54 protein-coding genes and 2 tRNA genes are annotated in these 49,433 nt (G+C 44.9%); 21 read left to right on the top strand and 35 right to left on the bottom strand.

Annotated features, from left to right (window positions below; all coding sequences use genetic code 11):
• Nucleotides 1–52: 52 nt before the first annotated feature.
• Nucleotides 53–238 (top strand): hypothetical protein, encoded by a 186-nt coding sequence (locus CWC03_RS19075; protein WP_128725308.1) that lies wholly within the window; start codon nt 53–55, stop codon nt 236–238.
• Between the two features lie 17 nt (nt 239–255).
• Here CWC03_RS19075 and CWC03_RS19070 read toward each other — a convergent pair whose 3' ends face one another.
• From CWC03_RS19070 to CWC03_RS19050, 5 genes are all read right to left on the bottom strand, one after another.
• The gene (locus tag CWC03_RS19070; protein WP_128725307.1) at nt 256–636 is read right to left on the bottom strand and encodes a hypothetical protein; all 381 of its coding nucleotides are present in this window, start codon (nt 634–636) and stop codon (nt 256–258) included.
• Nucleotides 637–644: 8 nt separating this feature from the next.
• Nucleotides 645–1,145, bottom strand: a complete 501-nt coding sequence (locus CWC03_RS19065) for a hypothetical protein (RefSeq protein WP_138583230.1) — start codon at nt 1,143–1,145, stop codon at nt 645–647.
• A 107-nt stretch (nt 1,146–1,252) separates the two neighbouring features.
• Complete coding sequence (locus CWC03_RS19060; protein ID WP_128725305.1) at nt 1,253–2,629, bottom strand: class II fumarate hydratase; 1,377 nt, start codon at nt 2,627–2,629, stop codon at nt 1,253–1,255.
• A gap of 8 nt (nt 2,630–2,637) precedes the next feature.
• Nucleotides 2,638–3,048 carry a hypothetical protein gene (locus tag CWC03_RS19055; protein ID WP_128725304.1) on the bottom strand — a complete coding sequence of 137 codons (411 nt, stop codon included), beginning with the start codon at nt 3,046–3,048 and terminating at the stop codon, nt 2,638–2,640.
• 115 nt (nt 3,049–3,163) lie between these two features.
• On the bottom strand, nt 3,164–3,346 hold the full coding sequence (locus CWC03_RS19050; protein ID WP_138583229.1) for a hypothetical protein: 183 nt from the start codon (nt 3,344–3,346) through the stop codon (nt 3,164–3,166).
• A gap of 166 nt (nt 3,347–3,512) precedes the next feature.
• On the opposite strand from CWC03_RS19050, the gene CWC03_RS19045 reads away from it, so the two are divergent.
• On the top strand, nt 3,513–4,103 hold the full coding sequence (locus CWC03_RS19045; protein WP_138583228.1) for a DUF938 domain-containing protein: 591 nt from the start codon (nt 3,513–3,515) through the stop codon (nt 4,101–4,103).
• Here CWC03_RS19045 and CWC03_RS19040 read toward each other — a convergent pair.
• The 3 genes from CWC03_RS19040 to CWC03_RS19030 form a co-directional block, all read right to left on the bottom strand.
• Nucleotides 4,083–5,213 carry a GNAT family N-acetyltransferase gene (locus CWC03_RS19040; protein WP_138583227.1) on the bottom strand — a complete coding sequence of 377 codons (1,131 nt, stop codon included), beginning with the start codon at nt 5,211–5,213 and terminating at the stop codon, nt 4,083–4,085. The two genes, CWC03_RS19045 and CWC03_RS19040, sit on opposite strands and share 21 nt — an antisense overlap.
• On the bottom strand, nt 5,206–6,480 hold the full coding sequence (locus CWC03_RS19035; RefSeq protein WP_138583226.1) for an alpha/beta hydrolase: 1,275 nt from the start codon (nt 6,478–6,480) through the stop codon (nt 5,206–5,208). The genes CWC03_RS19040 and CWC03_RS19035 overlap by 8 nt, the downstream gene beginning before the upstream one ends.
• 63 nt (nt 6,481–6,543) lie before the next feature.
• Nucleotides 6,544–7,011, bottom strand: coding sequence for an Lrp/AsnC family transcriptional regulator (locus CWC03_RS19030; RefSeq protein ID WP_138583225.1), 468 nt, complete (start codon nt 7,009–7,011; stop codon nt 6,544–6,546).
• A 116-nt stretch (nt 7,012–7,127) separates the two neighbouring features.
• On the opposite strand from CWC03_RS19030, the gene CWC03_RS19025 reads away from it, so the two are divergent.
• The gene (locus CWC03_RS19025) at nt 7,128–8,315 is read left to right on the top strand and encodes a PrnB family protein (protein WP_138583224.1); all 1,188 of its coding nucleotides are present in this window, start codon (nt 7,128–7,130) and stop codon (nt 8,313–8,315) included.
• A complete protein-coding gene (locus CWC03_RS19020) occupies nt 8,302–9,414 on the top strand; it encodes an aminotransferase class V-fold PLP-dependent enzyme (RefSeq protein WP_138583223.1) in 1,113 nt (370 codons plus the stop codon). Before CWC03_RS19025 ends, CWC03_RS19020 begins: the two co-directional genes overlap by 14 nt.
• On the opposite strand, the gene CWC03_RS19015 is transcribed toward CWC03_RS19020, so the two are convergent.
• From CWC03_RS19015 to CWC03_RS23530, 4 genes are all read right to left on the bottom strand, one after another.
• Entirely contained in the window at nt 9,411–10,160 is a 750-nt protein-coding gene (locus tag CWC03_RS19015) for an MBL fold metallo-hydrolase (protein ID WP_138583222.1), read from the bottom strand. The genes CWC03_RS19020 and CWC03_RS19015 overlap by 4 nt on opposite strands.
• A 127-nt stretch (nt 10,161–10,287) precedes the next feature.
• Nucleotides 10,288–10,380, bottom strand: a tRNA-Ser gene (locus tag CWC03_RS19010).
• A gap of 18 nt (nt 10,381–10,398) precedes the next feature.
• Nucleotides 10,399–10,489: transfer RNA gene (locus CWC03_RS19005), tRNA-Ser, on the bottom strand.
• 224 nt (nt 10,490–10,713) lie between these two features.
• Nucleotides 10,714–10,860, bottom strand: coding sequence for a hypothetical protein (locus tag CWC03_RS23530; RefSeq protein ID WP_017219379.1), 147 nt, complete (start codon nt 10,858–10,860; stop codon nt 10,714–10,716).
• Nucleotides 10,861–11,145: 285 nt separating this feature from the next.
• Here CWC03_RS23530 and CWC03_RS19000 point away from each other — a divergent pair, with 285 nt between their 5' ends.
• Nucleotides 11,146–11,988 carry a diacylglycerol/lipid kinase family protein gene (locus CWC03_RS19000; protein WP_138583221.1) on the top strand — a complete coding sequence of 281 codons (843 nt, stop codon included), beginning with the start codon at nt 11,146–11,148 and terminating at the stop codon, nt 11,986–11,988.
• Nucleotides 11,989–12,029: 41 nt separating this feature from the next.
• On the opposite strand, the gene CWC03_RS18995 is transcribed toward CWC03_RS19000, so the two are convergent.
• Nucleotides 12,030–12,944 carry a DMT family transporter gene (locus CWC03_RS18995; RefSeq protein ID WP_138583220.1) on the bottom strand — a complete coding sequence of 305 codons (915 nt, stop codon included), beginning with the start codon at nt 12,942–12,944 and terminating at the stop codon, nt 12,030–12,032.
• Between CWC03_RS18995 and CWC03_RS18990 the strand changes: the two genes are divergently transcribed.
• Nucleotides 12,943–14,502 (top strand): aminotransferase-like domain-containing protein, encoded by a 1,560-nt coding sequence (locus CWC03_RS18990; protein ID WP_138583219.1) that lies wholly within the window; start codon nt 12,943–12,945, stop codon nt 14,500–14,502. The two genes, CWC03_RS18995 and CWC03_RS18990, sit on opposite strands and share 2 nt — an antisense overlap.
• A gap of 38 nt (nt 14,503–14,540) precedes the next feature.
• Here the strand turns inward: CWC03_RS18990 and CWC03_RS18985 are convergent, their stop codons facing one another.
• Nucleotides 14,541–15,326 (bottom strand): DUF2884 family protein, encoded by a 786-nt coding sequence (locus CWC03_RS18985; RefSeq protein ID WP_138583218.1) that lies wholly within the window; start codon nt 15,324–15,326, stop codon nt 14,541–14,543.
• 288 nt (nt 15,327–15,614) lie between these two features.
• On the opposite strand from CWC03_RS18985, the gene CWC03_RS18980 reads away from it, so the two are divergent.
• On the top strand, nt 15,615–15,800 hold the full coding sequence (locus CWC03_RS18980) for a PA3496 family putative envelope integrity protein (RefSeq protein ID WP_010604204.1): 186 nt from the start codon (nt 15,615–15,617) through the stop codon (nt 15,798–15,800).
• A 189-nt stretch (nt 15,801–15,989) separates the two neighbouring features.
• Here CWC03_RS18980 and CWC03_RS18975 read toward each other — a convergent pair whose 3' ends face one another.
• The 3 genes from CWC03_RS18975 to CWC03_RS18965 form a co-directional block, all read right to left on the bottom strand.
• On the bottom strand, nt 15,990–16,436 hold the full coding sequence (locus CWC03_RS18975) for a c-type cytochrome (protein ID WP_010378096.1): 447 nt from the start codon (nt 16,434–16,436) through the stop codon (nt 15,990–15,992).
• A 101-nt stretch (nt 16,437–16,537) separates the two neighbouring features.
• Nucleotides 16,538–17,002, bottom strand: coding sequence for a DUF2721 domain-containing protein (locus CWC03_RS18970; RefSeq protein ID WP_017219384.1), 465 nt, complete (start codon nt 17,000–17,002; stop codon nt 16,538–16,540).
• 12 nt (nt 17,003–17,014) lie between these two features.
• The gene (locus tag CWC03_RS18965) at nt 17,015–17,527 is read right to left on the bottom strand and encodes a TlpA family protein disulfide reductase (RefSeq protein WP_138583217.1); all 513 of its coding nucleotides are present in this window, start codon (nt 17,525–17,527) and stop codon (nt 17,015–17,017) included.
• Between the two features lie 106 nt (nt 17,528–17,633).
• On the opposite strand from CWC03_RS18965, the gene CWC03_RS18960 reads away from it, so the two are divergent.
• Nucleotides 17,634–18,062 carry a YqaA family protein gene (locus tag CWC03_RS18960; protein ID WP_138583216.1) on the top strand — a complete coding sequence of 143 codons (429 nt, stop codon included), beginning with the start codon at nt 17,634–17,636 and terminating at the stop codon, nt 18,060–18,062.
• Nucleotides 18,063–18,101: 39 nt separating this feature from the next.
• On the opposite strand, the gene folX is transcribed toward CWC03_RS18960, so the two are convergent.
• The 6 genes from folX to CWC03_RS18930 form a co-directional block, all read right to left on the bottom strand.
• Complete coding sequence (gene folX, locus CWC03_RS18955) at nt 18,102–18,464, bottom strand: dihydroneopterin triphosphate 2'-epimerase (RefSeq protein ID WP_010378103.1); 363 nt, start codon at nt 18,462–18,464, stop codon at nt 18,102–18,104.
• A 7-nt stretch (nt 18,465–18,471) separates the two neighbouring features.
• The gene (gene folE, locus CWC03_RS18950; protein ID WP_138583215.1) at nt 18,472–19,026 is read right to left on the bottom strand and encodes a GTP cyclohydrolase I FolE; all 555 of its coding nucleotides are present in this window, start codon (nt 19,024–19,026) and stop codon (nt 18,472–18,474) included.
• A gap of 6 nt (nt 19,027–19,032) precedes the next feature.
• Nucleotides 19,033–19,749, bottom strand: a complete 717-nt coding sequence (gene folM, locus CWC03_RS18945; protein WP_138583214.1) for a dihydromonapterin reductase — start codon at nt 19,747–19,749, stop codon at nt 19,033–19,035.
• Nucleotides 19,750–19,823: 74 nt separating this feature from the next.
• Complete coding sequence (nadE, locus tag CWC03_RS18940) at nt 19,824–20,660, bottom strand: NAD(+) synthase (RefSeq protein WP_128725286.1); 837 nt, start codon at nt 20,658–20,660, stop codon at nt 19,824–19,826.
• Nucleotides 20,661–20,720: 60 nt separating this feature from the next.
• Nucleotides 20,721–21,347 carry a YceH family protein gene (locus CWC03_RS18935; RefSeq protein WP_138583213.1) on the bottom strand — a complete coding sequence of 209 codons (627 nt, stop codon included), beginning with the start codon at nt 21,345–21,347 and terminating at the stop codon, nt 20,721–20,723.
• A gap of 92 nt (nt 21,348–21,439) precedes the next feature.
• Nucleotides 21,440–24,796 carry an ATP-binding protein gene (locus CWC03_RS18930; RefSeq protein WP_138583212.1) on the bottom strand — a complete coding sequence of 1,119 codons (3,357 nt, stop codon included), beginning with the start codon at nt 24,794–24,796 and terminating at the stop codon, nt 21,440–21,442.
• Nucleotides 24,797–24,991: 195 nt separating this feature from the next.
• Here CWC03_RS18930 and CWC03_RS18925 point away from each other — a divergent pair, with 195 nt between their 5' ends.
• On the top strand, nt 24,992–27,274 hold the full coding sequence (locus CWC03_RS18925; RefSeq protein ID WP_138583211.1) for a penicillin acylase family protein: 2,283 nt from the start codon (nt 24,992–24,994) through the stop codon (nt 27,272–27,274).
• 37 nt (nt 27,275–27,311) lie between these two features.
• On the opposite strand, the gene CWC03_RS18920 is transcribed toward CWC03_RS18925, so the two are convergent.
• Nucleotides 27,312–28,382, bottom strand: coding sequence for a GGDEF domain-containing protein (locus CWC03_RS18920; protein ID WP_138583210.1), 1,071 nt, complete (start codon nt 28,380–28,382; stop codon nt 27,312–27,314).
• Between the two features lie 157 nt (nt 28,383–28,539).
• On the opposite strand from CWC03_RS18920, the gene CWC03_RS18915 reads away from it, so the two are divergent.
• A complete protein-coding gene (locus CWC03_RS18915; protein ID WP_138583209.1) occupies nt 28,540–30,066 on the top strand; it encodes a carbon-nitrogen hydrolase family protein in 1,527 nt (508 codons plus the stop codon).
• 1 nt (nt 30,067) lies between these two features.
• Nucleotides 30,068–30,382, top strand: a complete 315-nt coding sequence (locus tag CWC03_RS18910) for a DMT family transporter (protein WP_138583208.1) — start codon at nt 30,068–30,070, stop codon at nt 30,380–30,382.
• Here CWC03_RS18910 and CWC03_RS18905 read toward each other — a convergent pair.
• The gene (locus tag CWC03_RS18905; protein WP_138583207.1) at nt 30,369–31,238 is read right to left on the bottom strand and encodes an EamA family transporter; all 870 of its coding nucleotides are present in this window, start codon (nt 31,236–31,238) and stop codon (nt 30,369–30,371) included. The genes CWC03_RS18910 and CWC03_RS18905 overlap by 14 nt on opposite strands.
• Nucleotides 31,239–31,542: 304 nt before the next feature.
• Here CWC03_RS18905 and CWC03_RS18900 point away from each other — a divergent pair, with 304 nt between their 5' ends.
• Nucleotides 31,543–31,929: an MAPEG family protein gene (locus CWC03_RS18900; RefSeq protein ID WP_138583206.1), complete on the top strand. Its 387-nt coding sequence runs from the start codon at nt 31,543–31,545 to the stop codon at nt 31,927–31,929.
• A 23-nt stretch (nt 31,930–31,952) separates the two neighbouring features.
• Here the strand turns inward: CWC03_RS18900 and CWC03_RS18895 are convergent, their stop codons facing one another.
• Nucleotides 31,953–32,645, bottom strand: a complete 693-nt coding sequence (locus CWC03_RS18895) for a pseudouridine synthase (RefSeq protein ID WP_138583205.1) — start codon at nt 32,643–32,645, stop codon at nt 31,953–31,955.
• Nucleotides 32,646–32,727: 82 nt separating this feature from the next.
• Between CWC03_RS18895 and CWC03_RS18890 the strand changes: the two genes are divergently transcribed.
• Nucleotides 32,728–33,033 (top strand): DUF6482 family protein, encoded by a 306-nt coding sequence (locus tag CWC03_RS18890; protein ID WP_138583204.1) that lies wholly within the window; start codon nt 32,728–32,730, stop codon nt 33,031–33,033.
• A gap of 3 nt (nt 33,034–33,036) precedes the next feature.
• Here the strand turns inward: CWC03_RS18890 and CWC03_RS18885 are convergent, their stop codons facing one another.
• Entirely contained in the window at nt 33,037–33,906 is an 870-nt protein-coding gene (locus tag CWC03_RS18885; RefSeq protein WP_138583203.1) for a dTDP-4-dehydrorhamnose reductase family protein, read from the bottom strand.
• Between the two features lie 115 nt (nt 33,907–34,021).
• On the opposite strand from CWC03_RS18885, the gene CWC03_RS18880 reads away from it, so the two are divergent.
• Nucleotides 34,022–35,362 (top strand): hypothetical protein, encoded by a 1,341-nt coding sequence (locus CWC03_RS18880; RefSeq protein ID WP_138583202.1) that lies wholly within the window; start codon nt 34,022–34,024, stop codon nt 35,360–35,362.
• A gap of 29 nt (nt 35,363–35,391) precedes the next feature.
• On the opposite strand, the gene CWC03_RS18875 is transcribed toward CWC03_RS18880, so the two are convergent.
• The 7 genes from CWC03_RS18875 to lptM all read right to left on the bottom strand — a co-directional run bounded on the left by CWC03_RS18875 (nt 35,392) and on the right by lptM (nt 41,624).
• The gene (locus tag CWC03_RS18875; RefSeq protein ID WP_138583201.1) at nt 35,392–36,903 is read right to left on the bottom strand and encodes a peptide MFS transporter; all 1,512 of its coding nucleotides are present in this window, start codon (nt 36,901–36,903) and stop codon (nt 35,392–35,394) included.
• Nucleotides 36,904–36,987: 84 nt separating this feature from the next.
• Nucleotides 36,988–37,689 carry an HAD-IA family hydrolase gene (locus CWC03_RS18870; RefSeq protein WP_138583200.1) on the bottom strand — a complete coding sequence of 234 codons (702 nt, stop codon included), beginning with the start codon at nt 37,687–37,689 and terminating at the stop codon, nt 36,988–36,990.
• A 2-nt stretch (nt 37,690–37,691) separates the two neighbouring features.
• Nucleotides 37,692–38,615 carry a tyrosine recombinase XerC gene (locus tag CWC03_RS18865; RefSeq protein WP_138583199.1) on the bottom strand — a complete coding sequence of 308 codons (924 nt, stop codon included), beginning with the start codon at nt 38,613–38,615 and terminating at the stop codon, nt 37,692–37,694.
• Entirely contained in the window at nt 38,612–39,238 is a 627-nt protein-coding gene (locus CWC03_RS18860; protein WP_138583198.1) for a DUF484 family protein, read from the bottom strand. The genes CWC03_RS18865 and CWC03_RS18860 overlap by 4 nt, the downstream gene beginning before the upstream one ends.
• The gene (gene dapF, locus CWC03_RS18855; protein ID WP_138583197.1) at nt 39,235–40,065 is read right to left on the bottom strand and encodes a diaminopimelate epimerase; all 831 of its coding nucleotides are present in this window, start codon (nt 40,063–40,065) and stop codon (nt 39,235–39,237) included. The genes CWC03_RS18860 and dapF overlap by 4 nt, the downstream gene beginning before the upstream one ends.
• A gap of 127 nt (nt 40,066–40,192) precedes the next feature.
• On the bottom strand, nt 40,193–41,446 hold the full coding sequence (lysA, locus tag CWC03_RS18850; RefSeq protein ID WP_138583196.1) for a diaminopimelate decarboxylase: 1,254 nt from the start codon (nt 41,444–41,446) through the stop codon (nt 40,193–40,195).
• A gap of 1 nt (nt 41,447) precedes the next feature.
• Nucleotides 41,448–41,624 carry an LPS translocon maturation chaperone LptM gene (lptM, locus tag CWC03_RS18845; RefSeq protein WP_138583195.1) on the bottom strand — a complete coding sequence of 59 codons (177 nt, stop codon included), beginning with the start codon at nt 41,622–41,624 and terminating at the stop codon, nt 41,448–41,450.
• 155 nt (nt 41,625–41,779) lie between these two features.
• Between lptM and cyaY the strand changes: the two genes are divergently transcribed.
• The 7 genes from cyaY to add all read left to right on the top strand — a co-directional run bounded on the left by cyaY (nt 41,780) and on the right by add (nt 48,777).
• Nucleotides 41,780–42,100 (top strand): iron donor protein CyaY, encoded by a 321-nt coding sequence (cyaY, locus tag CWC03_RS18840; RefSeq protein ID WP_010378141.1) that lies wholly within the window; start codon nt 41,780–41,782, stop codon nt 42,098–42,100.
• Entirely contained in the window at nt 42,100–42,756 is a 657-nt protein-coding gene (locus CWC03_RS18835; protein WP_138583194.1) for an alpha/beta hydrolase, read from the top strand. The genes cyaY and CWC03_RS18835 overlap by 1 nt, the downstream gene beginning before the upstream one ends.
• A 45-nt stretch (nt 42,757–42,801) precedes the next feature.
• Complete coding sequence (locus CWC03_RS18830) at nt 42,802–43,689, top strand: DUF2914 domain-containing protein (protein WP_138583193.1); 888 nt, start codon at nt 42,802–42,804, stop codon at nt 43,687–43,689.
• 103 nt (nt 43,690–43,792) lie between these two features.
• Complete coding sequence (hemC, locus tag CWC03_RS18825; RefSeq protein WP_138583192.1) at nt 43,793–44,731, top strand: hydroxymethylbilane synthase; 939 nt, start codon at nt 43,793–43,795, stop codon at nt 44,729–44,731.
• Nucleotides 44,732–46,549, top strand: a complete 1,818-nt coding sequence (locus tag CWC03_RS18820; RefSeq protein WP_138583191.1) for a uroporphyrinogen-III C-methyltransferase — start codon at nt 44,732–44,734, stop codon at nt 46,547–46,549.
• Entirely contained in the window at nt 46,546–47,649 is a 1,104-nt protein-coding gene (locus tag CWC03_RS18815; protein WP_138583190.1) for a heme biosynthesis HemY N-terminal domain-containing protein, read from the top strand. Before CWC03_RS18820 ends, CWC03_RS18815 begins: the two co-directional genes overlap by 4 nt.
• Nucleotides 47,650–47,781: 132 nt before the next feature.
• The gene (gene add / locus CWC03_RS18810; protein ID WP_138583189.1) at nt 47,782–48,777 is read left to right on the top strand and encodes an adenosine deaminase; all 996 of its coding nucleotides are present in this window, start codon (nt 47,782–47,784) and stop codon (nt 48,775–48,777) included.
• A gap of 20 nt (nt 48,778–48,797) precedes the next feature.
• Here add and CWC03_RS18805 read toward each other — a convergent pair whose 3' ends face one another.
• A complete protein-coding gene (locus CWC03_RS18805) occupies nt 48,798–49,205 on the bottom strand; it encodes a CBS domain-containing protein (RefSeq protein WP_138583231.1) in 408 nt (135 codons plus the stop codon).
• Nucleotides 49,206–49,433 lie beyond the last annotated feature (228 nt).

Genomic DNA, 49,433 nt, shown 5'->3' with positions numbered 1-49,433 from the left:
ATTTAATCAATTTGGTATAACGATATGATGGGTTAAAAACAGGGGTCTTAGCGTGTCATTTCATTTAATTGCACTGTTGGTAATATTTGCATTGTTTGGCACTTCAGCCACTTACTTAATTCGTTTTATGTATAGCTATTGGATTAAGAAGAGGCTTGAAGTGAAGTATATTGTTAACGCGAGTATTTGTGCGGTTTTAGTGATGGTGATCTCAGTGATCAATGAGCTTGTTCGATGACCTGAAGGCTCACTAGTTTATAGAGGCACTGCCTGACAGGTATGCGCAATACATAGTGTTTGTATTGGCATCACAGGTTCACAACTAACCGCTGGTGCTTTTTCTTTGTTATTCAGCTTTTCTTGCTCTGTAATAGCGCTAACGACAGTTTCTACATCTTGCTCATCAGTATGCTTCGTTGAATAGATCAGATATTCCCTTGGTCCACCACAGGTTAATCGTTCACCTACCCCAATTACTTTACACTGGTAGCTTGCATCACAGCCTAAATGTGCTCTTATCTCGGTGAGTGTATGCGCAGTATTAGAGCGACTTGTGGCATCGCTTGGCGTCATTTCACAGCCTGATAATGCCGCAATTAGTGTGCCGATGCAGGCGAGAGAAATAGCTAACTTCATTATTGCCTCTAGTATGTAGGACGACTATTTTCTAGTTTAACACACTTATTTTCAACGCATTGCGTTGCGGGTTCAATTAAATGCTGACAGATACTCATCATTTGATTTTGCATATTATAGGCGCGCTCTAATGTAGTAATTTGCTCCGCTAATTGTTTTACTTGTGCCTCATCTGCTGATTTAGTTGAATAAACCTGATAAGAGGAAGGGCCGCCACAGGCGCGATCGCCAACGGCAATGACTTTACACTGGGTATCGTTATCACAGCTTTTGTCGGCCACGACGTTTTCCAATGATTGTTTATGGGCTTTGATATCAGAGGTGTCGAGCTTTTTACCCTCTTGTTGAATAGGCAAGCTTGCTTCTTTTGACTCTTTAATTTCGGTGTGCTTTTCGCTTACAGGTTTGGTTTCCTGCGCTTTTTGTTCAGTGGTTTCTTTTTTAGTTACCTCTTCTTGGCAGCCAAACAGCAAAAAGGTTGCGAGTAAAGTGGGGATCATCTTGTTCATTATATGCTCTCCTAATGTTTGCTAATTAAACTACGCAAGTCTTTAAGGAATAGCAAGTTCTGCAGCCTGCATACACTATATGTGATTGCAGGCTGTGAACGACAGCGTTATAAACCGCCTTTGGTGAGTTTTTGCGGATCGAGTAATGATTGGAGCTCATGTTCACTCAGATCGGTTTGCTCAGCAGCGACCTCAATAATTGGACGCCCTTCTTTGTAAGCAAGCTTGGCAATTTGTGCTGCTTTTTCATACCCGATCACAGGATTTAACGCGGTAACTAAAATCGGGTTTTTAGCGAGCGCCTTTTGAATATTCTGCTCATTCACTTTAAAGCTTGAAATAGCTTTGTCTGCAAGTAGCCTCGAGGTATTCGAGAGGATCTCAATACTTTGCAAAATATTTAATGCAATCACTGGCAGCATAACATTCAGCTCGAAATTGCCTGACTGGCCCGCAACACTAATCGTTGCGTCATTACCGATGACTTGAGCACTGGCCATTGCTGCCGCTTCTGGAATAACGGGGTTTACTTTACCTGGCATGATTGAAGAGCCGGGTTGTAGCGCCTCAAGCTCGATTTCACCTAGGCCAGCAAGCGGTCCTGAATTCATCCAGCGTAAGTCGTTGGCTATCTTCATTTGTGCTACTGCAAAGGTTTTAAGTTGGCCAGAAAGCCCCACAATCGCGTCTTGTGAACCGATATGATAGAAAAAGTTGCTACCTTTACTGAAACGGATCCCGATGTTAGTGCTCAGGTTTTGGCTAAATAATTTTGCGAACTGTGGATCGGCATTAATACCTGTGCCTACCGCTGTTCCACCTTGACCTAACTCGTAAACCTTTTCTAAGGAATGAACAATGCCCTGACAAGCGTTATCCACCTGCGCCTGCCAGCCACTTAATGTTTGTGCAAAGGTCACCGGCATTGCATCCATCAAGTGCGTCCGGCCAGTTTTGACATGATGACCAACTTGCTCTGCTTTTTGTTCAATACTACGAGATAAATGTTTTAGTGCTGGCAGAAGGTCATACACTGCTGTGATTGCACTACTCACGTGAATCGCTGTTGGGATCACATCGTTTGAGCTTTGGCCCATATTAACGTCATCATTAGGATGGATTGCTACTCCGCTTAATTCAGTAGCCAACGTAGCTATCACTTCGTTGGCATTCATATTTGAACTGGTACCAGAACCAGTCTGAAAGACATCTACTGGGAATTGGTCTAAATGTTTGCCATCAATTAGTTGCTGACATGCACTCACAATTGCTTTTGCTTTATCACTTGATAGATGACCAAGGGATTGATTGGTTTCTGCTGCGGCTTGTTTGATATAGGCCAATGCTTTGATAAAGCTAGTTGGCATTGTGATCCCGCTAATAGGAAAGTTATTTACAGCGCGCTGCGTTTGCGCCTTGTAGAGTGCATGCTCAGGAACATCTAATGTTCCCATACTATCGGATTCTTGACGAAATGTAGTCATCGTTGCTCCTAATAAAAAGGGTTAAACTGCTGGCAGGTTTGGCACGCATCTCGCTGGAGCTTCAAAAATTGCTGTGACGAAGTATGGTGCTGTTTATAAAACCGTTTTAATGCCAACAAAGGTTTAAATAATTGATCCATGCATTGTTTACGTATGGCTGTATCAACGAGTGGATCGGCAATCTGTTCTAACAGTTCGGACAATGTATTTTTAAGATAAAGCTCTTGCAGCAGCGGGTTATTATGGCGCTCGTACCATTTCGCCATGCCTATGCCTGCCGCAATATATTCCGCAACCAAGAGTGGTGCCTCAAGTTGTGGTCGCTGGCAGTGGCGATTAAGCTTCGCACGGTAAGTCTGTAATAAAGTAGCTAGCTGCATGAATACAAAACCAAACGATGTAATGATAATGGTTATCATTACATCGTTTGTTTGGCAATTCAAGCTTTAGTATTTGCATTGCCAAACAATTTGTTTAGCATTCACCATAGCAGCTCACTATGAGTCTGGAATGAATTTAAAAAGAGTGATTGAGTTAGTTATAGCCGAGGAGATATTGCTGCTCTGAATGCTCTTTCTCTTGTTCTTCGAGTTGCATTAGGTTGGCGACTTCTTGTCGGTAAGCGCGACCTTTAGTGAAGGCATTTTTACGCTTCTTCAGGACAAGTCCCTCGCTTTTAAGTTGGCTTGGCATTTGGGTGATCTCTGAAATTTTCATGCTCGCTTCTCCTCTTGGTACACTTTAAACTTAGCAGAAGTTGTACCAAAATAAATTTCTTTTCTAATTTTAATTGCTTAGTAGAAGTTTTAGCTGTTTGCCTTGCAATTGAGATAAATTCTTGCCTCAATGAGGCGCATAAACCGATCAAAATAGTGCAAACGAGATGACAAAACCTTACTCTCAAGCGTGTGAAAACAATAAACAGCCAATATTAGAAAAGCTCACTCCTTATCTAAACAAGTCTTTGGAAGTGCTAGAAATAGGCTCTGGTACGGGCCAACATGCGGTGCACTTTGCTGCGACGTTACCACATTTAACGTGGCAGACAGCGGACCGAGAGGTCAATCACGCCGGTATTCAAGCGTGGCTTGATGATGCAGAACTTGAAAACGTTTTACCGCCATTGGCGCTAGACTTACGCCATGGGTGGCCTGTTAATCAGCGTTATGATGTGATCTATACTGCTAATACTTTGCACATTGTGTCATCAACGCTCGTTGAGCGCTTAATCGCAGGAGTTGGACGACACCTTAAAGAAAGTGGCTACCTGATAGTTTATGGGCCGTTTAATTATCAAGGTGAATTTACCAGCGAGAGTAACCGAGAGTTTGATACGTATTTAAAGTCACAAGACAAAGAGAGTGGCATTCGCGATCAAGAATGGGTATTGGCGCTTGCGGCAGAGCGAGGACTTACACTACAGCAAGACTATGCGATGCCGGCTAATAATCGCTTATTGGTGTTTAAACGGTAGTTTTGCTTGGCACTCGGTAAAGTAATGCTCGAGTGCGTCAGCTTCGCGCTTGGTAAAATCCTCAAGCGCTCGCTGAAAGTCAGGTTGAAATAAGCGGTGATACGATTGCCTCCACACCGGTTCAAAACCCCTCACTAACTTGTGCTCGCCTTGAGCACCTGCGTCAAAGACAGCAAGCTGATTCGCAATGGCGTACTCTATGCCTTGATAGTAACACAGCTCAAAATGCAAAAAGTCGTAACTATCCTCAATTGCGCCCCAATAGCGACCATACAAGGTATCACCATCCACAAGATATAAACTAGTGGCAATAATTTCGTGGTTTAAGTAAGCGCAGCAAAGACGAAGCTTTTCTGGCATTGAGGTGATAACTTGCTGAAAAAAGTCGCGAGAGAGATAGCCGTGGTGTCGCGAGCGTTTAAGGTAGGTGAGCTGGTAACTGAGAAAAAACGCATCAAGTTGTGCTGTGCTGATTTCTCTGCCAACAGTCCAACTTATGTTAATACCTTGAGCGGTCACAGCTTGGCGTTCTTTTATGACCATTTTACGCTTTCTTGATGTGAGTCGTGCGAGAAAATCATCGAACTTGGCGTAACCATGATTATGCCAATGAAATTGCACATTGCGGCGCATCGTTAAATGACTCTGAGTGAGAAAGTCACTTTCACGACAAAAGTTAATATGGACTCCACTAATGCCTAGTTGGGCGAGGCTCGTGAGCGTAGCGTCAATATATTCAAGCAAGCAAGAAGACAGTCGTTTCGTTAATATTCTTGGCCCTTGAGTTGGCGTAAAGGGGACACCACATAGCCATTTAGGGTAGTAATCTAACCCATGACGCTCGTAGGCTTCAGCAAAAGCCCAATCAAAAACGTACTCGCCATAAGAGTGCGATTTAATATAACCTGGCAAAATTGCAACCAACTCGCCTTGGCGTTCAATCATTAGGTGATGCGGTATCCAGCCAGTCTCTTTGCTGGTGCAGCCGCTCAACTCTAATGCAAGCAGCCAAGCGTAGCTCGTAAATACATGTGATGGTGAAACACAGTCCCACTGTGCTTCTGTCACTTCAGTTAGAGAATGAATAAACTTGTGTTGGTACTCAGTCATTGTGGCCGTCAAAAAATGCGAGCAGTGCTTGCTCAAAGTTACTGTAATCAGGGTTAAACGTGATCCGTGCAAGAGCGGTGTATTGCGTCATGCTTTTTTCATGGCGCTCGCCAAAATGGATGAATTTTCCTGTGCGGCAGTTAATAAAGGCTTGGTCTTCTAAGTGGTAACTGGTGCAATTACGATAAGGCCCTTTGCGGCCGTAAAAGATATGTTCAGGTGGTTGCAAAATACCAATATGAGACATATCGATAATATTGTCGGCTTTCACACTTCGATACTCCACTCCTTGCTTAGTCGATAGTGTTTCCGAGTAGATAAATTGGGTCAATGTTGATTTAGGTTGCCACTTTTCTAGCAGCTTTGCCGTTGCGTGATTGTCTATGGTGGTATCGACATCGCTATAGCTGATAAACATCGGTACATCTGGCAAAGTGGTGAGTGATTTGAGTGGCGCCATAGCTTGATGGGCTAACGTTGCGCCATGCCATGGGAAAGATTCATATTTGGCGAAATCCAAATCTGCGTCTTCATCTATCCAATTGACAAATGGCACGTAATCAATCCATTTGGCTAGCCAACCGTTCTTATTATGTGGCTCCGTAGCGGGTGAGATAAGTGCAACAGAGCCTAAATTATTGGGCTTGTGCTTCGCTATGCTACTTAGCACCAAGGCTGCACCCGTGGAGTAGCCAAGTACGGAAAAATGCGTAAAATCTTGGCTCGTCTGTGCGATGGCATAATCCGTGTGGGTTTGCCAATCGTCAATATCGACTTCGGTTAAATCGCTTGGTGCGGTCGCGTGGCCTGGCAGTAACATGGTTCTGACATTGTATCCTGCTTCATAAAGCGCTGCCGCAAGGTAGTGAAAAGTAAAAGGAGAATCGGTCAGACCATGGATAAGTAAAATGGCGTGATCTTTGTTGTCATGCTCAAGTGAAAATGGCGCAATTAAATCACTTACCTTGGGGTTTGTCAGGTTAAGTAATTTTGCAGTAGGCGTTATTAAGGGGCACGGCAGTGTGGCGCGGGGATTGCGGCTTTCAATAAGTTGCTTGGTAGAACGAATATAATTGTTATAGTTTTTTATATTCCCTACATCGAAGGTGACGGGGCCTTTATCGATCGCTTCGCGGAATAATCCCGACTTTTTGCTCTTGGTGAATAGCGACATATCACTCACTTGGGTAACACAGTCTTGTGCGATGACCAAAGGTGAGGCAAGCAGGCTAAAAGCAAATACTGTGGAGGTAAGGTAGTGGCGCATTGTCGGTCCTTATGAGCATAAAATCACATGCAGTATAGCGAGAACAGATGACGATAAAAATGGTTAGCGGATCGGTAATATGCGTTTTGCAAAAGTTTGCTTGAGGACAATCGTTGATTCAATCCCGCTAATTACCTTACAGGCCCCCAGTTGATGTTTGGCAAATTGTTCATAGCTGGGCAAATCCTTTGCTACGATTTCCAATAGGTAATCATAACTTCCTGAGACCACTGAACAGCTGATCACCTGATCTTCAGATTCCACGTGTTGTTCAAATAAATGCGCTGCAGTTGCGGTATTTTCACTGAGTTTTATAAATGCATAAACCAGAATACTTAAGTCAACTTGTGCTCTATCCAGTGCCGCATGATAGCCTGAAATTACTCCTGTATCTTGCAAGCGTTTTACGCGTCGAAGACAGGGAGTATCGGAAAGGTTTGCCTTCTCGGCGAGTGAGGCATTAGTCAAACGTGCATTATGTTGCAAGGCGTTAAGGAGCAATTTGTCCTTGGTATCTAAATTTACCGACATAAACCAAATAAAAGAGTGATTCTTGCTAATCAGTATTAAACTTTTAGAGGAAATTGGCAAATTATGCTCGTGGTGATTTGCTAGCCTTAACTGTGGAATAATCACGAGAAGTAATCATGAGTCCATTAGCCGTACAATTTGACGCTTGGATTAGAGGTCCGTTTGTTGACCTTAACGACAAGCTTGAACATCTTTATTGGCAGCAACAGGATAAAGCAAATGTTGAAGGCGTTGGTGAAACGCAAAAAGCACAGTTATTAGAAGAAGGTAATCAGCTAGTCCAAGCCTTGCTAGAAGAAGGCAATACCGACGAGGGCTTTGAGCAAGCATTCGACTTACTCGGTAACGTTGGTCTATTTATGGCAGCATGCAGACGCCACGAAATTACTGAGCCAAGTCGTGAAAGGGTGTCTCCACTAACACAAGCATCGGCACTAGCCATGCATATTGGTGCCTCTTTGGGGGTTACGCCGCGCTTCGCAACGGCTCATCTCACCACACACAACCGAGCAATCAACGGCGTGTATAAGCGCTTTACTTCTCATCCGGCAGAGCGCTTATTCATCGACTATAATACTCAGGCCATTCTTGCCTATAAACGTGCGTCCGAATCGTTAATGAAGGTGCATCATTTGGGAATTTCCCATCCCATGTCATTGGTGCTACTCAAACAAGTTAAGCAAGCGCTGCTTGAGGTCATAGAGTCTAATCGAGAGTTATTTAAGGAACTAGATACCGAGGCGTTCTTTTACGTTGTGCGACCCTATTACAAACCATACCGAGTTGGTAAAGAGGTCTATCGTGGTGCAAACGCTGGAGATTTTGCGGGTATCAATGTTATCGATATGATGTTGGGGTTATGCCCGGCTAATGACATTAGTTACGGTCAAATGCTGGTGGAAAAGTTCCTCTATATGATGCCAGAAGACCAAGCAACCCTGCGTGAATGTATGCGTACGCCTAATTTAATGGATGCGTTTCTGAGTGCATTGAAAGGGCCGAAAAGTGATTGGTTTGGCCCTGCTTGTAGCTTGTTTATACAAGTGTGTAAGCTGCATGGAGATACGGCCATACAACATCACAATCAACTCGTCGAAAAGTATATCGCCAAACCTTCGCAAGCAATGCAGCAACAGCACTTAAGCAAAGTAACCGCCAGTGGTCCACCGATTGAAGTCTTACTCAAAGAGCTTGCAGACTTAAGAGATAGACGAGCTGCTGCCGAGCGCGCTGATATCTTTACTCGGCATCATGATTTAAAACGATTACGCCAAGCAATAGGGGTTAAGCATGAAGCAATATAGGGATGATTTTCACTTGCCTACGGGTCGCTATTTATTGAGTCACTCCGTTGGTCGTATGTTGAAATCTGCAGCGGAAGATTTTCATCAGCAATTTATGGTGCCCTGGCAACAACAAAACCAAGAGCCTTGGCAACAGTGGCTAAGCGGTATTGATCGCTTTACCTCAGCCCTAGCTTCCCTATTACACACTGATGCGCGCCTGTTTTGTCCGCAAACAAATCTTTCCAGTGGTTTAACGAAATGGGCGATGAGTTTGCCCGAAAGTGGCATTCGCAAAGTGCGCGTATTGATGAGTGAGCAAGACTTCCCTAGCATGGGGTTTGCGTTACAAAACGCGCTGGACAATATTGAGATTGTTTATATTCCCGAAGTAATGAATATGCACGACCTAAGTGTGTGGCAGCAATATATTGACGAGCAAATTGACTGGATATTTGTCAGTCATGTTTATTCGAACAGCGGTCAGCAGGCGCCTGTCGCTGACATCATTAGCCTTGCTAACCAATATGGTTGTCGAAGTATTATCGATATTGCTCAGTCACTTAGTGTATTACCAATAGATTTAAGCGAGTGGGGCGCGGATTGCGTTATTGGCTCTTGTGTGAAATGGAGCTGCGGTGGCCCAGGCGCTGGTTTCATCTGGGTGAATGAGGATGTCTTACCTTATTGCGAACCGAAAGATGTTGGCTGGTTTTCGCATCAAAATCCATTCGAGTTTGATATTCATCATTTTGCGCTGAGTGAAAGTGCGCTGCGTTTTTGGGGCGGTACACCAAGTGTGGCACCTTATATCTATGCGGGGCATAGCCTTGGCTATTTTGCCGAGCTTGGGATTGAGCAAGTAAGAGCGTACAACTTTGCTTTGTTGTCTGAGTTACAAGCGGCATTGCCTGAATTTTATCGCTCTCCTACAGCACAGAGTGCTTGCTCGGGGACCGCTATTTTACATTTTGGCTCGCGTCATGAGGCCGTGATGGAACAGCTTAAGCGTGCAGACATTGCTGTGGATAATCGTCGCTACGGTATTCGCGTCTCTCCACATATTTACAATAGTCAGGAGGACATTGCGAGGTTGGTGCAGGTTATCAACGAAAGCTAGCTTTCTAACCCTAGTGCTTTTTTGGTCTTCTTCTTCACCGAGCGCCAATGTGTCATTGGCTGCTTCGGCGCCTGCGCTATCAATGCGCTAAAATCAATTTCTTCAGCAAGTACCTCTCCTTGGTGTGCCAAAATCACGGAGTGGGGTTGTAGTGCCTTTACTTTGGCAAGAGATTGGCGATACAAGCGTGGATAGAATACCGGAAAAGGCGCAACAAATTGCCCTTTCACTTTTACCGTCAAATCCGCCACATAGATGCGCTTACTGGGGAGATGATACAAACTCAAATCTCTATCCGTATGACCGGGTGTGTGTATCGCTTGCCATTCGTTAAAGTAGGGTAAGCTATCACCATCAGCTAGGAAAAAATCTGGTGATAAATGTCTTGGATACCAAAGGTTACGTTTGGCCTTGCGCTTTCGCCCAGCAACCCAAAGTGCCAGCGCCATATCGGAGAGGTGCATCATGACACCATCAATACCTCGATACCACTGACTGGGGGCATTTGCGGCCGCAATCTTTGCGCCCGTGAGTTTTTTGAGTTTGTGCGCGCCACCGGCATGATCTGGGTGCATATGCGTGACCACAATCAGCTTTAGTGCGCTTAGTGGTTTTTGCAGTTGTAGGATGTAGTTGCAGACCAACTCAACATCGGCACGACAGCAACCATCGAGTAATAGCAGATCCGTTTCGTGCTCAACCAGATAAATATGTTGAATATAACCTTCTAAGACATGGATTTTCATTAGTCACACTCATTTCCCCAATCAGATCTCAACATAGCATAGGATAAAGACATCTGACCAGTTGTGTGTGGCAGTGATAAATCGCAGACATAAAAAAACCGCAATTAAGCGGTTTTCTTATAAGTGATGGCGGAGAAGGAGGGATTCGAACCCTCGATAGGGCTACAAACCCTATACTCCCTTAGCAGGGGAGCGCCTTCAGCCACTCGGCCACCTCTCCGACGCAATACTTTAAAAATGGCGGAGAGATAGGGATTTGAACCCTAGATACGCTATTAACGTATGCCGGTTTTCAAGACCGGTGCTTTCAACCACTCAGCCATCTCTCCATGGGCAAAGATAATACTTAGCGATTTAGGCGCTGTAAACCGTTTTTAAACTGTTTGCTTAAAAAACGTTCTAAAAGTGAGGTTTTTTTAAAATTGTGCTAGGAATTAGCGGTTTGTCGAAGAGGTTTTGTACAAAAATGCTGGTTGAAGTGGTGCTTTTATGGTCTATTGAAACAAATGCTGACGAGAGCATGGCGGGTTGGGACGCCATGCTCTGTGCAGACTTACTTATACATAATCACGTCTTTTAACGCTAAGTGTTGACCACATACTGCCAACCACTTCGTCCAATTGATACGACGTTGTTTAGTTGGTTGTGTTTGGTTAAACGTGTTTTGTGATGGGCTGCAAGGTGCAGCTGAATTAAGCATGTCTGGCTCCTAATTAGCTATGATTGAAAACAAGGCTATTTTGCCCGCAATTTGTTTAAATTTAAAACGATAAAAATTGATGTTTTCGGATAAAAATAACTAATGAATTAATGGTTTGTTCATTTTTGTTTTAATGGCTTTTTTGAATGGTTATGCATAATTATGATTGTCTTAACTAGGCTTTATCCCAGTTGTTATGGGTGTTTTTGGTTTTTGCTTTTTATTTTGGGTTTTAGTTTTGGTTTTTTATTCATATAAGTTGAGTTTTTGTATTTAAGGGTTTTTATGCTGGTGGTAGTCAACCCTTTAGCGGGTGCTGAGGGGAAAGCGCAAATTGCATGGTTAAAGCAACAATTAAAACAACAGCAGTTGACAGCAACTTGGTTTAATACCACTGGAAATTTTGTCGCAGATAGGGAGGCAATTGCTCAAGCCGCGACGGCGGGAGCTTGCGTGGTGGTGATTGGAGGGGATGGCACTTTGCACCTAGTCGCCAATGCCATTGCTGAACGGGATAACACGCTTGCGCTGCTGCCAGCGGGTACTGGCAACGATTTTGCTCGGCAGTTTAATTATTCCAAAGTACAGTGGCGAGCAGCTGTATTTTCAGACAAGTTTACAAGTATTGATTTGGGTAAAGTGGACGGACGCTGGTTTGTCAATGTTGCTGGGATTGGCTTTAACGCGCATGTGATGAATAACCTAGGACAAACCAAACGCTTGGGAAAGTTGAGCTATACCTATGCGGGACTAATGTCGCTGTTTACTGCCAAGCTCATTCGCTATCGCAGCAAAAAATGGCCTGAGCAGGGTATGATGTTGTTACTTGCGAATGGCAAACACTTTGGGGCAGGGTTAACTCCCGCCCCAATGGCTTGTCTTGATGACGGTCAGTTAGAGCTGCTGTGGTTCACGCCGCAAACGCATTGGCAGCGAGTGGTATTATTTGTCAATATGCTGCTGAAACGTCATATGGGCACGAGAAATGTGCATCACAGCCGCATTACTGAGCTTTTTATCGCACAAGAGGGGTATGACATTGAGGCGGATGGTGAGATTGTTGGGTGCACGCCTGCAACGATAACTTGTCGCCGCCGGGCGCTGTGCATAAAAAAAGCGCCATTATAAAATGGCGCTGAAAAGTAAGAAGCTAAAGCATTGGTAAGACTTCAACTTCTAACTGGGGACCGAATGGACAACCAAGCGTAGATGCGATCTAAAGGTGTGAGTACAATCGCATTACCCAGGATGACCAAAATAAACCCAATAAAGGTGTTTTGCTGCCACTCAAAGCCTTCAAATAAGGTACTCAAGGCCACGGCAACAAAAGGAAATAACACTATCAAATAACTCGCTTTCTCAGGCCCAATATTCTTGAGTAGTGAGAAATAACAACCAAAGGCAATGACGGTGCCAAACACGCTGAGGTAAATCAGAGACCACCAATATGATGCCGGCGCTTGGTTGATAAATTGATGTTCACTCAAGGCGACATAGGTTGCTAACATGACAGCGCTGTAGAGCATGCCCCACGCATTTCCCGCCATAACATCAATTTGCTGATTGGAATTGCGTACGCTCACCATATTTCCGAGTGATGCGACCACTGTTCCTAATAAAGCTAATGATAATCCCAAGAAGGCCTCGCTTTGCAAATCAAATGCGACCAAATCGTGCCAAAACAAGCTGACTATCCCAAGCGTGCCCAGTGATGCACCAAAGTAAATTCGCTTTGCAATAGGTTTGGCAAAAAACAACTTAGTGTTAACGATATTAACGACCAATAATAATGAAAATGCAATTGATGCCATCGCTGACGTTAAATGTGCCTGAGCCCAATACAAAAAGAGATAGTTAGCACCAAAATTACACAGCGCTAAGAGGATGAAAAAGCCGTGATCTCGGCGAGAAAATCGCATTGGCACACGCTTATAGATGACAAACGCCCACATACAAACCGCGGCGAGGCCAAAGCGGTAAAACAGCGACACAAACTCGTTGATGCTGCCAAGTTGATATTCAATGGCAAGCCATGTTGATCCCCAAATCAACACAGTGATGGTGTAAAGAAATAGATTTTTCATGATCGGCTCTAGATTTAAACAGCAGTGGAAGTCTGTAGTTTACGCTGTTATTCTGTATAAGCTATATACAGAATTTGCTAATTTATACCTATACAGATTATTGCTTATGAGTACCGTTATTCAACGCCAACATTCCGCCTTTCTCTATCAGCAGGTGATCCAAATGATCTTGTCGATGGCAGAACAAGAGTCCATTTTACCGGGCGAAAAGCTTCCTTCATTGCGTGTTATGGCACAAAACTTAAATGTCAGTATCCCAACGGTAAAACAGGCTTATCAAGCACTTGAAGACCAAGGAAAAGTGGTTGCCAAAGAAAAGTCAGGCTACTTTTTATGCCAAAGAGCTTCGCACAACGACTCGCCAAAGCGTGCAAGATTACCCGCCAAACCCGTGGTGGTTAACAAACAGGCGTTGATTGAACAAGTCTATAATGGGATCCATCAGCCACATGCAATCCCTTTAGGTATCGCTAACCCCATTGCCATTGCTGGTACCGAGCAGGTTCTTGCCAAAATTATGCGCCGTGTAATGAAAGAAGCGGGGAATGAGCTCATTAACTATGGTCCTATGGATGGTTTAGATAGCTTAAAGAAGCAAATCGTGCGGCGTTATTTGGATATGGGCTTAGCAATAGACATGGATGAAGTGGTGATCACCAATGGCGCGCAAGAAGCATTGGCGATTGCGTTACAAGCGGTGACCAAGCCCGGAGACGTGATAGCGATTGAATCCCCCTGTTATTTTGGCATTGTTGAATTGGCTGAAAATTTAGGGTTAAAGGCTATCGAAATCCCTGTCTGCCCGGATGACGGCATTTGGCTGAGCGACCTTGAACGGGCACTTGAAAAGCACGATATTCGAGCGTGTGTGTTTTCTACCAGTATTAGTAACCCGCTTGGTAGCTTTATGCCAGATACGAGACGTGCGCAGCTGGTGGCGCTATTAGAGCAACGTGACGTGGTGTTGATAGAAGACGATGTGTATGGCGATTTATATTTTACCGAGCAGCGTGGCATACCGGCACAGGCATTTAGCCAAAAGGGCTTAGTGATCACATGTGCGTCATTTTCAAAAACTGCAGCGCCCAGCTATCGAGTGGGTTGGATGGTCGCCAGTCAATTTAGTGCAAAAGCAAAGCGCATAAAACGTGCGTTGAGCTGCTCGTCATCTTTAATGAATCAATGGGCACTGGCGGATTTTCTCAGCTCCGGAGGCTACGAGCGCCATTTAAAGTTGGTCCGTAAACGGTTAATTGAGAATCGAGATCGTATGATCCAAGCGGTAAATGTAGCATTTGGTAGTGAGGTAAGGGTCAGTCGCCCGCAAGGCGGTTGTGTGCTGTGGCTAGACTTAGGTAAGCACGTCGATGGTGCCTTGTTGTTCCAAAAAGCCTTGGAGCGCGGGATCAGTATTACGCCTGGTACGCTATTTAGTGCCAGCAAAAAGTATCAAAATTGTATACGTATCAGTTATGGTTTGCCGTGGGATGCGTCGGTAGAGCAAGCGATTAAAACGCTGGGGAAATTGGCCGATGCACAAAGGAAAGGGTTGGCATAACGTATCCTAAATTAGAAGTCAGTTATGCCAACGTCAGATTATTTAAATTTAAACAGTTGGTACTCTGACATGGCGGGGATAGACTTTGCGACAATGGCTTCGTTTTTCGCGATTTGTTCAAAGTCGCCACACAGTGCGTCGGCTTTTTTCTCAATAGATTCTGCCTGCTGTTCAACTTTGGTTTCGATTTGTGTTGCGAAGTTTTCCATCCGTTGTTCAAAGCTGCTCATATCACCTTTTGCATCTGACATTTCGTTGCCAATCGCAACCAGTAAGCTACCTATCGATTGCATCATGGCACCTTGTACTGCGGTCTCGATTTTTTCTTCAAACTGATTATCGAAATTTTGGCCAAACTCATCAAAAGTTTGCTTACCCATCACAAACGCACCTTGCTGATAAAACGTATTTTGCACTTCTGTTTCGAGGTCATCGATCACAGCATGGATGCTATCTAAACTGGTTAAATTAAAGGTTTGCGCCACTTCATTAAGGGCAACGCCCGCTAATTTTATGCCTTCAAAAGCAATATCAGCCACTTGTGGTAGGCGGCCTCTTAGTTCATCACCATATTGTGTGAGCATCGTTTTTTGCTGTGTATTAAGTGCGATGCGCTCGCCGTTGAGTGTCAGTTCGCCAAGATTGTTGATCTCCGCTGTTTTGTTTTTGGCCGTTGTGATCACCAAGTTATCAGGCGTGATCCTAACGTCATTCTGAAATTCTACTTCACAATTATCACCGCTAAACGTGATGTTATTCTTTTCGTGTGCAGCGACTGTGGTTGTCATCATTGTTGCTGCTGTTAGTAGTAAAATTTTATTCATGGTCGATCCTTATTGGCTCAGTTGCATGATTGTTGTTACAAGAACAATGCCAAATATAAAATCTAATAAAATCAATATATTGTGTTTTATTGTTGAAAGTTAATGTGCTCTAAAAGTGATGAAATTGACTAAAATGTAGTTGTTTTTGTCAAAATTAATTAGGCAATAAAAAATTTTTATTGTAAGGATAAGAAACTCTCACTTTCCAGAATGACAATTTAGCGCTAAATAGTGATCTTGAGAGACGGCTCTCATTTTATTAATGACTATTTTATTTTGGAGTTAGTTGTGGGTAAGACATTCTCTTACGATGCGCTTGATGATGATTTTGCAGACGATGAATTTGAAAAGTTGGGTCGTAACCAACATGACAAGCAAAAGCGTAAAGTCAAAAGAAAGCTAGACGACTACTTAGAGCAAAAACGCCTACGTAGAAATCTAGGCGATGATGATTTCGACTATATTGATGATTGATCACTAGACGTCATCTACGAGTCTAGCACTGACAGTAACTCAATTTGGCTATGTGATTAAGCACGGCTGTGGGTTACTCAGTGCGATGTCTGAGTTATTGTGTCGTTGGTGATAGCCAAGCAAGTGACGAGATATTCAGATAGTAAGCAGCCGCAAATATGCGGCTGTTTTGTTTTTATTCGACTAGTATTAATCTTTAAAAGATTTATGGCAGTCTTTACAGCCTTTTGCCCAATCTTTAAATGCAGAAGCAATCAGCTTTTTGTCACCTGAGTCAGCCGCAACAGCCAGTGCTTGAGCATACTCGGCAAATTGCTTGGCTTTACCATCGAATTCAGCTCTGTTTGACCAAACTGCTGGTAGGGCATCAGTATTGCCTTTGTCAGAGCCGTCAATGAATGCTTCCCAAGGCATTTGCGATAATTGCGCAGCGTTGTGAGCACGTTGTTTAAATACTTCAGCATCAAATGGCACTTTGCCTTTTAGCATGTCGCCCATATTGCCAATTTGGAAACGGATCAATTGGAAAGACGCTTGGCGGTATTCAATTGCATCTTCAGCCGATTCAAACATAGTGTTAGCTTGCGCTGTTGCTGCAAGACAGCTAAATAGTGTGACGGTAAGTAGTTTCTTCATAGTAAACCCCTAATATTTTTCCCTATTTTCAATGTAAATTACAAATATAATCAAACAATTGCGATAAGCGCCCTGTGACGGAGGCAACTAGTTTCAAATAATCAACTCTCGATATCTTTGAATATCATGCCCCTGCGCATACTGCGGGTGGCTAAAAAGATTTCTCCAAGCAAAGAGACAAATGCGCCAATGAGCAGCACCATAGCGGCGATAAAACAAGACGATAAAGTAATACCCAATGGCATACTGTACAAGTGTGACATGAACAGCAGCATAACCACTGCACACACAAGCAACGCACTGAGTACACTCATGCTAAATGCCACGTGAATAAAACGAGATCGTTTTAACAGTGCGCGCATTTCACGGCTAAAGTGCATTTTGAGCTCTTCATCTTGCGTGGTATTGATCTTGCGATCAAGTAAACGTGCCCTATCCGTGATCCGTGCTAAGCGGTTTGATAGTACCCCTAAGGTCGCAGCAATACCTGTAATTAAAAATACAGGGGCAACGGCAGTTTGGATAACTTTGGCCATCGTGAGAATGCTAACGACTTCTGGATTCATATAGTTACCTCGTTAATTCCAGTTTAGTTTTGATAAAGTGTTGGGTTGCTCACCGATAAGTGTTTGCATCACTTGGTTGTGCTCATCAAGCAAGATGACTCTTGGAATGCCTTTGTTGGCATACGTGTTGTAAATATCTCGATTGGGATCGGCAACAAGATGTATGGGTAATTGCATGGCTTCGTTGAATTGCTCAAGCGTAGTGTTATTTTCTTCTCGGCCGATGGCAACGATGGTTAAATCTGCTTGGGTGAGTAGTTCTGATTGTTTTAGTTCGCTCAATAAGCGTTGCGAATCGGAGCACCAAGTCGCGAATAAAATCACCAACTTTTTGTGATTAGCATCGAACCTAACGGTTTGGTTTTTGATATCCGTAAATTGCAAATGTTTAAAGGCGTCGCCGGTGTGGATATAGGTCTGATAGCCATCGTCTGCTTGCGGATGTGCTTCGTTATAGGCCTTGCAGCCACTTAATCCGGTGGTGAGAACGGTACTAAGTAGTAACATTTTTATTGTTGTTTTCATGTCTATTCCTTGTTTCCGTGTCAGTGTCTTTGAAGTCATGCGCACATTTCAGTATATTGCCCCACTTAGATGATTTCTTAAAGTCCAATTTCTTATAGCCGTTGATATGATTTATCTTTCTTTATTTGGGCTTGCTTTTATTGCCGCAACCTTATTACCTGCGTCGTCGGAGCTGGCGCTGAGTGGGCTCGTTGTGAAGCAACAGGGTGAATTAGGTTGGTTATGGCTGGCTGCGACAACAGGTAATCTACTTGGTAGCTGTATGAACTATTATCTTGGCTGGTTTATCGCTAGGTGGCGCAATAAGCGCTGGTTTCCGGTTTCTCAACAGCAATATGATAAGGCTTGTGGGCTATTTAATCGCTACGGCAAGTTTTCATTGCTATTTGCTTGGCTACCCATAGTTGGAGATCCTTTGACTGTGGTAGCGGGGTCTCTACGGACCTCTTTTGGGTGGTTTTTTGTGTTAGTCGCGCTCGGTAAAGGTGCTCGTTATGCACTGGTGATCTACCTTGCCTTACAGGTGATTTCTTAACACCAGAAGGCAAGGAAGTGAATATCAGAGTCTTATCGCTTAGCTTCTGTACCAATCAAGCGTGAGTGACACTGAGTCAGCAAAACGTAAAGCATGCGGTTTATCTACGGTGACTTTTGCATAGGTCACGTCTTGATGCTGGTGACATTCAGCGAGTATGTCAGCCACTAACTTCTCAAGTAACAAAAAGTGGCCTTCTTCTACTAGCGTGATGACCGCTTTAGTTACCGTTTTGTAATTAAGCGCATGGGCCACGTTATCATGATCTAAACATGCCGTATCAGCTGGGTAGTGAATTTCAATATTGATCACGACATCTTGCTTTTTCTCCCGCTCTTCGGGATTAAAACCAATAAAGGTACGTAATCTTAAATTTGTCACCTTGATAATGGCATTCGACATAGCGTGTTTATCCTTTCACTAACTGTAAAAACTCGTTGCGGGTTTTGGGGTCGCTTCTAAAGTTACCAAGCATGACTGACGTTCGCATGCTAGAGTTTTGTTTTTCAACCCCACGCATCATCATACACATATGTTTGGCTTCAACGATCACGCCAACGCCTTTTGCGCCAGTGACTTCCTCAACGGCCTTGGCGATTTGATGAGTGAGCTGTTCTTGGATTTGAAATCGACGGGCAAACATATCAACAATGCGGGCAAATTTGGATAAGCCAAGCACTTTACCGCTAGGTATATAAGCAATATGGCAACGACCAACGAAAGGTAGAAGGTGGTGCTCACACATAGAGTACAATTCTATATCTTGAACTAGTACCATATCATCGGCATCCGAGCTGAATACCGCGTTATTGGTGATTTCATCCAGTGTTTGACGGTAACCCTGGGTCAGATATTCCATCGCTTTCGCTGCGCGCTTTGGTGTATCTAATAATCCTTCGCGGTCTGTATCTTCACCGACGGCTTCAATAATCGTTTTATAACTCTGTTGTAATTTGTCTTGCATAATGCGTTACCTCAAATGGCGGCCACCGTCGATTTGTACCGTGCGTCCTGTCATATAGTTGCTAGAGAGTATCATGTCGACACTGTTGATAACTTCTTTGCTACCAGGCTCAATTCCCATAATAGACTTTTTCAAGGTTTTTGCCTTGTACTCATCACTATCGTCTTGATTAAAGATGATAAGAGAAGGTGCAATGCTATTCACTTTGATGTTAGGTGCAAACTTAGCGGCAAATGACCGTGTTAAGTTATCTAATGCAGCTTTACTTGCGGCATAGGCAATGTGTTTTGGACTGCCTTTTTCTACTACATAGTCAGTAATATGGATCACATCGCTGACGATATTGCTGGCTGTCAATAAGTCGCTCAAGGCATGATTGATCAAATAAGGGACTTTAGCGTGGATCCGCATCATATTGTCGAATAATGCTGAAAAATCAGGGTTGTTGGCTTCACAATCCCAGCTCGATGCGTTGTGGATGATAGCACTGAGCGCACCGGTATGGACACGAATTTGGTTGTTGAGTTGCGTGATAGCTTCTGGCTCGTCAAAATCAGCCTTGATACAAATGGCACCTAGCGATGCTAGTTCATCGATAACTTGGTGTTTGGTGCGATACGTCAATATAACGGCTTGCTGTTTAGCGAGAAAGTGTTTCACCAAAGCAAGTCCAATGCGCTGTGCGCCACCAGTAATTAAAATAGGTGCAGCTGCTGGGCTCATAAGTTAATCACCTTGTGAATTGGGAGGTTAGGGGGCAGGATGAATAACTAACTAGTTATCTCCTGCCAACAATACTATTGTTCGTCGTATACCGTAGGAATTGGTTGACGCTTGTGTTGTGTACGCTGATAGATGGCAATAAGTTTGTCGCTCACTTCGCTACTAACGGGCTTACCTTCAAGAAAGTCATCAATATTGTCATAGCTTAGTCCCAGCGCTTCTTCATCGGAAAGGCCTGGGCGGTCGCACTCAAGATCGGCTGTTGGCACTTTATGTACTAATCCAGCAGGTGCTCCGAGAAAAGCAGCTAGTGCGCGAACTTGGCGCTTTGACAAGCCAAATAAGGGCGCTAAGTCGCAGGCGCCATCACCAAACTTGGTGTAAAAGCCGGTGATGTTTTCAGCGCTATGATCGGTGCCGACCACTAAACCGCGAGTCAGGCCAGCGATTTCATACTGCGCAACCATGCGCTGGCGTGCTTTTACATTTCCTTTAATAAAATCCACGCTGGCTTGTGAAGGCAGTGATATGCTTCCACCCGCCATAGCAGCGAGCGCCTGCTCGTGCATGGCATCAGCTGCAGGTTTGATATTGACTGTTAAGCGCTGACTAGGTTGGATAAATTCGAGTGCAAGCTGCGCTTCATCTTCATCAGCTTGAACACCATACGGCAAGCGCATAGCAATAAATTTATAAGCCCCAGTATCATGCTCAGCATTGAGTTCATCGATAGCTAGCTGGCATAGGCGTCCACAGGTTGACGAATCAACGCCTCCGCTGATGCCAAGCACAAGAGTGAAGCAGCCAGAGGCTTGTAATCGTGCTTTTAAAAATGAGACACGTCGTTTGACTTCAAATTCCGGGTCAATAATTGGCTGAACTTTCATTTCGGCCATGATTGCTTCACGCATACTGGTTCCTCAATACTATCGGGGCAATAAACTTCTATTATGTTGGTGCTGACGCGCTTTTTAAAGCCCTAAATGTGCTTTGATGGTGGCGAGCTCTTGCTTTAATTGCTCAATCTCGGCGATCAAGCTCTCGATTTCGCTGTCATTTTGGGTGCAGGTTATGGCTTCTGCAGGCGCTGTTGGTTCAACGACTTGGTCACCAAACAAGTGTTGATAGCGACTTTCTCGTTTTCCAGGCTCTCTGGTAAGCTTAACCACATAATCATGTTCTTGCATCGCACTTAATGTCGATTCAACATCTTGTACGGAACTAAATTCTGCGAGGCGGTTGCTGCGGGTACGCAATTCACCAGGGGTTTGTGGGCCACGCAATAACAATAAACAGATAATCGCTTTTTGTTTTGCGTTGACTTTAAGGTGGCCAAAATCACTGTTACAAAAACGCTGACTATACTTGTCAACGCGACCTGATAGAGCTTCATCACAGGTAATTAAGCGTTTTTCTTGTAGGCGGGTCAGTGTGTCTAGCACATCATTTTGAGAGAGTTCCATCACCGGCTCGCGATTCGATTTTTGATTGCACGCATTGGTGAGGCCGTTGAGTGACATGGGATATTGTTCTGGGGTGGTGACTTGCTTTTCGATTAAGCAACCCAGTACGCGTTGTTCTTGAGTATCTAATTGCATCACTTTCCTTATTTTTGTTGTTGCTGAGGTGTATATCACCATCTTGATAGTAGCAATATAATATCAATATTTATTGTAGCAAAGTGTGCGAGCTAACTTTGTTGGGCCGTAGATGAGGGGGGCTGCATTGTCTGCTGTGGTTTTACTTGCAGGAGTTTGGCTTTTAGCTCATCAAAATTAATGGGTTTGGTGAGGTAGTCATCCATACCTGCATCAAGGCATTTTTCTCTGTCACCTTGCATCGCATTAGCGGTGAGTGCAACGATCACGCTATTCTGATGGGTTTTTCCGGCAACACCTTGGCGAATTTGCTGTGCGGCTTGATAACCATCCATCACTGGCATCTGACAATCCATTAGAATTACATCGTAAGGATTATTAGTTGATTGTAAGTGTGCAAGTGCTAGCTCTCCATTTTCTTGGCAGACTACTTTTGCACCTAAACGCTCTAACATCGTCATCGCAACGGTTTGGTTTATCCGGTTGTCTTCTACCAATAAGATTGAGCGTGCCAACAGGGGTTCAGCACTGACTAGTGAGTCGGCTTTGACGGATGTCGGCTTGTCTGGATCTTGATAATTAGTGTTGAATACCTGAAGTGCAGCATGTGGCGTAATGGGATAGTACACCTGCTCACACGAGGAAAATAGCGAGAGCGTTTCGCTACTTTGCTCTTCAACGGCAACCACATGAACGATCTGTTGTTGTGTTAGCTGCGTTTTAAGTGCTTGTTGTGTCTTGCGCGGTGCAGCATGAAGTAATTTAGCATCCAAAATAACAGCAAGATGTGAGGATGGTTGTTGTAGTTGTGTCATGAGCATATCAAGTTGCTGCACGTGTAAACACGTAATATGCCAAGGCTTTAGTAGTTTACTGTAGTCGTCGTCGATATCGGTTAAGATATATAGTGTTGAGTTATCTGATTTCTCATGCACGGTAATAGACTTAGCTTCTGTCAAAAGCACATTGCAGGAAAACGTGCTGCCAACGTGCTCTTTACTAAATGCTTGTAGGTCGCCACCGAGCAATTGAGACAATTGCTTTGCAATGGTGAGACCAAGCCCTGTGCCACCATATTGCCGAGTAGTGGATAAATCAGCTTGGGTAAATGAATCAAACACTTTATTGAGCTTTTCCTTCGCAATACCGATACCAGTATCTTCTACACTACACCATAACCAAGTTTGCTCGCCTGCTTGTTCGGTATGACAACTTAGTGTCACTGAACCATCATGGGTGAATTTTATCGCATTGCTGAGCAAATTATTGAGGATTTGTTTGAGGCGATTAGGGTCTGTTTGCGCAGTATGAACTTTCATACCTGATAAATCGATATGTAGCCGATTATTGTTGGCATCAGCTGCACGCACAAACCCAGACAGCATATTACTTAACATCTCGATAAGATCGAACTCAACAAACTCGATCGTTAGCTTACCAGCCTCTATTTTGGAAAAGTCGAGAATGTCATTAATAATGGTGAGCAAAGATTTCGCTGAACTATGTGCCAAAGAGAGCTGGTGGTGTTGAGTCGAAGTGAGTTGTGAGTGCATGACGAGCTCAACCATGCCCATTACGCCATTGAGTGGAGTGCGTATCTCATGACTCATGCTAGCTAAAAACTCTGCTTTCATTTTAGCGGATTGTTCTGCTAAGTCTTTATCAATGATGGCTTGATTTTTTGCTTTCTGCTGGGCTTTATTGATAAAAAGGCTTCCTAACATCGCGGCGATAGACTTCATTAAGCGGAGATCGCTTTGACCCCAAGATGGGCTTACAACATCGTATTCTGCACAAAGAACGCCTAAGGTTTGGTTTTTATGACTGATAGGGCAGCAAAGCATGGCCTTAATTTCAAAAGGCTCTAGGTAAGTTGTGGCAAGTGCCATCGTTGCTGGATGGTTGTTTGCTTGCTTTGCTGCAATCAATTTACCGTTTTCGATTTCGCTAAAGAATTCAGGTGCTATTGCTTTTCGCCAAGGGGGGAAATGTTCTAGTCTATCCGTGGTTGCATGCGAAAAACATACAGGTATCAAGAAGTTTTTATCGTCGCTAAACTGCCAAATGCTAATTCTATTGACCTCCACTCCTTTTTTGCAAGCGTCTGCGCATAGTGACAGCGCTTTATCTAAGTGGTTATTTAAGATGGCTTCATGAGAACTTAAATAAGCAAGCAGCTCATTATTTTTGGCGAATTTATCATGTTCCATCTCCATTATTTTGCGTTTATGAATGTTTTGAATGGAACCAAAAATGTGGCTAGTGCGTTTGCCACTGCGAATTGCACGTGCTTTCACTAGCACCCATAAGTCATCCATTTTTTGGGTTTGGATGATAAATTCTTCTTCGAATTCATGACCCGTTTTTATCAGGTCATCCACACAGTCCTGCAAGCGCTTTCTATGCAGACCTGCTTTAAAAAACTCAGTCGTATTCATCCAAGTAGGTTGAAACTGCCTTGGCACGCAAAAAATATTACGTGTGACATCCGACCAAATAATATCGCGCGTTTGGACGTTAATTTCCCATGCACCAACTTCTGCGAGTATGCCCATATTGGTCAGTGATAGAGCATTGCGTTGCAGTTGCGATAGCAGTCGAGTGATGAAGATAAATGCGGCAATAAAGATGATAATCAACGCGATGATAGCTAAGCGAAAAGGCCACACTGCAGTTTCCGCTGGTTGCCACCCAATGCGAGGCACTGCGTAAAGTTCCCATTCACCGGAGGGCACGTTGATGCTAAATGCGATGGGGGCAAGCGAATGTATATTACTGTTGCCATAAAAGTAATCTCCATCTCGGCCTTTGCCATCGACGCCTTGAATTGCAATTAGATATTGACTCTCCAATGTGTTTAAATTTGCTTGTTGATACAGACTATCCATATTAAGCACAACAGAGAGTAATCCCCAGAACTGAGTTTGGTCAGTGTAAACGGGAACTCTTGCGATTAAGCCTGTGCCTCCTTGAAGCAACTCTAGTGGACCTGCCATCACGATTTCGCGACTTTCTTTGGCGAGTAATGCGCCGTATTTTTGCGTTGGATGGGTTTGGTAGTCCAAGCCTATGGCTTTTTCATTGCCTTTCAATGGGTAAATATAGTCGAGCCGCATATCTGGCGCTGCTCCGATATTACGAAGGATTTGGCTACTATCGAATAAGGGTTTTGCGAGCTGTTCGAAGCGAGCTTGAGAGAGCTCGGATTGACCAGAAAGAGCAATGCCTAGCCCTCTGACAAGTTGTACATTTTTTGCCAGAATACCTTCTATTTTAGTGCGGTAGACATTCACTTCCTCGGTCGAGCGACTCTTTTCTATCGCGACTAAGCGGCGATAGTTTACTTGATCAACATACCATGCCACCGCGATGATCACGACTAGCAAAAGCCAGAAGCTATATTTCACAAAGCGAAACTTAAGTGGTGATGTCGATAGTTCAGAGATCATGGTGCTTCTGTGTTGAAGACGATGATTTAACTATAGTTCAGTCCTCGCAAAGCGAAATCTAATTAACCAAAATAAAATGCTTTAACTTGATTGCCTTATAATTGTGACAAAGTCGAGAATATTGGTTTATTAGCCAACGACATGCTATATCTTCTAGGCATAAATTAGCACTGAATACATTGTTAAGGGATGGTCATGCTTACTTGGATTAAACGAATCATTGTCGCTCTGCTGTTACTGGTATTGCTTGGTACTGCAAGTATATATGGCTTGCTTGCGCTGAGCTTGCCCGCACTGGATGGTAAAGGAAGTACATCGGAGATCGATAATACAGTAACGGTGGCGCGCGATGCCATGGGGCAAGCTGTGGTGTCGGCTGACACCCGAGCAGATGCGTCGTATGGATTGGGTTTTGCGCATGGTCAGGACCGCTTTTTTCAAATGGACCTGCTGCGTCGCAATGCCGCAGGTGAATTGAGTGAGTTATTTGGCTCGGCGGCCATTGGCCTTGATGAAAGCATGCGCTTCCATCAATTCAGAAAACGGGCAAAGCTTATCCTGATGTCTTTACCTGAGGCGCATAGGCAAATCCTTGAGCGTTATACACAAGGGGTGAACGATGGTCGAGTTCAATCTGGCTTCACCAGTTTTGAATATTTGCTTCTAGGTGCAACTCCTTCATCATGGCAGCCAGAAGACAGCTTGCTCACTATTTTTAGCATGTATCTAGACTTGCAAGCGGGTACTTACGAGCGCGATGAAACCCTAATTGCACTTAAGCAGCAATATGGTCAAGATATGCTCGATTTTATTTTACAGCCTAGTCAATATCAGGCTGCTTTGGACAACAGTGTACTTACGGCATCGCCAGTTACTATTCCTGCATTGCAACAAATCGTGCAAGCTCAGCCATCACATATTGCCGATGTGCCGCTTTACGGCAGTAATAATTGGGCCGTAACAGGTGCGCTTACAAAGACTGGATCGGCAATGTTATCCGACGATATGCACCTTGGCTTAAATGTGCCGTCGATTTGGTATCGTGCCCAGCTTAATTATCAGGATCAGGGCCATGCAATTCAGGTAACTGGGGTGTCGTTACCGGGCGCTCCAGCCATTGTGGTTGGCAGTAATAATCGCATAGCGTGGGGATTCACCAATGGTTATTTAGATACAGCCGATTGGGTTGAACTTGACGCAGACGCCAAGACGCAGTTCATTGCTGAAGAAATTAAATTGCCTGATGGCAAAAGCCATACCTATCAATTGGAAATGAGTACATTTGGTCCCGTTAAACAGCTTGGGGATAAGAAGCTAGCGCTGAGTTGGGTTGCTCACCAACCCTATGCAGTAAACCTAGAGCTTGTGCAACTTGAGCGATTAAGCGAAGTTCAGCAAGCAACAGAGCATGCCAAAAAGGTAGGGATCCCTGTACAAAACTTGATGGTGGTAGACAGTAAAGGGGCAGCTGCTTGGACGCCGATGGGGGCTATTCCTGCACGTAAAATGACTCATGACACGGCGTTGCATACAGAGCAATATGAGCAAGCGTGGCAGAACAACGAACAAGTTCGCCCGGTGGTGCAAAACCCTGAAAATGGTAAATTGTGGACGGCCAACTCTCGTGTGGTTTCGGTTGCAGATAATCAAAGGTTTGGTGATGGTGGCTATGCGTTAGGTGCACGCGCCGTGCAGATCCGTGATGGACTTTTAGGTCAGCAACAATTTACGGAAGCGGATTTCTATCAGCTGCAATTGGACAATCGTGCCAAGTTTTTAGCGCCGTGGCACGAGCACTTAGTATCCCTATTGCAGAGTCAACCTTCCACATCTTTTGAAAATGATATTTCGCTCCTTAATGACTGGCAGGCTTGTGCTTGTGCCGATTCAGTCGGTTACACCTTAGTGAAAGCCTACCGCAACGCACTGATTGACACTATTTACGCACCCTTGGAGCAGCATTTAAACACACAAAAATTGTCGCTGAAGCCGGTTAAGCGTTATCTTGAGCCCGGACTCTGGCAGCTCTTGACCGAGCAACCAAATAGCTGGTTAGGCGAGCATGATTCTTGGATTGAGTTAGAGTTGGCTGCTTACAAGCTTGCCAAACAGCAACTTAGCGAAAGGTATGGTAGTAATATGGCTGCTTGGCGTTGGGGGGATGTCAATGGACTCAAGGTGCAGCATCCTTTCTCAAAACAAATGCCAATACTAAGTGGTTTGTTAGATATGCCGACCGCACAAGCTTTTGGTGATACCTTTATGCCTGCGGTGCAGGGGAAAGCGTTTGGCGCATCGCAGCGTTTTATCGCACAACCTGGGCATTTACAAAATGCGATTTTAACGGTTGCTGGTGGCCAAAGTGGGCATCCGTTATCGCCGTTTTATCGGTCTGGTTTTGCTGATTATACCAAAGGGGAGAATACCCCCTTGCTACCGGGTGAATTAACTCACCAGATAGTGATCATGCCTGATTAGTCTAAATAAAACCAATTTATTGGGTGTATGAGGGAGGTTAACTAACTCCCTCCGATACACGCAAAATCGGCGCTGCGGTAACACGGTTTCGTCCCGAATGTTTGCTGTCATAAAGTGCAGCATCTGCGTGTTGAATGACGACTTCAAAAGTTTGACTAGGATCCCAATTTGCAACGCCAAAACTCATGGTGACTTTAAGAATGCTATTTCCAAAACTGGTGACTTCGACGGCTCGTCGTAATTTTTCCATACGCTGCATTGCCTCTCCACAAGAGCAAGGTGCCAGCACGATTAAAAACTCTTCCCCACCCCAGCGTACGGCAATGTCTGCAGGATGAATATGTGCTTTGATTGTTTCGGCCACGCTTTTTAAGATTTGATCCCCTTTGTCATGGCCAAAGGTGTCATTGATTTTTTTGAAGTGGTCAATATCCGCCATTACCAAACATAAAGGAGAGTGAGTAGAGATACAGCTTTCTTTCGCGTGAGTGATAAGCTCGCGCGCATAGCGGCGGTTGAACATTTGTGTGAGTGGGTCGTGTGCGGCGAGCTCTTCTAGTTTGTCTCTTTGTTGCACCGTCATTTTTCGTATGTGGCTGATCGTATAAATCATAGGTATACCGCATATGAGTACGTTGGCAAAATGCACGTAGGGGATAAACTGTTGATAGCGATATTGATAGGCAGTATCACCGAACAACAACTCCAAGGCTGCGAATAGTGTGATCAACACAACGGAATAAATAACGGCATTACGTAATCTGAGTTGGTAATCTAACAACATAAGGCAAGATACCGTCCAGAGGTAGTATTGAAACCCGAGTGACATACCTAAGTAGGCACATACCAGTGTTGCATGTATGGCCACTTCAAGACAGAAAACCCGCAGTGCGATAGAGGGTTTACTCGCATCAATGAGTTTAATTCCGGTGTACCACATCAGCACACTCCCCACATTGACCCAAGCTAGTATGTTCACCTCTATATGCCAAAACACACCGATGAGACCAGCATGTAGCCACATGCAATACAAAGCCACGCGTCGTAATAATGCAAATTTTAATGCTTCTACTTGGTCTGGCTTGCTATAAGGGTGGTATTTAGTCAAACGTAAGCTCTTGTGGTATTCACAATAAAATAAGTATAGAAGCTCTATTGTGATTTGCCGCCTATTTGACCTAAGCTCTGGTTATTCGCTCAGCATCCAGCAAGGTACGCTGTAGTAGAGTGAGAGATAGGTAGATAACATAAGCTTTGGAGTTGATATGTCTGTAGAAAAAGCGCGGATCACGCTATGTAACTTAGAAAAGTCTGACTATGATCAGGTCAAATCATTAATGGATGAAGCCTATCCTGATCTCGGTGGTGCGTGGCCTAGTCATACGATATTTAGGTTGATTGACCAGTTTCCTGAGGGACAGATCGGTGTCAAAGACGGTGAGCGTCTCGTCGGTATCGCGCTGAGTGTTCAAGTTGACTATCAAACCTTTTCTAACCCGCATACCTATGAAGACATTGTTGACGCGCACAGCCGAATTTTTAGTGATAGTAATGCAGATGCGCTATACGGGCTGGATGTAGTGATAGCCAAAAGCCATCGTGGTCTACGTCTTGGTCGACGCTTGTATGATGCCCGTAAAGAGCTTTGTCGTCAGTACAACTTACGTGCGATCTTAGCGGGTGGTCGTATCCCGCTTTATAAGCAATTCCGTGGCAGTATGTCGCCAATGGAGTATATAAACAAAGTCGACCATAAGGAACTACACGACCCCATTCTAAGCTTCCAACTTGCCAACGACTTCCAAGTAAAGCGACTGCTTAAACAATATCTACCGGAAGATCAGGACTCCGAAGGCTATGCGACCCTACTTGAGTGGAATAATATTCTCTTCGAGCCTACCGATACCGTGATCGAAAGTAAGAAAACTATCGTCAGAGTAGGAGCGGTACAGTGGCAGATGCGCCGGGTGGAATCGGTAGAGGAGCTAATGAAGCAGGTTGAGTATTTTGTGGATACGGTTTCAGATTACCAAAGTGACTTTATCCTGTTTCCTGAATTTTTTAACGCACCACTAATGGGGCTCGGAAGCTATAGAAATCAGACCGAAGCTATTCGTGCATTGGCGACATATACCGAGCATTTCAGAGCTGCTATGTCGCAAATGGCGATTGAGTACAATGCCAATATCATCACGGGCTCTATGCCGCTACTTGAGGGTGACAAGCTCTATAACGTCAGTTACTTGTGTCACCGCTCCGGCAAAGTGGATGAACAACGTAAGATTCATATCACCCCTCACGAAGACTACGATTGGGTTATCAAAGGCGGTGATAAAATTGAAGTATTTGATACGGATGCGGGTCGGGTCGGGATCCAAGTATGCTATGACGTGGAGTTTCCAGAGCTATCGCGGATTATGGCTGAAAAAGGACTGGATATTTTGTTTGTACCATTTTGGACTGACACGAAAAATAGCTATTTAAGGGTAAGGCACTGTGCGCAGGCCCGTGCGGTTGAAAACGAATGCTACGTTGTTATCGCAGGAAGCGTTGGTAACTTGCCACAGGTAGAAAGCCTAGATGTGCAGTACGCGCAGTCAGCGGTGTTGACGCCATCGGACTTTGCTTTTCCTCATGATGCCGCGCTAAACGAAGCAACACCAAATACGGAAATGCTGTTATTTAGTGACTTAGACTTAGATAAACTCAAAATATTGCATAGTGAAGGAACGGTGCGTAATTTACGAGACCGAAGAAAAGATCTGTATTCTGTGGAGTTGAAACAAAAATAGTATGGCGTGGGTTTATTTAATTATGGCTGGCCTGTTTGAAATAGGTTGGCCTGTTGGTCTTAAAATGGCGCAACAAGCAGATACTCGTTGGTTAGGCATAGTGATAGCTGTTGGGTTTATGGCCTTGAGCGGCTGGATGTTATGGCTGGCGCAAAAGCAAATTCCACTGGGTACCTCGTATGCAGTGTGGACGGGTATTGGCGCGGCAGGCACATTCTTAGTGGGTATCTTTTTCTACGGTGACCCAAGTAGTTTTTTGCGCTACTTGGGCGTGTTACTTATCATCAGTGGGGTTGTGGTACTTAAGTTAGCATAACCAAAATAGCGGCGATGGCGATGAGTAAGAGTCCCATTGAGTCGCGCTTCTTTACTGGCGCTTTGAGCCACAAGAATGAGATAAGCAAAGTGAAAAACACTTCGATTTGACCAAGTGTTTTCACGTAGGCTACATGCTCTAGGCTCATGGCGCTAAACCAACCTATAGAACCGATGCAACTGCTAACACTAATTGCTAGCGTCAGTTTGCGGCGTTGCCACAGTACGCGCCAAGAGTGTGGTTCGCACATCGTCATATACATACTCAGCATCACCGTTTGGCAAGCCAACACCAACAATAACACCCAGGCTGCACTGTGAGGAAAAGGTAGGCCCGATGCGATACTGGCTTCACGTACCCAAAGAGAAGTGAGCGCGAAGCTTGTTCCACAGGCAAGTCCCACTAGCGCAGTTTTACCATTGAAAGCACGCAGGCTAAACCCACTCAATAACAACACCGCGATGGCGCCGATAAAGACACCAAACCAACCGAGTAAAGTTAAGCTTGAGCCAAAAAAGAGTACACCCAAAATTGCCGCCACGAGTGCCTCACTCTTCGCAAGTCCAGCGCCTATGGCGTAATTATTTTGCTTAAACAGCACCACCATTAACCCGGTCGCGATGATCTGCATGACACTGGCGCCCAGCACAAAGGCAATAAAGTCATCATTAATGACGAGCGATTCTGCAGGAGCAATCTGGTAAAGGCTCCAAAGATATAACCCTGCAAGTGGGCTGGCTAAAATAAATCTTGCTAAGGTGACGCTGGCTGTGGAGGCGCCTTCACTCAATTTGCTTTGAAAGGCATTTCGCCAAGCCTGAGAAAAAGCAGCTAGCAAAGTGAACAAAATCCACATGAGAGGTGACTCTACAATACTCGAATGTGCATCAGCATACCGGATGGGAGCGAGTCTGAATAAATGAATTTTCGTGATAGTGAAAATAATTCAATGTGTATTCAAGGTGCTACGGAAGCGTTCTAGTGGTTGGCGTACTGCGACAATTTGCCACATGTTCAATTTTCAGTATCACGATATGATTAAGGTCGATGCTACAAGATTGGGCCATAGGCTAGGGTATTGCGTATTCACTTATGGCTTTTCTTTTTAACGCTATTCTGCTCTACTGAGTTGAATAATCAAAAGGTTGAAGGAGTATCTTGTGGGTATACTAATCATCTGTGCAATTCTTGCTATCTTACTACCTTATTTTGCCAAAATTCCTGTGGCAGTGGCGATGAACAAAGAAGGGGGCTATGACAACAAGCACCCGCGTGAACAGCAAAAGAAACTGACAGGGCTTGGGGCAAGAGCGCTGGCCGCACATCAAAACTGTTTTGAGTCATTAGCTGTTTTTGCTGTCGCCTTAGCTGTTGCGTTCGGCACCCAAACCTTCACTCCTCTGGTCGAATGGCTAGCCTTTGGCCATATTGTCGCTCGAGCATTATATTGTGTGCTGTATTGGGCGAATATTGACGTGCTGCGTTCCATCGTATGGGCGCTAGGACTCGGCTGTGCTATCGCCATTATTGTGGTGTGTGGTTTATAGTCGTTCTTTGCGTGACTCTACACTTAGGTCAACTGAATTAACTCTGCTGAAATCTCTTTCACTTCAGTAGAGTTAATCTCCAACTGTGGTAATGCTAAGTTTGCAATACGCACTCGGTATAAATCGATAACCCGATAACCGCAGTAATGTGCCATTCTTCTGATCTGGCGATTGAGCCCTTGGCGTAACACTATTCTAAAGCGGTCATGAGCGATTTGTTCAACAGTACAGGGCAGGGTTATTTGCCCCTTCACTGGCACGCCGGCTGCCATTTTAAGGCAAAAATCTGGGTCCAGAGGCTTGTCAACTTGCACCTCATATTCTTTCTCTTGATGATGGTCAGGGTGGATTAACTGCTGACACAGTGCTCCATCATTGGTGAGGAGTAGTAAGCCTCGACTGTCTTTGTCTAACCGACCTATTGGATACACACGACACGATTTTGGTAGTACATGGTAGATACTGGCAGGGTCATCTGGATTCACTTTGCAGTCTATACCAACAGGTTTATGGTAAACAAAGAGTCTTCTCGCTTGTGGCGGCGCGACCGGTTCACCATCGACCATAATGCAATCGGTCAAATTGATATGATCTATGTGATTGGCCAAGCGGCCATTTACGGTCACTCTTGCTGTATCAATTAGGCGAGACGCTTGTCGCCTAGAGCAAACACCGCAGTGGCTGAGATATTTAGCCAAACGCATCGGATAGGACATAGACATTCACATGATCAAAAAGAGATAACAGCGCGTATTGTAGGGCAACAAACTGTTTGGATCTATGCATGGGAGACTATCAATGGCCATTGCGTTTTCAAAGTTAAAACAGCATCAACCACTGCAAAAGGTAATAGTGCATTCCATTGATTTAGCGCTTTATCAAGTCAGCGTGCTTATTAATAACGTGGAATATTATGTCACGGAGGAAAATGGCGAGTTTTTAAAAGCACACAACCCACTGCAAATTCAAAAGCGCCTGCTTGATATTAGCTACCTAGAAATGGTGATCAGGCATCAAAGCGCTTATGACGAGATGGTAGGGCACCCAGTATCAGCCAATGACAATACATTAGAAGTGCCCTTTGGTCGTAATAACCTGTTTTAAGCGTTATCTGTGTTTTGTGAGCACTTCAGCTATTGCGGTGGCAAAATCGCGTTGGTGAGAAATCCCTAAATTAATCAACCTTGTGTCTTTTAGAGCGCAATCTTGTGGTCTTGTGGCATCGTCACTCGGTTGGCTCAGCGGTACGATATCTTGCGTCGGTAGCCGCAAAGCCTGCGCCATGATCTTCGCCATCTCATACTTAGTGAATGCTTGATTGCCACTGATATGAATAATCCCATCAAGGTTTGGCTGTGTGATAACATCTTTGAGCGTTAGCGCAATATCGCTGACGTGGGTAGGGTAGCGAATGGCCCAATGATCGTGACTTGAAGCAGGGTTGGCTAACAGCTGTTTTGCAATAACGGTTACCGCAGATTCTTCCAGCGTTTTTACCTCGCCGTATAGTACTGGCACTCGTACAATGGTGTGTAATGCGCTATCCGCCAGTATGGCACGTTCCGCTGCTTGCTTGGTTTGGCCGTAGAAGTTCACAGGATTAGTGATATCTGTTTCAACATAAGGTGCTGAGGTGCCGTCAAATACATAGTCAGTACTAATAAAGAAAAACCGAATATTTCTTTCACGGCAGGCTTGGGCTAAAAATTCGGTTGCTGCAACATTGAGCGCAAGCGTTGCCGCTTGGTCTCGCTCACATTGCTCAGGCCTACGCTCTGCAGCTGCGTGAATAAGTACCTCTGGGCTGTGATTATCTAAGAAATCTAAAACCGAATTGTGGTCAGCCAAGTCAAGCTTATGAAGTGGCGCGGTAGCTCGGCTAAAGCCACATCCTAAAATCTCGTGGGTACTAATTAGCTCTTGGCAAAGTGCGCGGCCCAATAAGCCTGTTGCACCAGTGATCATGACTTTAGACATAGAAAACAGCATCCTTTTTTAAAAGAGCCAGTACAGTAACAAAGTCGGAAGAAAAACTACAGATTTGTATCAGATTACGCTAAGGTTGAGATAAGGCTAAAAAAGGGACAAAAAAATGAAAAAAAGTATTTTGCTAGCTGGTTTGTTTACGGTGAGTGTGCAAGTGAGTGCGACCCAAATATTCTCGAAAAATAGTGACTGTGTCATTGATGAAAGCAAAGCGCCCATTCAAATATACAAGCAAAGCTCAAAGTCAATGCGTTTGTTGGGGGGACAAGAGGCGAGTAATGGTGAACTATCTGATGTTGTCACTGTGCTGTTTGACGATGTTAAGTTGTCGCTATTTGACGCATTATCTGAAGAAGCTAAAGCGTTTGAAAAAGGTATAATTATTAAAAATGCTTCATTTAAAAGAACGGCTGATGGGTGGTCGAAAAGAGCCGTTGTATCCGGGAAAGTTGTAGCACAGCCCGTATTATCTTGTCATTATACTGAAGTACTTACAGCAAAAAATACTGAGCTGATATCGGGTGCTGTTTTTTCATCCAAGCCAATGGCCCATTCATTTACTTATAAAACAACGATTGATCCGAACAAAGGCCGGCTCAAGCCAAAGCTAACAGAGGTACTTGATACTTCTGTGACAAAGGACCAAGTATTTGGTATTAAGCTCGGTGACTCTTTTTCACAAGCGGAAGAAAAAATAGGCCGTTTTACGATGCAATGGCCTATTAATGCTTATCAAAAGTTTGCGTTTATTGGTCGCAATAACGTGTTTTTATTTGAAGATGATAAGCTCGTTGGATACCAATATGCGCTCAATCTTCTTCCAATCAGTCTTGCAAATCTAATTGATATTTATGATGTTGTTCTTGCGACACCACTAAGTCACCAGCAAACTCAAATTGCAAACCGTGACTTGGATGAGATGACAGTTTCTGCACTTAAGGAAAAGTTTCCTGACATTAAGTTTTTTGTCGAGGGAAGATATACTACCGATCCGAAGACCAAATTATCTGCCCTAACCATAGGCAAAATCGAAATTGCGAAACCAATTGCTCCTGCATGCTGGAGTGGTCAAGAAGACATGAAAGCTTTTATTACAAAGCATCAGGGCGCCTTAATGCAATGGCGTGGTATAGATAAACAAACGCTACTTTACACCGGGTGTAATCAGTTAATTGAACAAAGCCAATTTGGCCGAGTGATAGGAGTTCAGCTGCTAGAGAGTTGGTCGTTAAACAATGCTAATTTATCTGGATTGAGCGTGATATCGAATGTATTTACTCCTTGGCAATTCTATGGGGTGAATTATCTTGACCCTGAAAGTCGTGCATCTCAAATAGGTTCGATTGAAAATCTATATGGCACGATAGAGGTAGTAAACTCTGATTGGGTTGGTCATTTCAAATCTTATGACGGCCAGCTTGTTTCTGCTGAGTTTGAAAAGATGTAGAAGTGATCACTTCTACATCTTCAATTCATTTAAGCCGTTTGCTCTGTGAGCGGCTTTTCAGATTGCTTTTCCCAATGCTTAGTTTTTAGACCAAGTACACCGACAAATACACCAATACCGATAGTAAATAGTGCAATTTGCAGATAAAGATTGGGTAGGTCTTCGATATTATTAGGATCAAAGCTACCAGCGAGCAGACCCGAGAAGATATTACCAATTGAGTAAGTCAGTACGAAAACCCCCATCATTTGCCCAGCAAAACGTTTGGGAGATAACTTACTTACTGCGCTTAACGCCACAGGACTTAAACAAAGCTCACCCACAGTGTGCAGAAAGTAGGTGGTGATCAACCACATTGGCGCCACTTGCAGGCCTTGTGCTGCATATTGGGAAGCGAAAAACATCACAATAAATCCGCTCGCCATAATGATAAGGCCAATCGCACATTTCACGCTATAGGTTGGCGTGATCATGCGCTTCGCCAAGTTAATCCAAAGCGCAGCAAAGAAAGGGGATAACACGATAATGAAGAAAGCGTTGGCTGATTGGAACCAAGCCGTTGGAATACTAAAACTGCCTATTAAGCGGTCCGTATAATCACGAGCAAAGAGGTTAAGCGAAGAGCCTGCTTGCTCAAAGCCAGACCAAAAGCAGGTAGAGGCAACGCAAACCAAAAAGAGAGCCCACATTCGGCGCTTTTCATTTTCATCTAGGTTTCCAGCAAAGTAGATATAACCATAGTACAAGAAAAACGTAATGGTAAAAGCGAAGGCTACATACTTTGCCAGTACCACAGGGTTTATCACTAATACGCCAGTAAATGCAGCAATGGTAACTGCTGCGACAGCCGCAATTGCAAGGCCTATAGCACTCCATGCTTTTACGCTCTCTTTTCCTTTCATGGGGTTAGTTGGCTCGTTACCGACAGTGGCAATATGTTTGCCTGTTAAACGATACGTGATAAGGCCGACTGCCATACCGACAGCCGCTGCGCCAAAGGCCCAGTGCCAGCCGACATTTTCCATAAAGTAGCCGCACACCATATAACCAATCACAGAGCCTAAATTGATCCCCATGTAATAAATGGCGTAACCACTGTCACGACGATTATCCTCATCATTATAGAGCTGCCCAACCATGGCACTGATGTTTGGCTTTAATAAGCCCGTACCACTGGCAACAAAGATAAGGCCCACGAAAAAAGAAAACTCGCTAGGAATGGCGAGAATAATGTGGCCACACATGATGATGATCCCGCCGTACCAAACCGCGCGTTGACCACCTAGGAGGCGGTCGGCTATCCATCCGCCAGGTAACCCTAAGAAATACACTGAACCGGTATAAAGACCATAGATTGCGGCTGCAGATGCGACAGTAAAACCAAGGCCTTCTTGTTGTAAGGTTGCCGTCATGAAAAGCACTAACATGGCACGCATGCCATAATAACTCATTCGCTCCCACATCTCGGTGAGAAACAGTGTAAACAGACCTTTTGGATGACCAAAAAAGCCTGTGTCACTTGTTGTGTCCTGTGATGACATATTTCACTTCCATTATTATCGTTTTTTGGAAGTCAATATTAGTACGTTATTCAAGCACCGAATGCAACCGCATGAAAGGAAACATTACATCATCTTTTTTAACATTTGTATGTTGTCGATTTCCATATTGGCCAATCCTTTGTACTGGTATGGCGCAAATTGATTGCGAAGCCAAACACTAGGGCAGCCGGCACGGTGTGCTCCTTGCACATCGGTATCTAAGCTATCGCCAACATGCAGAAGTTGATGTGGTGCAAGGTTAAAATGCTGGCAGGCAAGCTGGTAAAGCTCAGGGTGAGGTTTGGCGCGGCCATCAATTCCGGCGCGAAGCACTAAGTCAAAACTATCGCGAAGATTGAACTTATCTATCTCGACATTACCATTAGTGATGGCAATGATGTGATATTGGCTGCGTAACTGAGCAAGCAGGCTGATGACGGCATCGCTGACAATGATATTACTGCGGGCATCGGCAAAGGCTTGATAGGCGCGTAGCGCGTGCTGTTTACTTGTTGCGGTATCAAAACCCAGGGCAGAAAAGCCCCACTCGAGTGCCACTTGACGCCACTTTGTCACATCTTCTGCAAGCGCACTGTTTTGTTTGAGCACTTCGCTTCGACATTGAGACCAGAATGCCTCTCCTTTCGCTTGCCACTCGGGAATAGCATCCAGGTGTTTTGTCATGGCGTTAACGGCCGCAATGATAACAGGTCTGTTGTCGTATAGCGTATCGTCTAAATCAAAACTGATGGCGGCAATGTCTGAAATGGGCTTATTGAATCGCATTGTTACTCGTCTTTTTGCTTTTTCGCTCTTGGGTGAGCGCTATCATACACTTTTGCTAAGTGTTGAAAATCTAAATGGGTGTAGACCTGAGTGGCTGATAAGCTGGCATGGCCAAGCATCTCTTGTACCGCGCGCAAGTCACCACTGGACTCTAGCATGTGGCTGGCGAACGAGTGCCTCAGTTTATGGGGGTGAATAGGTGTGCTAACCCCTTGTTTCAGACCCCATTCTTTCATTCTTGCGCGGACATGGCGAGGACTGATCCGGCGCTTTAATTTGCTCACGAAAAGCGCCGGTTCTTCCAATGTTGCAAATTGTGGCCTTATTTTGAGCCAATCAGCTAGCGCGTTTAGCGCTTTACCACCAACAGGCACAACACGTTCCTTGCCGCCTTTACCAAGCACGCGTATTTCACCGTCTTTGACGTCCAATAGGTTAGCGCTAACCAATTCGCTTAATCGCAAACCACTGGAGTACATTAATTCCATCATGGCTTTGTCACGAATAGCAAGCGCATCATCTGCCTGAATTTCAAGAAGTTGTCCCATTTGGTCAACATCAAGGTTCTTTGGTAATGGTTTTTGAAACTTAGGTCCTCGGATCCCTTGTGCGGGATTGACGACAGCCTGTTGCGACTGTGACTTGAGCTTGAGAAATTTATATAAGCTTCGAATACAACTGAGCTTAAGATTGATGGTTCTTGGGCTGTAATTTTGGCCGCGAAGCTTCATACTGTAGCGGCGGACTTGATCGCCACTAACTTCAAGCCAAGTAGGGGCGTGATCACTAAAATACTGCGCTGCTTGGATCAACTGAGTTTTGTATTGGGTGAGTGTATGTTCTGAGTAGTGCTTTTCGTGGCGCAAGTGTGCCATAAAGGCGGTTACGGGTTGCGTCCAATCTTCAGGTAGTGGTGTTAGGCTCATGCCAGCGCTTCGAGCTTAAGCGATAATGTTTGAATAAAAGCCGTGATCAACATATTGTCGTGTTGTGGCGAAAAGTGTTCTGGTGAGCGGCTGGCAAAGGCCAGAATAAAGCGACCTTTGTCTGACGCATCAACGCGGTAAAGTGCCACCGAGCCCACTTCAATACCGGCAAACAAGAGTTCAGCTTGTGGCTGACTGAGTCGTCCTAAATAGCTGTTGTTACTGCTCAGTTTAGCTGACACTAGCTCCAAAAGCGTATCATCGATGTTGATGAGTTTACATGCTTGGATGTCCGGGTGGTTCTCAAAGCGCTGTGCTAACGTATGATTGATAGCACTCAACTCTGTACAGCGCATGATAGCCAATTGGCATTCACTCAACTGCTTGAAAATCAGCTCGTTGGCTTTTGCGTAATGGACCATGTCCTTGATCTGTTGCTGTAGTGAGTTGACTTCGTCGCGGAGCATCCGCTGTTGGTGCAAAGCAAGGTTTGGGAGCCCTTGCTGCTGGTGGTGTAGCTGCAAATCCAATAGCACATAAGGGTGCCTGAGCAAAAAATCAGGATGCTTGCGCAGGTACTCAATGACTAATTGTTCAGTCGAATTTGCTTCTTTTATGGTCATATTGCGATTTGCCCATCAAAAACATGCTCCGCCGGTCCGGTCATTTTCACTACTTGGCCTTGACCGCCCCAACGCACTTGAAGACTGCCACCTGGTAGGTCGACCCTAACGGTTTCTTCTAACTTGCCTTGCATTATGCCTGCAACTACGGCAGCACATGCTCCTGTGCCACAGGCAAGCGTTTCGCCAGCGCCGCGCTCCCAAACACGCAGCTTAACGTGTTCACGAGAAACTAATTCCATAAAGCCAATATTGGCCTTTTGTGGGAAACGTTCATGGTGTTCAAGGAGTGGTCCAAGTGTAGTTACCTCAGCGGTTTCTACGCTATCGACAATAATCACGCCATGAGGGTTGCCCATAGAAACCGCGCTACAAAACACGGTATGCTCGTCGGCTCTTAAAATATAGGTGTTTTCTTGTTTGTTTGCACGAAATGGAATGGCTTGTGGGTTAAAATTTGGTTTGCCCATATTCACGGTAACTTGGCCGTCTTTTTCGGTATAGAGGGTGATATTGCCGCCCTTTGTAGAGACACAAACTTTGTGTTTGTTCGTTAAGCCCTTCATGCGAACAAAACGAGCAAAACAGCGAGCGCCGTTACCACACTGCTCAACTTCGTTACCATCGGCATTGAAAATACGATAATGAAAATCTAAGTCCGGGGAATAAGGCGCTTCAACCATCAATAGCTGATCAAAGCCAATTCCAAAGTGGCGATCTGCTAACTTCTTAATTTGGTCTCGAGACAAAAACACATTTTGGGTGACATTATCTATCACCACAAAGTCGTTGCCTAAACCATGCATTTTTGAAAAGTTTATAAACATAGAGTGGTTATCTTTTGGTATAAAACCATGGCCTCACTTTACTAATACTTTGCCATGGATACTTCGACTAGGGAAGCGGGCTTGGCATAAAGCCTTGTTTTGCATCCCAAGGATGTATCCAAGTCGATTATTGTGGCAGTAGCTGCTCAAATTGCCACAGAGATTCTAACGGCTCTCTTTGGCGGATTAGATGGTGTTGGTTGTTATCAACCATGACCTCTGCACAGCGGGGGCGTGAGTTGTAATTTGAACTCATGGTAAAGCCATAAGCGCCTGCGCTGCGCTGTACTAATAAGTCGCCAGCCTTAATTTTAAGTACTCGGTCTTTACCTAGAAAGTCACCTGTTTCACATACAGGACCAACCACGTCGTAATTTATCGCGTCAACGTCGTCTCGCGGTGTGACTGGTACGATATTTTGCCAAGCTTGATAAAGCGATGGTCGTAACATGTCGTTCATGCCAGCATCAACAATGGCAAAATGCTTATGCTCGGTTGGCTTAATAAATTCGACTTTAGTCACCAGCACACCAGCATTGGCAGCAATCGCTCGACCAGGCTCAAAAATGAGTTCTAGATCATTGAATTGTGCCAATCGTGCTTTAATCTCTGCAGCATAAGCACTCGGATGCGGCGGTTTTTCACCGTCATAAGGCACGCCAAGACCGCCACCGATATCGAGGTGATGCAAGTAAATTCCCGCCTTTTCGAGTTGAGAAATTAGAGCCAGCACTTTATCTAACGCCGCTAAAAATGGATTAACCTCAACCAACTGAGAGCCAATGTGGAAGTCGATCCCAACCACTTTTAAACCCGGTAGGGCATAAGCGAGCTGGTAAACATCAAATGCGGCTTTGATATCAATACCAAATTTGTTCTCTTTTAACCCAGTTGAAATATAAGGGTGAGTTTTTGCATCGATATCTGGGTTTACGCGCAATGAAATTGGCGCAATCTTATCCAGTCTGGTTGCCACTTCACTGATACGGTGAAGCTCCGCAATCGACTCAACATTAAAGCATTTAATACCAGTCTCAAGCGCAAACGCGATTTCATCTTCCGTTTTCGCAACACCAGAAAAAACGACTTTTCGAGGATCTCCCCCTGCTTTTAGCACTCGCGCAAGTTCACCCTTCGACACGATATCAAAACCAGAACCAAGCTCAGCCAAGACGTTCAGCACGGCGATATTTGAATTCGCCTTTACTGCGTAGCACACTAAGTGGGGATGACCAGCTGCGGCGTCCGTAAAAGCGTGATAGTGCCGTGCTAAAGTCTTCTTCGAGTAGACATAGCAAGGAGTACCATATTGCTCAGCGATAGTGGTTATGGCGACATCTTCAGCGAATAGTTCGCCATCTTGATAATTGAAATAATCCATTTTAACGCTCCTGTTGTTCTGCTTCAGGCTGGTTTGCTTGTGCTGCTTTCGGTTGGTTTGCTTTTTTAGCCTGTTGTTCAGGCAAATAAAGCGGACCGCTTTGACCGCAACCCGATAATCCGATTAAAGTAGTAAAAACAAGTGCCGTTACGCTAAATTTATAAGGTGTCGCTTTCATTAGATAATTCGTGTCAGTGCCTTTATAATCGCAGAGTAACAGAATTGATAAAAAAAGCAGCTTTTCGCTATTGAAATTTCGTCTTCATCAAATTGCTCAAATAGCGAGTTAAGCTTAGGCACCATGCCGCAGTGCGTCAGTAAGAGGAAATCACGATGACAGAAAGTGAATATCATGAGTTAGCCGATGCGCTAATGTTGACTATTGAAGAGCAGATCGATGATTGTGACGCTGATTTAGATTACGAATCAGCATCGGGAATTCTAGAGATTATTTTCCCTGACAAGAGCAAAATTGTTATTAACAAACAAGCACCATTGCACCAAGTCTGGGTGGCGACTAAGTTTAATGGTCATCACTTTGAACTGCGTGGCGATCAGTGGATTGATAATCGCTCCGGTGCTGAGTTTTGGCAATTTATGAGCGACGCGGCGACGAAGCAAGCAAATATCGCAATAGAGTGGCAGCACGATTAATGTTGGAGTTTGTAGATTATCCTGCCAAAGGACAACATAAAGCGAGTATTATTTGGCTCCATGGATTAGGTGATTCAGGCAACGGCTTTTTGCCCATTGCATCTGAGTTAAACCTGCCTGAGGAATTGGGTGCACACTTTATTTTCCCACATGCACCACAGCAGCCGGTCACCATAAATGGTGGTATGGTGATGCGTGCATGGTATGACATTAAATCATTTGATCTAGATAAAAGAGCGGATGAGCAAGGTGTGCGAGACTCATCAGCTCAGGTTGAAGCGTTGATTCAGGCAGAGTTAGATAAAGGTATTTCAGCTAACCGCATTATCTTAGCTGGATTTTCTCAAGGGGGCGTGATCGCGCTCCATCTTGCACCGCGTTTAACTGTTAAATTGGCTGGTGTCATGGCACTATCAACTTATATGTGTGTGCCTGAAAAGCTCAGTGCAGAAGCACAGCAAAGCGAGCTCACTATTTTTATGGCGCATGGCAGTGCTGATCCTGTCGTGCCGATGTTTGCAGGTGAGCACGCATTTAACACGTTACAACAGCAAGGCTATGAAGTGAGCTGGCAAGACTACCCAATGGAGCATCAGGTCTGTCTTGAAGAGTTAAAAGCCATTCGCGCTTGGTTAATTACGAGACTGAGCGATTAATATTAAGTGGTATAAGGTACTGGTGACAGATACAGGAGCAAAGCAATGTCACAAAAGATTGTCATAAAAACGTCGGTGAGTAAGCAACCCTCAGAGCCCTCAACGGTGACCTATCAATGGCACTGGAAACGCATTTTTATGGCAACGGCAGCGTTTGCTGGCATTGCAACCGCGGGGGTTTATGGTGTCGTGGATAACGTTAACGCAGATGAAGACGATGTCCAAGTGGCAGTACCTATGCATGCCACTATTGCGAAAACCGATACATCGCTGGATGACTCTCCTGCAGCAGTAGACTCTAATGAAGAGCGTGAGGGCGAGCAGCTAAGTGCGGATACCTCACCTAATACCGTTTTAACGACGCCTGAACTCACTCCTGTTGGTGCCGCGACGACCTCAATAGAGGTCGCTCAAGTCATTGCGTTAGACCAAGAACAGCAACAAGCTTCTGAAGAAACAGAAACAGAAACAGAAACAGAAACAGAAACAGAAACAGAAACAGAAACAGAAACAGAAACAAGGGCTGAAGCTAAAAATCAATTTGATGCTGAAGCCCGCATAGCCAGTGTCGCGCTAGGGGCAAAAATCGACACGCAATTTATCAGCCGCGCTGTACTCACTACTATGATTGATGACCGCGAACCAACGAACGTGTTGAAAGATGTGATCGCGACAACGCAGTTTAGTGACAAGCTTTACTTTTTTACTGAAGTACACGCGCTTAAAGATCAAGTGGTGTCGCACCTGTGGTTCCATCAAGACGAGTTGATGGCAGAAGTGGAGCTGCCGATCCAAGCCGCGCGCTATCGTACTTATTCAAGTAAGAACGTCATGCCGAGTCAAACCGGAGATTGGCGTGTTGAGGTGGTGACGCAGTCTGGACAGCTGCTTGCCCAAAAGACGTTCCGCATTGTGGATAACAGTCAGCAATAATCATACTCGCAGTATTGTGTATGGCAGCACGTGACTGACTGCCATCACCACATAGTTAACTCTTTGCAGCGGCAATAACGCTGCAATAAATGAAAGGCAAATCATGACAGAACAAGTTTCCATATTACGTATTGCAACGCGCAAAAGTGCTTTGGCGCTATGGCAAGCCGAATTTGTGAAAGCAGAGCTTGAAAAACACCATGCGAATCTAAAAGTAGAGCTCGTGCCGATGTCGACGAAAGGCGACAAAATCTTAGATACGCCATTGGCAAAAATTGGTGGTAAAGGGTTGTTCGTCAAAGAGCTTGAGCAGGCCATGTTAGAAGGGCGCGCAGATATTGCAGTGCATTCAATGAAAGATGTACCGGTTGATTTCCCTGAGGGACTTGAGCTGCATACTATTTGTGAACGTGAAGACCCAAGAGACGCGTTTGTGTCTAATACTTATACCTCACTTGCAGAGTTGCCAGAGGGCGCTGTAGTTGGCACCTCAAGCCTACGTCGCCAATGTCAAATTCGAGCAGCTCGTCCGGACTTAGTTATTAAGGATTTACGTGGTAACGTGAATACTCGCCTAGCTAAGCTCGATGCGGGTGAATTTGATGCTATTATTTTGGCCGCGGCGGGACTTATCCGTTTAGAAATGGTGGATAGAATCGCAAGTTATATTGAACCTGAAGATTCATTACCGGCCAATGGTCAAGGCGCTGTCGGCATTGAGTGTCGTAGCGATGATGCTCAAACTAAAGCATTCCTCGCACCACTGGAGCACACTGATACACGTATTCGTGTACTTGCCGAGCGGGCAATGAACCGTCGTTTGGAAGGAGGATGTCAGGTTCCAATCGGTGCTTACGCAGAAGTCTCGGGCGATCAGGTGCACTTGCGCGGCTTAGTGGGGGCTGTCGATGGCAGTGAGATCTTGCGCGGCGAATGCTCAGGTACGGTTGTAGAGGCTGAGCAACTTGGAATTCAATTGGCAGAATCTTTACTTGCGCAAGGTGCAGATAAAATTCTTGCTGAGGTTTATAGGGACGCTTAAATGAAAGTTGTGCTAACTCGACCCGTTGGCAAATCAGAACCTTTATCTGAGTTACTGACACAGCAGCAAATTAGCTCAGTGATTTGCCCAGTATTGCAGCTTAATGAAGTGGCGGTGAGTGACACCGCCAAAGCAATGATAAGCGAAGCCGAGTTAGCTATTTTTGTCTCGCCAGATGCGGTGCGATACTTTCACCAACTAGAAATGCCATTAGCCGGACATTGCGCAGCTTTTGCTGTTGGCGAAGGCACGGCCGATGCTATCCAGCAGACCCTAAATATCAAGGCTAAATACCCTAAACAACCTGATTCCGAAGGCTTGCTTGCACTCCCGCAGCTGTCCTCTGTTGAGGGCAAGCGTGTATTGTTGGTCAAAGGGAAAGGCGGGCGTCCCGTTATTGCGCAAACTTTAAAAGCGCGGGGGGCCATTCTTGACAGTTTGGTGGTTTATGAACGTGTTGCCGTAAAAGACAATGCAGATGGCTGGTTAGACCACTGGCGAAGCCAGCAGATTGAAGGTATAGTCATTACCAGTAATAGTGCAGCGGATGCGATTTTTAATACGCAGTCGTCAGCAAGTAAAGATTGGTTGGCTCAGCGCACTTTCTTTGTTGTGAGTCAACGTATTGCTGAGCATGTACAGCAATCCTATAACATCGAACAGTCTCAAATTGTGGTATGTCATGGCCCTGATAATCGTGCCATCGCAGGGAGTATCATCGACTATACCAAGCAGCAAGGGCGCAAAATGACTCAGTCTGAATCGCAAACAAAGAATACAAATACTCAGCAAGCTGTAAAAGCAGCAGAGCAAACAGTAACGCCACATCACGCTAAGGCTGGTGTGAGTAAGGTTGCGCTCCTTGCATTATTAGTGGCGCTTGGCAGTGGTGCTGGTGCTGGCTATGTCTATTTGCAACAGCAACAACAGTTGCAACAAGCGTTGCTAGCTAACCAAGCGATTAACGCTGAAAATCAGCTATTAAACACCCAGCTGAGTGGCGCTAAATCGCAACTTCAGCGAGTAGAAAATGTGCTGGATTCGCTACAAGACAATGTCGCAAAGCGATTGGCTGAGCAGCAACAGCATGTGGAAACTCAGCTAACGCAGACGCTTGCCAAGGCGCAGCAGCAAGTAAGCGGTGCCGTGGCCTCTGAGGCCTTGTATTTACAGCGCCTTGCTGCATTTAAGGTTGCGGCAGAGCAAGATTATCTCGGCGCAATCGCTATTCTGCAGCGCTTGCAAGAGAGCCTAGAGTCTGAGTCAAACACGGCTGCTGTTAAGCAGGCGATTGCTAAAGATATTGCGGCTTTGAAGGCCTTGCCTAAGCCACAAACGGAGTCACTTTACTTTGAGCTTCATGGTTTATTGTCTCAAGTTGATACGCTAACGATCAAAACCAAGCAAATTCAGCAAAAGGCAGCGAGTGAAGATGCTGCGCTATCGCAACAGGTTGATGATTGGCAAGCGAACTTAAAGCGCTCTTGGCGGGGATTGGTTGATGACTTTATTACCATACGTCACCATGATGAAGTGGTGATAGACCCACTCCTAGATAAAAACGAGCAGCTACTTATACGCACGCAGCTGCGTGCCTATTTAACCCAAGCACAAACCGCATTAATGGATCAACAAGCGAGCATTTACTTCAGTGCGCTTGATAGTGCAGCCGACACGTTGGCGCGTTATTTTGATACGCAACACGCGCCTGTGAGCGCGATGCAGCAGGCTTTAAACAAGCTGAGCCGCAGTGAAGTTCAGCGCCAAGAGTCGATTGAACTTGCCACCCCAGCAGCAGTAAAAGGGTGGCTAAAATGATGGCAAAAATCATCACCTTCGCGCTTATTTTTATCGCGCTAGCCGCCAGTCATTTACTCATAGATGAGAGAGGTTATGTGTTGATCTCTTTCAATCAAACCACGATTGAAGGCAGCATAGTGTCTTTCACTATCTTGTTATTGCTCGCCATCACCGCTTTAGTGTTGTTGGGTAAGATAGTGCGTTGGTCGTGGCATCGTCTAGTCAATACGAAAGGTCATTTTTCCAGAAAGCGTAAGCTAAAAGCGCAACAAGCATGGAACGAAAGTTTGTGGCTATTTATTAACGGCGAAGTGGAGCAAGCTGCAACCTTGTTGACGAAAACGCCACAGCCGGATGAACGCCAGGACTATGTGCGTGCCATCGCAGCCAAAGCGGCGTTAAAGCAAGGAGATGTTGTCAAAGCGAATACGGAGCTAGAAGCAATATCGGATGACAACCGAGGGCAACTCGCGGCACTGTGGCTGGAAGCAAATAATAGTGAACAGGCGCTGGCTTTACTTGATGACAAAATGTCTGCAGCTAAACCAACTTCAGCGGTGCTTAGCGGTTACATTTTGGCTTGCCTACAGGCTAAACAACCCGAGCAAGCTACAGCACAAATCGCGAAGTGGCACAAAAAGCTTAACTGGAGTGATACACAGTGGCAGAGTGTGTTCGAGCGCATGTTTGTGATAGCCCCAGAGCAAGCAGACACTTTGTTTAATATGCTACCTAAGGCAGTAAAAGCGCATGCAATACCTGCTCTTAATAAGGTGAAGCTGCAACATGGACGCATAGCGGAAGTGTTGGGCGAGCTCAAGAAGCTGCTTAAACAAGGTCAATATCACCAGTTGGCGGACTATCTGAAACACAGCACGCAAAGTAGTAATGAACTCAAATTAGCACTGCAGCAGCAATTGAAAAAACATCCAGATGACAAGGAGCTGCTGTTCTCATTGGCTTGCCTTTGCAATGCTGAGGGGGACTATGAGCTTGCTGCGAAGATCTTTGATTCCTTAAGTGCAAACCCTTGGGAAGCGCGCTGGAGTAAGCAAGCTCAGCTCGCCTACGAAAAAATGCATACCTACGAGAAAGCGTATTTAATCGCAAAATCGTAACGAAAAGCCTGCGCAGCAATGTGCAGGCTTTTTTGCATTAAAGTTAGCTATACTCAATTCTGACATATGTCCTTGCTATCTCAGTTTAGGTGCGTATGATCCCAAAAATTTTAACTGCAAATCGAGTCTCTTATGATCAATAACACACTCCCACTATTAGATTTACATCGCCACTTAGATGGTAACGTTCGTGCTACAACGATTTTAGAACTTGGCCAGCAGTTTAATATGGATTTACCGGCAACGGATCTCGAAGGTCTACGCCCGCATGTTCAAGTGTTGGACAATGCACCCAATCTAATGGCGTTTCTTGAAAAACTAGATTGGGGTGTAAAGGTACTAGGTGACTACGAAGCTTGTCGCCGTATTGCGATTGAAAATGTTGCCGACGCAGTTGCACAAGGTATTGATTACACAGAGCTAAGGTTTAGTCCTTACTACATGGCAAAAACCCATAATCTACACCCGCAGGGCGTTGTTGAAGCCGTAGTCGACGGTGTACAAAGTGCAGTTAAAGGCCAAGACATTAAGGTTAACCTGATCGGGATTATGTCACGCACATTTGGTGTGGAGAAATGCCAATATGAGCTAGACGCGTTACTTGCCTTTAAGGAGCAGTTGGTTGCGATTGACCTCGCGGGTGACGAGCTGGGCTTCCCGGGCGAGCTGTTTATTGAACATTATAAGCAGGTTCGCGATGCTTACCTTGGTGTGACGGTACATGCTGGCGAAGCTGAGGGCGCGGTAAGCATCTGGCAAGCCATTAAAGAGCTTGGTGCAACACGTATTGGTCACGGAGTTAAAGCAATCCATGACCCGGCTTTAATGGACTATTTACGTGATAATTGTATCGGGATCGAGTCTTGTTTAACCAGTAACATCCAAACAAGCACCGTCGAAAGTTTAACTACGCATCCATTGAAAGCATTTTTAGATCATGGCGTATTGGCAACCATCAATACCGATGATCCTGCAGTTCAAGGTATCGAGTTGGATAACGAGTATAGCCATGCAGCGGCGGCGGCAGGTTTAGATTTGAGTGATATCCATAAAGCGCAGCGCAATGCGGTTGAGATTGCCTTTTTAAGCGAAGCTGATAAAAAAGCGTTGCTTGCAAAGAAAGCGTAGGCTGAAATTGCTGTGTGGGATCACCCCGCACAGCTAAGATAACTCTCTTTTAGTGCCGCAACGACTTGGCTGCGCGTCACAATACCAATTACTTTGCCTTCATTGAGTACGGGATAAACCTTAGGACTATTTTGCTGCATACGTTGTGCAAGATCGACAACGGTTGTTGCAGCTGCGATACTGAGGGCAGGCGTTGCCAGTAAATCTCTCAGCTGTACTTTACCATCACAAAAGTAGCTGGAATTAAGCAAAGGCTTGAGTAGCTGTTGCTCTGAAATAAATCCAATAAGATGACGCTGTTCATCTACCACTGGCGCACCAATTAGATGATGCTTTTGCAGTAAATTAATTGCGTCGGTTAGTTCGGTCTCGGCAGTTAACAGTGGGAAATCAGGTGACATGATGTCACGAACATAGAGTTTACTCATCATACTTCTCGCGGTGTCTGTGTGTAATATGAGAGTAGCGGGTGAAAGTATTTTGGTAAAATGGATTGTTTTGATTGGTTTGTTCTGTTTTTTCAATGTGTGACTAAAGACCTGCCACACATTGGATAAATTGCTATTAAATAACTTGTCTTCAGTTACTTAACCTGAGGTTTGGATAAGGAATGTTCCAGCTCATTGTTTCTAAAACACAACTTAGTTTTTTCCTTG

The sequence above is a fragment of the Pseudoalteromonas sp. S2755 genome (assembly GCF_005886535.1).
Classification (GTDB): domain Bacteria; phylum Pseudomonadota; class Gammaproteobacteria; order Enterobacterales; family Alteromonadaceae; genus Pseudoalteromonas.
The sequence above is the reverse complement of the archived record's forward strand: the minus strand, read 5'-3'. Positions and strand labels throughout refer to the sequence as shown.

Excerpts from the sequence above, each read along its gene's own strand:
- CWC03_RS18870 (WP_138583200.1), bottom strand. The coding sequence starts at position 37,689 with ATGCGATTCAATAAGCCCATTTCAGACATTGCCGCCATCAGTTTTGAT.
- CWC03_RS19045 (WP_138583228.1), top strand. The coding sequence starts at position 3,513 with ATGACAAAACCTTACTCTCAAGCGTGTGAAAACAATAAACAGCCAATA.
- lysA (WP_138583196.1), bottom strand. The coding sequence starts at position 41,446 with ATGGATTATTTCAATTATCAAGATGGCGAACTATTCGCTGAAGATGTC.
- CWC03_RS19055 (WP_128725304.1), bottom strand. The coding sequence starts at position 3,048 with ATGATAACCATTATCATTACATCGTTTGGTTTTGTATTCATGCAGCTA.
- CWC03_RS18975 (WP_010378096.1), bottom strand. The coding sequence starts at position 16,436 with ATGAAGAAACTACTTACCGTCACACTATTTAGCTGTCTTGCAGCAACA.
- CWC03_RS18830 (WP_138583193.1), top strand. The coding sequence starts at position 42,802 with ATGTCACAAAAGATTGTCATAAAAACGTCGGTGAGTAAGCAACCCTCA.
- CWC03_RS19000 (WP_138583221.1), top strand. The coding sequence starts at position 11,146 with ATGCTGGTGGTAGTCAACCCTTTAGCGGGTGCTGAGGGGAAAGCGCAA.
- CWC03_RS18995 (WP_138583220.1), bottom strand. The coding sequence starts at position 12,944 with ATGAAAAATCTATTTCTTTACACCATCACTGTGTTGATTTGGGGATCA.
- CWC03_RS18965 (WP_138583217.1), bottom strand. The coding sequence starts at position 17,527 with ATGAAAACAACAATAAAAATGTTACTACTTAGTACCGTTCTCACCACC.
- CWC03_RS19025 (WP_138583224.1), top strand. The coding sequence starts at position 7,128 with ATGAGTCCATTAGCCGTACAATTTGACGCTTGGATTAGAGGTCCGTTT.
- CWC03_RS19070 (WP_128725307.1), bottom strand. The coding sequence starts at position 636 with ATGAAGTTAGCTATTTCTCTCGCCTGCATCGGCACACTAATTGCGGCA.
- CWC03_RS18890 (WP_138583204.1), top strand. The coding sequence starts at position 32,728 with ATGGCCATTGCGTTTTCAAAGTTAAAACAGCATCAACCACTGCAAAAG.
- CWC03_RS19040 (WP_138583227.1), bottom strand. The coding sequence starts at position 5,213 with ATGACTGAGTACCAACACAAGTTTATTCATTCTCTAACTGAAGTGACA.
- cyaY (WP_010378141.1), top strand. The coding sequence starts at position 41,780 with ATGACAGAAAGTGAATATCATGAGTTAGCCGATGCGCTAATGTTGACT.
- CWC03_RS19060 (WP_128725305.1), bottom strand. The coding sequence starts at position 2,629 with ATGACTACATTTCGTCAAGAATCCGATAGTATGGGAACATTAGATGTT.
- CWC03_RS19050 (WP_138583229.1), bottom strand. The coding sequence starts at position 3,346 with ATGAAAATTTCAGAGATCACCCAAATGCCAAGCCAACTTAAAAGCGAG.
- CWC03_RS18820 (WP_138583191.1), top strand. The coding sequence starts at position 44,732 with ATGAAAGTTGTGCTAACTCGACCCGTTGGCAAATCAGAACCTTTATCT.
- CWC03_RS18875 (WP_138583201.1), bottom strand. The coding sequence starts at position 36,903 with ATGTCATCACAGGACACAACAAGTGACACAGGCTTTTTTGGTCATCCA.
- hemC (WP_138583192.1), top strand. The coding sequence starts at position 43,793 with ATGACAGAACAAGTTTCCATATTACGTATTGCAACGCGCAAAAGTGCT.
- CWC03_RS18935 (WP_138583213.1), bottom strand. The coding sequence starts at position 21,347 with ATGCAATTAGATACTCAAGAACAACGCGTACTGGGTTGCTTAATCGAA.
- folX (WP_010378103.1), bottom strand. The coding sequence starts at position 18,464 with ATGTCGAATGCCATTATCAAGGTGACAAATTTAAGATTACGTACCTTT.
- CWC03_RS18895 (WP_138583205.1), bottom strand. The coding sequence starts at position 32,645 with ATGTCCTATCCGATGCGTTTGGCTAAATATCTCAGCCACTGCGGTGTT.
- CWC03_RS18815 (WP_138583190.1), top strand. The coding sequence starts at position 46,546 with ATGATGGCAAAAATCATCACCTTCGCGCTTATTTTTATCGCGCTAGCC.
- CWC03_RS18885 (WP_138583203.1), bottom strand. The coding sequence starts at position 33,906 with ATGTCTAAAGTCATGATCACTGGTGCAACAGGCTTATTGGGCCGCGCA.
- nadE (WP_128725286.1), bottom strand. The coding sequence starts at position 20,660 with ATGCGTGAAGCAATCATGGCCGAAATGAAAGTTCAGCCAATTATTGAC.
- CWC03_RS19015 (WP_138583222.1), bottom strand. The coding sequence starts at position 10,160 with ATGAAAATCCATGTCTTAGAAGGTTATATTCAACATATTTATCTGGTT.
- CWC03_RS18835 (WP_138583194.1), top strand. The coding sequence starts at position 42,100 with ATGTTGGAGTTTGTAGATTATCCTGCCAAAGGACAACATAAAGCGAGT.
- CWC03_RS18925 (WP_138583211.1), top strand. The coding sequence starts at position 24,992 with ATGCTTACTTGGATTAAACGAATCATTGTCGCTCTGCTGTTACTGGTA.
- CWC03_RS19035 (WP_138583226.1), bottom strand. The coding sequence starts at position 6,480 with ATGCGCCACTACCTTACCTCCACAGTATTTGCTTTTAGCCTGCTTGCC.
- CWC03_RS18990 (WP_138583219.1), top strand. The coding sequence starts at position 12,943 with ATGATCGGCTCTAGATTTAAACAGCAGTGGAAGTCTGTAGTTTACGCT.
- CWC03_RS18915 (WP_138583209.1), top strand. The coding sequence starts at position 28,540 with ATGTCTGTAGAAAAAGCGCGGATCACGCTATGTAACTTAGAAAAGTCT.
- CWC03_RS18805 (WP_138583231.1), bottom strand. The coding sequence starts at position 49,205 with ATGAGTAAACTCTATGTTCGTGACATCATGTCACCTGATTTCCCACTG.
- CWC03_RS19065 (WP_138583230.1), bottom strand. The coding sequence starts at position 1,145 with ATGAACAAGATGATCCCCACTTTACTCGCAACCTTTTTGCTGTTTGGC.
- CWC03_RS18880 (WP_138583202.1), top strand. The coding sequence starts at position 34,022 with ATGAAAAAAAGTATTTTGCTAGCTGGTTTGTTTACGGTGAGTGTGCAA.
- folE (WP_138583215.1), bottom strand. The coding sequence starts at position 19,026 with ATGCAAGACAAATTACAACAGAGTTATAAAACGATTATTGAAGCCGTC.
- lptM (WP_138583195.1), bottom strand. The coding sequence starts at position 41,624 with ATGAAAGCGACACCTTATAAATTTAGCGTAACGGCACTTGTTTTTACT.
- add (WP_138583189.1), top strand. The coding sequence starts at position 47,782 with ATGATCAATAACACACTCCCACTATTAGATTTACATCGCCACTTAGAT.
- dapF (WP_138583197.1), bottom strand. The coding sequence starts at position 40,065 with ATGTTTATAAACTTTTCAAAAATGCATGGTTTAGGCAACGACTTTGTG.
- CWC03_RS18930 (WP_138583212.1), bottom strand. The coding sequence starts at position 24,796 with ATGATCTCTGAACTATCGACATCACCACTTAAGTTTCGCTTTGTGAAA.
- CWC03_RS18960 (WP_138583216.1), top strand. The coding sequence starts at position 17,634 with ATGATTTATCTTTCTTTATTTGGGCTTGCTTTTATTGCCGCAACCTTA.
- CWC03_RS18970 (WP_017219384.1), bottom strand. The coding sequence starts at position 17,002 with ATGAATCCAGAAGTCGTTAGCATTCTCACGATGGCCAAAGTTATCCAA.
- CWC03_RS18905 (WP_138583207.1), bottom strand. The coding sequence starts at position 31,238 with ATGTGGATTTTGTTCACTTTGCTAGCTGCTTTTTCTCAGGCTTGGCGA.
- CWC03_RS18860 (WP_138583198.1), bottom strand. The coding sequence starts at position 39,238 with ATGACCATAAAAGAAGCAAATTCGACTGAACAATTAGTCATTGAGTAC.
- CWC03_RS19030 (WP_138583225.1), bottom strand. The coding sequence starts at position 7,011 with ATGTCGGTAAATTTAGATACCAAGGACAAATTGCTCCTTAACGCCTTG.
- CWC03_RS19020 (WP_138583223.1), top strand. The coding sequence starts at position 8,302 with ATGAAGCAATATAGGGATGATTTTCACTTGCCTACGGGTCGCTATTTA.
- CWC03_RS23530 (WP_017219379.1), bottom strand. The coding sequence starts at position 10,860 with ATGCTTAATTCAGCTGCACCTTGCAGCCCATCACAAAACACGTTTAAC.
- folM (WP_138583214.1), bottom strand. The coding sequence starts at position 19,749 with ATGAGCCCAGCAGCTGCACCTATTTTAATTACTGGTGGCGCACAGCGC.
- CWC03_RS18865 (WP_138583199.1), bottom strand. The coding sequence starts at position 38,615 with ATGAGCCTAACACCACTACCTGAAGATTGGACGCAACCCGTAACCGCC.
- CWC03_RS18985 (WP_138583218.1), bottom strand. The coding sequence starts at position 15,326 with ATGAATAAAATTTTACTACTAACAGCAGCAACAATGATGACAACCACA.
- CWC03_RS18910 (WP_138583208.1), top strand. The coding sequence starts at position 30,068 with ATGGCGTGGGTTTATTTAATTATGGCTGGCCTGTTTGAAATAGGTTGG.